This is a genomic window from Streptomyces sp. TLI_185, assembly GCF_003814765.1.
GTDB lineage: Bacteria > Actinomycetota > Actinomycetes > Streptomycetales > Streptomycetaceae > Streptomyces.
The window spans coordinates 9302536-9358761 of sequence record NZ_RKRB01000001.1 but is presented as its reverse complement, the minus strand read 5'-3'; the positions used below and the strand labels follow the sequence as shown (position 1 = coordinate 9358761).

At 70.3% G+C, this 56226-nt stretch carries 53 protein-coding genes and 4 pseudogenes (2 of these 57 cut by a window edge); 22 read left to right on the top strand and 35 right to left on the bottom strand.

Annotated elements, in window-relative coordinates:
- The 4 genes from EDD92_RS42965 to EDD92_RS42950 form a co-directional block, all read right to left on the bottom strand.
- On the bottom strand, positions 1-1015 hold the 5' portion of the coding sequence (locus EDD92_RS42965; RefSeq protein WP_123969277.1) for an NAD(P)/FAD-dependent oxidoreductase. 92 nt of this gene lie to the left of the window's left edge; the window shows 1015 of its 1107 coding nt (coding positions 1-1015); the start codon lies at positions 1013-1015; its stop codon lies beyond the left edge, outside the window.
- A gap of 168 nt (positions 1016-1183) precedes the next feature.
- On the bottom strand, positions 1184-1924 hold the full coding sequence (locus EDD92_RS42960) for an SGNH/GDSL hydrolase family protein (RefSeq protein WP_123969276.1): 741 nt from the start codon (positions 1922-1924) through the stop codon (positions 1184-1186).
- Between the two features lie 192 nt (positions 1925-2116).
- Complete coding sequence (locus EDD92_RS42955) at positions 2117-2710, bottom strand: dihydrofolate reductase family protein (protein ID WP_123969275.1); 594 nt, start codon at positions 2708-2710, stop codon at positions 2117-2119.
- Between the two features lie 87 nt (positions 2711-2797).
- On the bottom strand, positions 2798-3712 hold the full coding sequence (locus EDD92_RS42950; protein WP_123969274.1) for a LysR family transcriptional regulator: 915 nt from the start codon (positions 3710-3712) through the stop codon (positions 2798-2800).
- A gap of 156 nt (positions 3713-3868) precedes the next feature.
- On the opposite strand from EDD92_RS42950, the gene EDD92_RS42945 reads away from it, so the two are divergent.
- A complete protein-coding gene (locus tag EDD92_RS42945) occupies positions 3869-6175 on the top strand; it encodes an FdhF/YdeP family oxidoreductase (RefSeq protein WP_123969273.1) in 2307 nt (768 codons plus the stop codon).
- 393 nt (positions 6176-6568) lie between these two features.
- On the opposite strand, the gene EDD92_RS42935 is transcribed toward EDD92_RS42945, so the two are convergent.
- From EDD92_RS42935 to EDD92_RS42900, 8 genes and pseudogenes are all read right to left on the bottom strand, one after another.
- Entirely contained in the window at positions 6569-6919 is a 351-nt protein-coding gene (locus EDD92_RS42935; protein WP_099933171.1) for a metalloregulator ArsR/SmtB family transcription factor, read from the bottom strand.
- Between the two features lie 406 nt (positions 6920-7325).
- A pseudogene (locus tag EDD92_RS51705) lies at positions 7326-7563 on the bottom strand (ATP-binding protein); the annotation flags it as partial.
- Positions 7564-7621: 58 nt separating this feature from the next.
- Positions 7622-9346, bottom strand: coding sequence for a SulP family inorganic anion transporter (locus EDD92_RS42925; protein WP_123969272.1), 1725 nt, complete (start codon positions 9344-9346; stop codon positions 7622-7624).
- Entirely contained in the window at positions 9346-9684 is a 339-nt protein-coding gene (locus EDD92_RS42920; protein ID WP_123969271.1) for a metalloregulator ArsR/SmtB family transcription factor, read from the bottom strand. The genes EDD92_RS42925 and EDD92_RS42920 overlap by 1 nt, the downstream gene beginning before the upstream one ends.
- A gap of 129 nt (positions 9685-9813) precedes the next feature.
- Positions 9814-10173, bottom strand: a complete 360-nt coding sequence (locus tag EDD92_RS42915) for a zinc ribbon domain-containing protein YjdM (RefSeq protein WP_123969270.1) — start codon at positions 10171-10173, stop codon at positions 9814-9816.
- A gap of 38 nt (positions 10174-10211) precedes the next feature.
- Positions 10212-10868: a DUF1326 domain-containing protein gene (locus EDD92_RS42910; protein ID WP_123969269.1), complete on the bottom strand. Its 657-nt coding sequence runs from the start codon at positions 10866-10868 to the stop codon at positions 10212-10214.
- Between the two features lie 164 nt (positions 10869-11032).
- On the bottom strand, positions 11033-11914 hold the full coding sequence (locus EDD92_RS42905; protein WP_123969268.1) for an LLM class flavin-dependent oxidoreductase: 882 nt from the start codon (positions 11912-11914) through the stop codon (positions 11033-11035).
- Between the two features lie 25 nt (positions 11915-11939).
- Entirely contained in the window at positions 11940-12959 is a 1020-nt protein-coding gene (locus EDD92_RS42900; protein ID WP_123969267.1) for an aldo/keto reductase, read from the bottom strand.
- Positions 12960-13121: 162 nt separating this feature from the next.
- On the opposite strand from EDD92_RS42900, the gene EDD92_RS42895 reads away from it, so the two are divergent.
- Together EDD92_RS42895 and EDD92_RS42890 are read left to right on the top strand one after the other, a co-directional pair.
- Entirely contained in the window at positions 13122-13712 is a 591-nt protein-coding gene (locus EDD92_RS42895) for a TetR/AcrR family transcriptional regulator (protein WP_123969266.1), read from the top strand.
- Positions 13713-13741: 29 nt separating this feature from the next.
- Positions 13742-14350, top strand: a complete 609-nt coding sequence (locus EDD92_RS42890; protein ID WP_123969265.1) for a cadmium resistance transporter — start codon at positions 13742-13744, stop codon at positions 14348-14350.
- 303 nt (positions 14351-14653) lie between these two features.
- Here the strand turns inward: EDD92_RS42890 and EDD92_RS42885 are convergent, their stop codons facing one another.
- Entirely contained in the window at positions 14654-15790 is a 1137-nt protein-coding gene (locus EDD92_RS42885) for a hypothetical protein (RefSeq protein ID WP_123969264.1), read from the bottom strand.
- A 407-nt stretch (positions 15791-16197) separates the two neighbouring features.
- Between EDD92_RS42885 and pstS the strand changes: the two genes are divergently transcribed.
- The gene (pstS, locus tag EDD92_RS42880; protein ID WP_123969263.1) at positions 16198-17343 is read left to right on the top strand and encodes a phosphate ABC transporter substrate-binding protein PstS; all 1146 of its coding nucleotides are present in this window, start codon (positions 16198-16200) and stop codon (positions 17341-17343) included.
- 19 nt (positions 17344-17362) lie between these two features.
- Here the strand turns inward: pstS and EDD92_RS42875 are convergent, their stop codons facing one another.
- Positions 17363-17929: a TetR/AcrR family transcriptional regulator gene (locus tag EDD92_RS42875; protein ID WP_123969262.1), complete on the bottom strand. Its 567-nt coding sequence runs from the start codon at positions 17927-17929 to the stop codon at positions 17363-17365.
- Between the two features lie 85 nt (positions 17930-18014).
- Here EDD92_RS42875 and EDD92_RS42870 point away from each other — a divergent pair, with 85 nt between their 5' ends.
- Together EDD92_RS42870 and EDD92_RS42865 are read left to right on the top strand one after the other, a co-directional pair.
- Positions 18015-18938 carry an SDR family oxidoreductase gene (locus EDD92_RS42870; protein ID WP_123969261.1) on the top strand — a complete coding sequence of 308 codons (924 nt, stop codon included), beginning with the start codon at positions 18015-18017 and terminating at the stop codon, positions 18936-18938.
- Positions 18939-19136: 198 nt separating this feature from the next.
- Positions 19137-19895, top strand: a complete 759-nt coding sequence (locus EDD92_RS42865; RefSeq protein WP_123969260.1) for an alpha/beta fold hydrolase — start codon at positions 19137-19139, stop codon at positions 19893-19895.
- Positions 19896-19946: 51 nt separating this feature from the next.
- On the opposite strand, the gene EDD92_RS42860 is transcribed toward EDD92_RS42865, so the two are convergent.
- The 3 genes from EDD92_RS42860 to EDD92_RS42845 form a co-directional block, all read right to left on the bottom strand.
- A complete protein-coding gene (locus EDD92_RS42860) occupies positions 19947-20822 on the bottom strand; it encodes a phosphotransferase family protein (protein WP_260327376.1) in 876 nt (291 codons plus the stop codon).
- Between the two features lie 966 nt (positions 20823-21788).
- Entirely contained in the window at positions 21789-22430 is a 642-nt protein-coding gene (locus EDD92_RS42850) for an isoprenylcysteine carboxylmethyltransferase family protein (RefSeq protein WP_123969259.1), read from the bottom strand.
- A gap of 96 nt (positions 22431-22526) precedes the next feature.
- The gene (locus tag EDD92_RS42845; RefSeq protein WP_123969258.1) at positions 22527-23198 is read right to left on the bottom strand and encodes an enoyl-CoA hydratase-related protein; all 672 of its coding nucleotides are present in this window, start codon (positions 23196-23198) and stop codon (positions 22527-22529) included.
- A 142-nt stretch (positions 23199-23340) separates the two neighbouring features.
- Between EDD92_RS42845 and EDD92_RS42840 the strand changes: the two genes are divergently transcribed.
- Positions 23341-24177: a DUF2182 domain-containing protein gene (locus EDD92_RS42840; RefSeq protein WP_123969257.1), complete on the top strand. Its 837-nt coding sequence runs from the start codon at positions 23341-23343 to the stop codon at positions 24175-24177.
- Between the two features lies 1 nt (position 24178).
- Here the strand turns inward: EDD92_RS42840 and nrtS are convergent, their stop codons facing one another.
- Together nrtS and EDD92_RS42830 are read right to left on the bottom strand one after the other, a co-directional pair.
- On the bottom strand, positions 24179-24442 hold the full coding sequence (gene nrtS, locus EDD92_RS42835; RefSeq protein ID WP_123969256.1) for a nitrate/nitrite transporter NrtS: 264 nt from the start codon (positions 24440-24442) through the stop codon (positions 24179-24181).
- A 55-nt stretch (positions 24443-24497) separates the two neighbouring features.
- Entirely contained in the window at positions 24498-25121 is a 624-nt protein-coding gene (locus EDD92_RS42830) for a DUF1326 domain-containing protein (RefSeq protein WP_123969255.1), read from the bottom strand.
- A 164-nt stretch (positions 25122-25285) separates the two neighbouring features.
- On the opposite strand from EDD92_RS42830, the gene EDD92_RS42825 reads away from it, so the two are divergent.
- From EDD92_RS42825 to EDD92_RS42815, 3 genes are all read left to right on the top strand, one after another.
- Positions 25286-26470: a permease gene (locus EDD92_RS42825; RefSeq protein WP_123969254.1), complete on the top strand. Its 1185-nt coding sequence runs from the start codon at positions 25286-25288 to the stop codon at positions 26468-26470.
- Positions 26471-26588: 118 nt separating this feature from the next.
- A complete protein-coding gene (locus tag EDD92_RS42820; protein ID WP_123969253.1) occupies positions 26589-27821 on the top strand; it encodes a hydrolase in 1233 nt (410 codons plus the stop codon).
- 132 nt (positions 27822-27953) lie between these two features.
- Positions 27954-28775, top strand: a complete 822-nt coding sequence (locus EDD92_RS42815) for an SAM-dependent methyltransferase (RefSeq protein WP_030937149.1) — start codon at positions 27954-27956, stop codon at positions 28773-28775.
- Between the two features lie 22 nt (positions 28776-28797).
- Here the strand turns inward: EDD92_RS42815 and EDD92_RS42810 are convergent, their stop codons facing one another.
- From EDD92_RS42810 to EDD92_RS42800, 3 genes are all read right to left on the bottom strand, one after another.
- Entirely contained in the window at positions 28798-29757 is a 960-nt protein-coding gene (locus EDD92_RS42810) for a hypothetical protein (protein WP_123969252.1), read from the bottom strand.
- A gap of 128 nt (positions 29758-29885) precedes the next feature.
- Positions 29886-30884, bottom strand: a complete 999-nt coding sequence (gene gap / locus EDD92_RS42805) for a type I glyceraldehyde-3-phosphate dehydrogenase (protein WP_123969251.1) — start codon at positions 30882-30884, stop codon at positions 29886-29888.
- Positions 30885-31007: 123 nt separating this feature from the next.
- Complete coding sequence (locus EDD92_RS42800; RefSeq protein WP_123969250.1) at positions 31008-31964, bottom strand: GlxA family transcriptional regulator; 957 nt, start codon at positions 31962-31964, stop codon at positions 31008-31010.
- A 217-nt stretch (positions 31965-32181) separates the two neighbouring features.
- On the opposite strand from EDD92_RS42800, the gene EDD92_RS42795 reads away from it, so the two are divergent.
- Complete coding sequence (locus EDD92_RS42795; RefSeq protein ID WP_123969249.1) at positions 32182-32796, top strand: dihydrofolate reductase family protein; 615 nt, start codon at positions 32182-32184, stop codon at positions 32794-32796.
- Between the two features lies 1 nt (position 32797).
- On the opposite strand, the gene EDD92_RS42790 is transcribed toward EDD92_RS42795, so the two are convergent.
- Entirely contained in the window at positions 32798-33793 is a 996-nt protein-coding gene (locus EDD92_RS42790; protein ID WP_123969248.1) for a Gfo/Idh/MocA family protein, read from the bottom strand.
- A 267-nt stretch (positions 33794-34060) separates the two neighbouring features.
- Between EDD92_RS42790 and EDD92_RS51700 the strand changes: the two are divergent.
- Positions 34061-34217 (top strand): annotated as a pseudogene (locus tag EDD92_RS51700) (FAD-dependent oxidoreductase); the annotation flags it as partial.
- A gap of 55 nt (positions 34218-34272) precedes the next feature.
- Here the strand turns inward: EDD92_RS51700 and EDD92_RS42780 are convergent.
- Positions 34273-35049 carry an IclR family transcriptional regulator gene (locus tag EDD92_RS42780; RefSeq protein ID WP_123969247.1) on the bottom strand — a complete coding sequence of 259 codons (777 nt, stop codon included), beginning with the start codon at positions 35047-35049 and terminating at the stop codon, positions 34273-34275.
- A gap of 78 nt (positions 35050-35127) precedes the next feature.
- Between EDD92_RS42780 and EDD92_RS42775 the strand changes: the two genes are divergently transcribed.
- The 4 genes from EDD92_RS42775 to EDD92_RS42760 are packed head-to-tail and all read left to right on the top strand — an operon-like array spanning position 35128 to position 39036.
- Positions 35128-36279: a cupin domain-containing protein gene (locus EDD92_RS42775; protein WP_123969246.1), complete on the top strand. Its 1152-nt coding sequence runs from the start codon at positions 35128-35130 to the stop codon at positions 36277-36279.
- On the top strand, positions 36276-37109 hold the full coding sequence (locus EDD92_RS42770) for a fumarylacetoacetate hydrolase family protein (protein WP_123969245.1): 834 nt from the start codon (positions 36276-36278) through the stop codon (positions 37107-37109). The genes EDD92_RS42775 and EDD92_RS42770 overlap by 4 nt, the downstream gene beginning before the upstream one ends.
- Positions 37109-37753, top strand: coding sequence for a maleylpyruvate isomerase family mycothiol-dependent enzyme (locus EDD92_RS42765; RefSeq protein WP_185124315.1), 645 nt, complete (start codon positions 37109-37111; stop codon positions 37751-37753). Before EDD92_RS42770 ends, EDD92_RS42765 begins: the two co-directional genes overlap by 1 nt.
- 17 nt (positions 37754-37770) lie before the next feature.
- The gene (locus EDD92_RS42760) at positions 37771-39036 is read left to right on the top strand and encodes an FAD-dependent oxidoreductase (RefSeq protein ID WP_123969244.1); all 1266 of its coding nucleotides are present in this window, start codon (positions 37771-37773) and stop codon (positions 39034-39036) included.
- A 29-nt stretch (positions 39037-39065) separates the two neighbouring features.
- Here the strand turns inward: EDD92_RS42760 and EDD92_RS42755 are convergent, their stop codons facing one another.
- Positions 39066-39674, bottom strand: a complete 609-nt coding sequence (locus tag EDD92_RS42755; RefSeq protein WP_123969243.1) for a TetR/AcrR family transcriptional regulator — start codon at positions 39672-39674, stop codon at positions 39066-39068.
- A 115-nt stretch (positions 39675-39789) separates the two neighbouring features.
- On the opposite strand from EDD92_RS42755, the gene EDD92_RS42750 reads away from it, so the two are divergent.
- Complete coding sequence (locus tag EDD92_RS42750) at positions 39790-40245, top strand: nuclear transport factor 2 family protein (RefSeq protein WP_123969242.1); 456 nt, start codon at positions 39790-39792, stop codon at positions 40243-40245.
- Between the two features lie 264 nt (positions 40246-40509).
- Positions 40510-42699 (top strand): MMPL family transporter, encoded by a 2190-nt coding sequence (locus EDD92_RS42745; RefSeq protein ID WP_123969241.1) that lies wholly within the window; start codon positions 40510-40512, stop codon positions 42697-42699.
- 129 nt (positions 42700-42828) lie between these two features.
- On the opposite strand, the gene EDD92_RS42740 is transcribed toward EDD92_RS42745, so the two are convergent.
- A complete protein-coding gene (locus EDD92_RS42740) occupies positions 42829-43809 on the bottom strand; it encodes a threonine/serine dehydratase (protein WP_123969240.1) in 981 nt (326 codons plus the stop codon).
- Positions 43810-43861: 52 nt separating this feature from the next.
- A complete protein-coding gene (locus tag EDD92_RS42735; RefSeq protein ID WP_123969239.1) occupies positions 43862-44257 on the bottom strand; it encodes a hypothetical protein in 396 nt (131 codons plus the stop codon).
- A gap of 100 nt (positions 44258-44357) precedes the next feature.
- Here EDD92_RS42735 and sigJ point away from each other — a divergent pair, with 100 nt between their 5' ends.
- A complete protein-coding gene (gene sigJ / locus EDD92_RS42730; RefSeq protein WP_123969238.1) occupies positions 44358-45275 on the top strand; it encodes an RNA polymerase sigma factor SigJ in 918 nt (305 codons plus the stop codon).
- A gap of 177 nt (positions 45276-45452) precedes the next feature.
- Here the strand turns inward: sigJ and EDD92_RS50215 are convergent, their stop codons facing one another.
- Positions 45453-45623 carry a hypothetical protein gene (locus EDD92_RS50215; RefSeq protein WP_185124314.1) on the bottom strand — a complete coding sequence of 57 codons (171 nt, stop codon included), beginning with the start codon at positions 45621-45623 and terminating at the stop codon, positions 45453-45455.
- A gap of 266 nt (positions 45624-45889) precedes the next feature.
- Here EDD92_RS50215 and EDD92_RS42725 point away from each other — a divergent pair, with 266 nt between their 5' ends.
- Complete coding sequence (locus EDD92_RS42725) at positions 45890-47002, top strand: ABC transporter substrate-binding protein (RefSeq protein ID WP_123969237.1); 1113 nt, start codon at positions 45890-45892, stop codon at positions 47000-47002.
- 7 nt (positions 47003-47009) lie between these two features.
- On the opposite strand, the gene rph is transcribed toward EDD92_RS42725, so the two are convergent.
- On the bottom strand, positions 47010-49607 hold the full coding sequence (gene rph / locus EDD92_RS42720) for a rifamycin-inactivating phosphotransferase (RefSeq protein ID WP_123969236.1): 2598 nt from the start codon (positions 49605-49607) through the stop codon (positions 47010-47012).
- 161 nt (positions 49608-49768) lie between these two features.
- Here rph and EDD92_RS42715 point away from each other — a divergent pair, with 161 nt between their 5' ends.
- Positions 49769-49981, top strand: a complete 213-nt coding sequence (locus tag EDD92_RS42715; protein WP_123969235.1) for a hypothetical protein — start codon at positions 49769-49771, stop codon at positions 49979-49981.
- Between the two features lie 320 nt (positions 49982-50301).
- On the opposite strand, the pseudogene EDD92_RS42705 reads toward EDD92_RS42715, so the two are convergent.
- The 6 genes and pseudogenes from EDD92_RS42705 to EDD92_RS42680 form a co-directional block, all read right to left on the bottom strand.
- Positions 50302-50472, bottom strand: a pseudogene (locus tag EDD92_RS42705) (sugar kinase); the annotation flags it as partial.
- Positions 50469-51090, bottom strand: a pseudogene (locus EDD92_RS42700) (bifunctional 4-hydroxy-2-oxoglutarate aldolase/2-dehydro-3-deoxy-phosphogluconate aldolase). The pseudogenes EDD92_RS42705 and EDD92_RS42700, both read right to left, overlap by 4 nt.
- 232 nt (positions 51091-51322) lie before the next feature.
- The gene (locus tag EDD92_RS42695; RefSeq protein ID WP_123969234.1) at positions 51323-52336 is read right to left on the bottom strand and encodes an LD-carboxypeptidase; all 1014 of its coding nucleotides are present in this window, start codon (positions 52334-52336) and stop codon (positions 51323-51325) included.
- Between the two features lie 85 nt (positions 52337-52421).
- A complete protein-coding gene (locus EDD92_RS42690) occupies positions 52422-53936 on the bottom strand; it encodes a glycoside hydrolase family 43 protein (RefSeq protein WP_185124313.1) in 1515 nt (504 codons plus the stop codon).
- 81 nt (positions 53937-54017) lie between these two features.
- On the bottom strand, positions 54018-54638 hold the full coding sequence (locus tag EDD92_RS42685) for a hypothetical protein (RefSeq protein WP_123969232.1): 621 nt from the start codon (positions 54636-54638) through the stop codon (positions 54018-54020).
- Between the two features lie 140 nt (positions 54639-54778).
- On the bottom strand, positions 54779-55825 hold the full coding sequence (locus EDD92_RS42680) for a LacI family DNA-binding transcriptional regulator (protein WP_185124312.1): 1047 nt from the start codon (positions 55823-55825) through the stop codon (positions 54779-54781).
- Between the two features lie 231 nt (positions 55826-56056).
- On the opposite strand from EDD92_RS42680, the gene EDD92_RS52230 reads away from it, so the two are divergent.
- A protein-coding gene (locus EDD92_RS52230) for a glycoside hydrolase family 5 protein (protein WP_311736799.1) crosses the window boundary here: on the top strand, positions 56057-56226 show its 5' end (the start). Its footprint extends 724 nt past the window's final position; the window shows 170 of its 894 coding nt (coding positions 1-170); it begins with the start codon at positions 56057-56059; the stop codon falls past the right edge of the window.

Below are 56226 nucleotides of genomic sequence, written 5' to 3'. Positions count from 1 at the left end.
CGCTCTCGCCGCCCGGGACGGGCAGCAGGGTCAGCCCGTCGGCCGGGCCGAAGGGCACGATGAGCGGGGTGCGGTGGATCGCCCGGTAGAGCCGGGGTTCCTTGCGGTGCTTGCCGGAACTGTTCAGGTAGGTACGGATGTTCCACGCGGCGAGGTCGGCCTGGGCCAGCGCGGCGGGGGTGATCTTGAGTTCGGTGGCGTCGTTCACGTCGCCGACGGCGAACACGTCCAGCCGTCCCTCGACCCGCAGGGTGCGGTCCACTTTGACGTGCCCGGCCGGGTTCAGCCAGTCGCCGTGTCCGCCCAGACGCAGCCAGAGCGTGTTGGGAGTGGTGCCCGTCGCCCAGAAGGAGAGGTCGGCCTCGATGACGGTGCCGTGCGCGTCGCGATACGTGCCGAAGTCGTTGCCGGGCGACATGAACGAGTCGAGGCGTACTTCGACGTCGTGGGACTCCAGCCAGGCCCGTGCCCTGCGCCCGGCCCGCTCGACGCCCGTGGAGTGCAGCAGCGCCGGACCGGAGTGGGCGAGCGTGACCCGGGCATCCGGCCGGGCCAGGCGCACCTCGGCGGCGAGTTCGACGCCGGAGGGGCCTCCGCCGACGACGAGGACATGCCCGGCCGCCGCTACCTTCTGCTGGTGCCCGGCGAAGGACTTGACCGCCTCGTCGGTGGTGGTGCCGGTGAAGCGGGCCGGTTCGGGGTAGTCGGCGCCGGTGGCGATCACCACCACGTCGTACGGCAGCCTCTCCCCCGTCGCCAGGACGACCTGGCGCTCGGTGGTGTCGATACGGACCGCCTTGCCCACGGCCACCCGGCCGTTGCGCAGCAGTCGGTCGTACGGGATGAAGGGGGTCACGGACCACTCCGGGCGAACTCCGGCGCGTAGCGAGGCGATACGGTGGAAGAAGACCTCCTTGCGGTCCACCAGCGTGACCCGCGCCACCGAGTCCAGTCGTTTCGCCAGCCGTACTCCCGCGTAGCCGCCGCCGATCACTACTACGTCGCCGTCGCGCACAACGCGTCTCCTGTGCCTGTGGGGGGATGCGAGCGCCGCGATGTGGGGGCTTCCTCGGCCACTCGAACTGCGCATGAGCGTACCGCTTGAAACTTAAAGCTCTCATGGGGCTTTGTGGGGATTCTGTGAAGCGAACGCGACGGCATGGATGGGGCGCAGGCCTGGTGCTCACGTCCCGCGGGGCGTGGGGCGTACCAGGCCGGTCTGGTAGGCGATGACCACGAGTTGGGCGCGGTCGCGGGCGCCGAGTTTGGTCAGGGCCCGCTGGATGTGGGAGCGGCCGACCACGAACACCCGGGCCTCGGGCGCCCGGCGCTCGATGTCGTGCAGCACGCCGGTCAGCCGCCCGCCTGCTGCTTCGATCCTCGCGGCGATGTCGTCGGTGCCGTCGGACAGGTACCGCGCCTTGCAGGGCGCCTTGTCCGGCGCCGGGTCCCCGAAGCGGTTCTCCAGCTGGTAGCGGAGGCCGGCCTGGACGCATGTAGTGATCATCGAGCTGAAGCTGATGTCGTTGCCGCCGATGCCCAGGGTGACCAGCCGGGTCGCCGTGGACACCGCCGACAGCTGGGCCGGATTGGTCCCCTGGTGGGTGGACTGCGCTGCGGACAGGTCGGCCATGGTGGCTCCGCTGCAGCTCAGGTCACGGAACTCGGCCTGTTTCAGGCCCAGTTCGCGGGCGACGAGGGCGGGGTAGTTGTGGTCGGAGCGCTCACAGCCGGCGGGTTTCCCGCTCTGGCCGGGGACCTTCGGAGCGGCCGTATAGGAGTCGCCCAGTGCGACATGGGGCCGATTCGGGAGTGCGATCAGGGACGATGCAACGCCGCCACCGCCACGGCCGAGACCGACCGCGGTCACGAGCGCGGCACACGAGACGGCCGCCGCCAGCCCGAGCCTTGTACGAGTTCTCATCCGCGGTCCTGCCTTCCGCCGACCCGGCCCCTACAGACTCGGACACGGCATCAGGCTCGCCGGGGCAGGCCCTGCCCGTCGTCGTCCCTGTGCTGGCACCGGGCCTACTGAAAGCGCGGTAGCCGCCATCCGGTTTGTCCTCCGGAGGCACGACGTATCGCGACGAGGCAGCTTTTTGACAGGTTTCCCCGCCTACTTGTTGACGGGGTAATAGAGATGAGTGACCCCGGCACTCTCGACGACTCGTGGTGTGCCGAGTGTGATCGGAGCGTTGCTGAGGTCTCCGACGAGGCGGGTGCCGGCGCCCAGGAGAACGGGGACGAGGTCGACGTGGATCTCGTCCACCAGCCCGGCGTCCAGGGCCTGGCGGGCCAGGTCTCCCGCGGCCACGCCGACGTCGCGCGCACCGGCGGCGGCCCTTGCCTGCTGGATCGCGCTGTGCAGGCCGTCGGTGACGAACGTGAAGGGGGCCTCCGGATGGGCCCAGTCGGCGGGCGCCCGGTGGGTGACGACGTAGACCGGCACGCCGAAGGGGTGCCTGCCGCCCCAGCCCTGCGTGACGTCGAACAGCCGGCGGCCGACCACGAGCGCCCCGAAGGCAGCCATCTGTTGCCGCAGGTGCTCCGCGCTGACCGGCGACAGCCGGAAGGACCAGCGCGGATCAGCGGACGGCACCTCGATGTCCCCGTTGCGGTGCCAGGCGAAGAGGTGCTCGAAACCCGTCTCGGCCGGACCGGCAATGAACCCGTCGAGGGACATCGACGCCGAGGTGGTGACCTTCCCCATGAAAATCTCTCCCGTTCTGTGTCTCTCTGTAGCCCGCTTGCGGTGGGTGTGGAGACCCTCGGTCGCCGGGAAACTCATCGGTCCTGGCTAGTCGGGCAGCCGCTCCAGCGCGGCCGCGACGCCCGCCTGACCCGCGGCGTCGATCAGTGCCTGGCCGATCACCGAGACGGGCTCGCGCGCCGGGAGGACCAGGCCGATGCGTTCCGTGCGGACCGGACGGACCAGGGGAACGGCCTGCATACCCGCGGGCACACCGAAGACGTGGAGCCAGGCGTGCGGTACGACGCTCGCCCAGTGCCCGGCTCTGACCTGCGCGAACAGCGAGGCGATGGAGTCCGTCTCCACGCGTGGGGTCACGGAGACGCCCGCCGCCTCGAAGGCCGCCTCCAGGACCTGACGCCCCTGCATTCCGGGATGCAACAGGCACAGCGGGTACTGGGAGGCCTCCTCCCACGAGATTTCGGCCGGCCCGGAGTCGCGGGCGGAGCGCTGGATCAGCAGGACGTAGCGCTCCAGATACAGCGGGACGAACTTGAAGCCGTGTTCGACGACGGTGCTGTGATAGGTCACTGCGGCGTCGAGCTCGTACGTCTTGAGACGGTTGACGATGTCCACGGACTGCAGGTCGGCGAAGACCTGTACGGTCGCCAGCGGGTTGGCGACGCAGAACGGCTGGGTCAGGAGCGCGACCGCCGTGGCGGCCGTCGGGACGGTGCCGATGCGCAGCCGGCCGGTCAGCCCGGCCCGCAGCGCCTGGATCTCGCCCTGCATGGCGTCCCGGTCGGCGAGGATGCGCTGCGCCCACAGGACGACACGCTCGCCCTCCGGTGTGAGGCCGTCGAACCTGCGGCCCCGCTGGACCAGAGGGATGCCGAGCTCGTCCTCCAGTTTCCGGATGCCCTCGGACAGGGTCGGCTGGGAGACGTAGCAGGCCTGCGCGGCCTTCGCGAAGTGGCGGGCGCGCGAGAGGGCGACGAGGTATTCGAGTTGACGCAGCAGCACCTTCCCATGATCCCTCGCCCACGGCCGCCGCGCGCCGCTGGTCCCGGACACGCTGCACTGATCGGTGTCGCCTGTCACGCGATAGGAACTTCCGCTTTGACCTGGTCCGACGCGCTGCCGAAGAGTGTCGTGCGGACGAGAGGGCGTGGTTGTTCGATGCGGGACTTCGAAGAAGACGGAGCGGAAGAGGGCGAGCTGTCGGTCTCGGCTCCCAAGACATGGGCCACCGGCGCTCCCGCCGTCGTGCACGCGCTCAAGTACGCGCTCGGCCAGACCTCGCCGAAGCGCACCGCGCTGACGCTGCTCAACATCAACCAGGCGAAGGGTTTCGACTGCCCCGGCTGTGCCTGGCCGGAGCCCGCGCCGGGCGAGCGGCACCGCAACGAGTACTGCGAGAACGGCGCCAAGCACATCAGTGACGAGGCCACCTCCCGGCGGATGACCGCGGACTTCTTCCGGCAGTACTCGGTGGACGAGCTGAGCCGGAAGTCGGACTACTGGCTCAACCAGCAGGGACGGCTGACCGAGCCGATGGTGCTGCGCGAGGGCGCGACCCACTACGAGCCGGTCGGCTGGGACGAGGCGCTGGACCTGCTCGCCCGGGAACTGCGCGCCCTGGACCACCCGGACGAGGCGCTGTTCTACACCTCCGGGCGGCTGGCCAACGAGCCGGCCTTCCTGCTGCAGCTGTTCGCCCGGGCCTTCGGCACCAACAACCTGCCCGACTGCTCCAACATGTGCCACGAGTCCAGCGGTTCGGCTCTGGGCGAGACCCTGGGCATCGGCAAGGGCAGCGTCAGCCTCGACGACCTCTACAACGCCGACCTGGTCTTCGTCGTGGGGCAGAACCCCGGCACCAACCACCCGCGGATGCTGTCCGCGCTGGAGGAGACCAAGCGGCGCGGCGGCAGCGTCGTCGCGGTCAATCCGCTGCCCGAGGCGGGACTGCTGCGCTTCAAGCATCCGCAGAAGGCACGCGGGGTCATCGGCCGCGGCACGGACATCGCCGACCAGTTCCTGCAGATACGCCCCGGCGGCGACCTGGCCCTGTTCCAGGCGCTGAACCTGCTGCTGCTGGAGGCGGAGGACAAGGAGCCGGGCACGGTCCTGGACCGCGCGTTCATCGACGAGCACACCACCGGCTACGACGCCTTCGCCGAGCAGATCCGCGCCACGTCCTGGGATGCTGTCCTGGACGCCACGGGGCTGACCCGCGACAAGATCGAGCAGGTGCACGCGCGCGTGCTGAACAGCCGCAGTGTCATCGTCTGCTGGGCCATGGGCCTGACCCAGCACAAGCACGGTGTGCCCACCATCCGGGAGGTCGTCAACTTCCTTCTGCTGCGCGGCAACATCGGCCGCCCGGGCGCGGGGGTGTGCCCGGTGCGCGGGCACAGCAACGTCCAGGGCGACCGCACGATGGGGATCTGGGAGCGGATGCCTCAGGCGTTCCTGGACCGGCTGGGGCGGGAGTTCCGCTTCACCGCGCCGACCGCGCACGGCCTGGACTCCGTGGACTCCATCCGGGCCATGCTCAACGGCCGGGCCAAGCTCTTCCTCGGGGTCGCGGGCAACTTCGTACGGGCCACCCCCGACAGCGATGCCACCGAGCGCGCCATGCGCAACTGCCGTCTGACGGCGCACATTTCGACCAAGCTCAACCGTTCCCACGCGGTGTGCGGACGGACCGCGCTGATCCTGCCGACGCTCGGCCGCAGCGACCGGGACGTCCAGGCGGGCGGCGAGCAGTTCATGACGGTCGAGGACTCCATGAGCGAGGTCCACGCCACCCGCGGCCGGCTCACCCCCGCCTCCCCGCACCTGCTGAGCGAGGTGTCCATCATCAGCCGTCTCGCCCGCCGGGTGCTGGGCTCCGAACCGGACATCCCCTGGGAGGACTTCGAGGCCGACTACGACCTCGTCCGCGACCGCATCGCCCAAGTCGTCGAGGGGTTCCACGACTTCAACGAGCGGGTACGGCGCCCCGGCGGCTTCCGCCTGCCCAACCCGGTCAACTCCCGCGTCTTCCGCACCCCCAGCGGCAAGGCCGTCTTCACCGTCAACGACTTCACGATGCTCCAGGCGCCCAAGGGTCACCTGGTCCTGCAGACCCTGCGCTCGCACGACCAGTGGAACACCATCCCCTACGCGATGGACGACCGCTACCGGGGCATCAAGGGCGGCCGCCGCGTCGTCCTGGTCAACCCGGCCGACCTCGCCGACCTCGGTCTCGCCGACGGCAGCCTCGTCGACCTGGTCAGCATCTGGTCGGACGGCTCGGAGCGCCGCGCGGACGGCTTCCGCGTCGTCGGCTACTCCACTCCCCCGGGCTCTGCCGCCGCGTACTACCCGGAGACCAACGTCCTGGTACCGCTCGACAGCGTCGCGGACATCAGCAACACCCCGACGTCGAAGAGCGTGATCGTGCGCCTGGAGCGGACGGCCGAGCGGGCACCGGCGTAAGCAGCAGGAGCTCGGCGGCGACTTGGCCGCCGTATCGCAGACGAGGCTCAGCCCGCCGTCCCTCGGGCCACTGGGTAGCGTCGCTCTGGTGAAGCTGAACCTCTTCAACGACGTGCCTGACGGCCTGACTCGGCGAGCCCGATCGTTCATCCGCGCGCACGGAGTCAAGGTCGACGTCCGGCCCGTGGAGGGACACAGGCAGTGGTGGCTCGAGCGAGGCATCCCCGCGGCAGTGATCGACCGAATGGCGGCCTACCAGGAGAGATGGGGCGGTCTGCTCCTGCCACCCGCATCCCAGTACGACGGAGGCCCCAAGTACTTCGATCCGGACTCACCCGAATCGGCAGAGCGCCGTCCAAGCCTCGGAAGACGACCGCCGTGCGAGGGTCGTCGCTACGACGGCGGCCTGCCCTCCACCTGTGCGGCCTGCAGGTCGGCGAGCAGCTCGGCCTGCCCGGCCAGCACGCCCGACAGGATCGTGCGGGCCACCCGGAGCAGCTCGGCGACGTGCGGGCTGGTCAGTGAGTAGTACACGGTCGAGCCCTCCTTGCGGGTCTTGACCAGGTTCGCGCGCCGCAGCACGGCCAGCTGCTGCGAGAGGTGCGCAGGTTCGATGCCGACCTCGGGCAGCATCTCCGCGACTGCATGCTCGCGCTCGCTCAGCAGCTCCAGTACCCGGATGCGGGCCGGGTGGCCGAGGGTTTTGAAGAACTCGGCCTTCAGCTGGTACAGCGGTGTACTCACCCGGCCGTCCCCTCCCCGCTCCAGCAGCACGGCCCCGCCGACCGGGCCTCGGCGCATCGCATCCACCCACTCATCAAACACATGTGGCCCATCCTCGCGTGCGGCACCCCCCAGACCGAATCCGCACCCGAGGAAGGCAACCGCCCGAATCCAGCGGTGTCGTTCTCGACCACGGTGAGCGTCGCCGTCGAGAAAGGGATCCGCGTTCTGCCCTTCGGGGGGCCCGGCGGGCCCGCGAGCGAGGCCGAGCAAATCGGCGCCACCGAGTCCGCGGAGGCGTATGCCCGCCGCTGGGACGCCCGGCTCGCCACGCACCGCACCACCGTCACTCCTTCAACCCCGTGGTCGCTCTCCCCGGCACACCTGCGGGCCGCCCCCTTCGCGGCCCGTTGGTGCTGCCGTCGCCCGGGCCCGCCGCATGGATCACGGTCACCGTCGGGGAGACAACGGCCGCGTGCCGGACGCTGTTGGTGACCAGCTCGGCAAAGGATCAGCAGCGCCGGGTCCACTGCCGGGTGGCGCACACCGATGCCCCACTCGACCAGCGCCTGCTCGGCCGTCTCACGGGCCAATCGTACGGCCGATGGTTCGGCGGGCAGGGTGAGCACGTGCCGGTAGGGCAAGGTCTCCAGCTGTTCGGACATCACTCACGCCTCCGCGCGGGCTAGGCGGAACCCGGTGACCACCCGGCGGGGGCAGTGCTCATGGCAGGGCTTCCTCGCTGGAGGTTCGGGACAGCCGGGAGGGAAGGGCGGGCAGGACTCCGGCTGTCTCCAGATGCTCGCGGGCGGCGCGGATCGCCTCGGGGGTGGTGGCGTACTCCCGCCCCTCGTACCGCAGCGGCTCCAGCGCGCCGACCGAGTCGAGGACCTGGCGCTGGCCGGGGCGGATCCCGGAGGCGAGGACGACGATGCCACGGCGGCGCAGCTTCTGCACGGCGTCCTTGAGAACGAGGGCGCCGGTGGCGTCCATCGTCGACACCCGCGACATCCTCAGGATCACCACCCGCACGTCGGCGACCTCGGCCAGCTCCAGCAGGAAGCGGTGGGCGGCGGCGAAGAAGAGCGGTCCGTCGATGCGGTAGGCGACGATGTGCTCGGCCAGCAGCTTGTGCTCCTCGGCGCTGTGGTCACCCGGGTCGAGCGGCACCTGGTCGAAGCGGGCCTCCTTGGCGACGGCGCGCAGGGCGAGGGCACCGGCGACGACGAGGCCGATGATCACGGCGTACACGAGATCCAGAGCCAGCGTCGCCACGGCGGTGAGGACGAGTATCAGCGCATCCGACCGGGTCGCCTTCGCCATGGCCTTCAGCGAGCCGACCTCGACCATGCGGATCGCAGTGGCCAGCAGGACGCCGGCGAGCGCGGCCAGCGGGATCTTCGAGACGAGCGGTGCCGCCGCGAAGACGATCACGGCGAGGACGGCGGCATGCGTGAGGGCGGCGAGCCGGGAGCCTGCGCCGGTGCGGACGTTGACCGCGGTGCGGGCGATCGCACCGGTGGCCGGGACGCCCCCGAAGAGCGGGGCGGCGAGGTTCGCGAGGCCCTGGCCGAACAACTCCCGGTCCGGGTCGTGCTTCTGGCCGACCGTCATGCCATCGGCGACCGACGCGGACAGCAGGGACTCCAAGGCGGCGAGCGCTGCGACCGCCACGGCGGGTGCGAGCAGGCTGCGGAGCGAGCCGAGGTCGAGGAAGGACAGCGAGGGTACGGGCAGCCCCGACGGCAGGTCACCGATCGGCTTCGCCGCGTCCAGACCGGCCAGCTGTGCCACGATCGTCGCCGCGATCACGGCGACGATCGAGAACGGCACGGTCGGCCGCCACCGGGTCCCGACCAGCATGACGGCGGCCACCGTGACCGCGAAACCGACGGCCGTCCAGTTCGGGGACTTCGCGAACTCCTCGACGGCACGCCAGGTCACCACCAGCACACGGTCGCCCTCCGGCTTGGGCACGCCGAGCGCGTTCGGGATCTGCTGCAGGCCGATCACACAGGCGATGCCGAGGGTGAAGCCCTCGACGACCGGGGCGGGCACGTACTGCATGTACTTCCCGGCCCGCAGCACAGCCAGACCGACGAGCATGGCACCCGCCATCAGTCCGACGGTGAGCACCCCCGTGGGCCCGTACCGGCCGACGATCGGCACCAGGACCACCGTCATGGCGCCGGTCGGCCCGGACACCTGGAGGTTGGACCCGCCGAACACCGCCGCGAGCGCGCCCGCGACCACCGCGGTCGCCAGGCCCGCCTCCGCACCCAGCCCGGAGGAGACCCCGAAGCCGAGGGCCAGGGGCAGCGCGACGATCGCCACGGTCAGGCCTGCCAGCAGGTCGCGGCGCGGGTCGCGCCGCATCTCCGCGAGGTCGGCGCGACCCGGCAGCAACACCACGATCCGGGCCCACGCCCGGTCGATTGCCCTGGTCATCACGCGGCGGCCTCGGCTTCCCGCAGCTCGTCCAGCAGTTCGTTCCGCCCGGCGAGCATTTCGGTCAGGATCCGCCGCGCCGCCTTCATCAGGTCGGCGACGTCGCCGCCGGCCAGCTCGTACACGACGGTCGAGCCCTCGCGGGCGGAGGTGACGATCCCGGAGCGGCGCAGCACTGCCAGCTGCTGAGACAGCCCGGAGGGCTCGACCTCGATCTGAGCGAGCAGGTCCCGCACCGGCATCGGCCCGTCCTGCAGCAGTTCCAGCACGCGGATCCGTACGGGATGGCCGAGCATGCGGAAGAACTCGGCCTTGGCCTGGTACAGCGGAACGGACACGACCCCTCGGATTCCCCTACAAGGCTGCATACACAACCAAGCCAGCATCTAACCAATTGCGAAATTTTGCAATTCCGCATCCCGTTGCACCCAGGACGACCCGCAATGAAGGGGGTCCCGCGGCGGGGCTCAGGCTCTCTTGACCACGCTCGACTTGAGCTGCATCGCACCGAAACCGTCGACCTTGCAGTCGATGTCGTGACCGTCGACCCCGTCGACCAGCCGGATGTTGCGCACCTTGGTCCCGGCCTTGATCCCCGACGGGCTGCCCTTCACCTTGAGCGCCTTCACCACCACCACGGCGTCGCCGTCCTGCAGCACGTTGCCAACGGCGTCCCTGATGACACGCTCCCCGGCAGCCCCACCTCCCTCGGCACCGGCCTCTGCAGGGACCCACTCGTGGCCGCACTCGGGGCACACCACCAGGGCGTTCATCTCGTAGGTGTACGCACAGGAGCACTTCGGACAGGGCGGAGGATTCTCGTTCATCCCGCCAGGTTATCCGGCGCCGAGGAGCGCGTTTCCGCTCAGTCGGGTCCGCTCCAGTCGAAGGGGAAGTACTTGCTCGACTTCCCCGAGTGCTCCCAGGAGAAGCCGAATGCGTTGGCGCGGTCGGTCGTGGCCCGTCCCCAGGTGGCGACCTGGCCCGGGCCGACCTCGGCGCCGGGGGCGTTGTGGACCTGGACGCGTGCGCCGTCCGGAGTCGTCGGGCCGGTGAGTGCCTCGGCGGTGGCCGTGACCCGATCGGGAATCTCGGCCCGCCAGCCGGAGAGATCCTCGTCGATCTCCACGTGGATGGGGACGACGTCCATGCCGCGCATCTCGGGGTGGAACATCCCCACGAACTGCGCCGGCCATCCGCCCGCCTCACCGCCGAAGACGGCCTGCAGCGCACCGCGCTGCTTTTCGTCGGCGCGTTCGTCGAGGAAAACCGCGGCGTACGGGTCGGTGTGTGCGCCGGACCAGACGTCGCCGGTGAACGAGGCGACTATCACGACGTTGAGGTCGTCGAGCCGCACGGCGCCGTAATTGCCTTCCCGGATGTGCCAGGCCATGATTCCTTCGCAGTCACCGTAGGTGGGCGGCTGTGCAAACGTGCAGGGGCACGGTATGGCGCACTTGCACACGTCGAACCAGTCTCCGACCAGGTGCCATCGCGTGTCGGTGGTGACCTGTTCTGTCATCTCGCTTGCCTCCTGCCGAGCCCCGAGGGCTCACTCGGAGTGGCGAGACCGGGTTTCCCGAGCCCGCTCACGGGATCGCGAAGCGGCCTCCGTTCCAGCTTGCACCTCAGCACCCAGGAGGGGAAACCCGACCCAGGAGGGGAAACCCGGCCGCGCTCTGCGGTTCATACGAAGACAGGCGCGCCGATGATCTCGTCGGTCAGCCACCGTGCGACACCGTCGGGGTAGGGCGACGGCAGGCCCAGGACGATGTGCCGGAAGCCGGCGTCGATCGCTTCGGCGACCGCGTCCCTGGTGTCGCCAGGACGGTCGTAGGCGACGTGCAGGACGATCGAGCGGGTGATCGAGGCGGGGTCGCGACCGATCTCGGTGCAGTAGCGGTCCAGCAGGGCGCTCCGGCGGACGGCGTCGTCGGTGCTGCCGCCCGGCATGTTCCACAGGTCCGCGTGCTCGGCGGCCACGCGCAGGGTCGCCGTTGAGCGTCCGCCGATGAGGATCGGCGGATGGGGGCGCTGGACGGGTTTGGGGTTGCCGAACGCTCCGGTGAGGTGGTGGTGAGTGCCGTGGAAGTCGAACGGCTTCTCCTCGGTCCACAGGCGCCGGATCACGGTGCACGCCTCAGCCAGGCTTTCCACGGCCTGGGCGGTGTCCTGGAAGGGCAGGCCGTGAGCCGGGTACTCACGCCGGGCCTCGGGCGGGTCGGGCCGGGACCCGACGCCGAGACCGAGGTCGAGCCGGCCGCCGGAGACGACGTCGACGGTCGTGGCGATCTTGGCCAGCATGGCGGGCGGCCGGAACCGGTTGCTGGTCACCAGGAGGCCGAGGCGCAGGCGGTGGGTCTGTGCGGCCAGGGCCGCTAGCAGCGTCCAGCCCTCGTAGACGGGTCCGTCCGGGGCGCCTGCGATGGGCATGAGGTGGTCGAACAGCCAGGCGTGCTCGATCTCCGGGATGGTGTCGGCCTCGCGCCACACCCGCAGGACGTCGTGGTAGTCGACCTGCATGGGGGCGGTCATGATGCCGAAACGGACTCGCGATGCGGGCGTCATGGGGTTGTCGTTCCTCCTCGGACGGTCAGCGGCGGCGCAGTGACGGGTCGAGCAGGGCGGGCGGGGTGTCGTACTTCTCGTGCGGGGCCAGGTCGGTGCCGGGAGCCACGATCGTGTCGATCGCGTCGAGCACGTCGGCCGGCAGCACGGTGTCGGCGGCGGCGAGCTGGGATTGCAGGTGCTCCGGTGTCCGGGGGCCGATGAGCGCGCTGGTCACGGCCGGGTGCGCGGTCACGAATCCGAGCGCGAGCTGGATCATCGTCAGTCCGGCCTCGTCGGCGACCTTGGCCAGCTGCTCGACGGCGTCGAGCCTGGCCCTGTTCTCGGGAAGTCCGGTGTCGAAGCGCTGCGGCATGAACGTCGAGCGGTTGGTGGTGATGGAGCGGCCTGCGCGGACGGCGCCCGACAGCCAGCCCGAGGCCAGCGGGCTCCACACCAGCACTCCGAGCCCGTACTCCTGGGTCACCGGCAGGACGTGGGTCTCGATCCCGCGCTGCAGGATCGAGTAGCTGGGCTGTTCGGTGACGTAACGGCCCAGGTGATGCTCGCGCGCGGCCCACTGGGCCTGCACGATGCGGTGGGCGGGGAACGTGGAGGACCCGAAGTAGCGGATTTTTCCCGCGCGTTGCAGGTCGGTCAGGGCCGACAGCGTCTCTTCGTCTCCGGTGCTCGGGTCCCACCGGTGGATCTGGTAGAGATCGACGTGGTCGACGCCGAGACGGCGCAGGCTGTCGTCCAGCGCGGTGACCAGCCAACGGCGCGAACTGCCCCGGTGGTTGCGCTCGTCGCCCATGGGCAGGCCCGCCTTCGTGGCCAGCACGATGTCGTCGCGGCGGCCCTCGATGGCTTTGCCGACCATCTCCTCCGATTCGCCGTCGCTGTACACGTTGGCGGTGTCGATGAGGTTGATCCCGGCTTCGAGCGCGGCATCGACGATGGCGGTGGCATCGCCCTGGGTGCTGTGCCCGATCCTGCCGAAGTTCATCGCGCCGAGCGCGAGCGAGCTGACCTGCACACCGGTGCGGCCCAAGGTGCGGTACTGCATGACCGTGCTCCTCCATTGCGGGTGGGTGGCGGTGCGTTGCGACCAGGCATGGCTTGGTCGCGGGGCTCCGGCTCTGGCATCATGAGCAAAGCGGAACGTCGCTCCGATTAAGATACGGAACACTGCTCCGCTTCAGCAAGCCCCATGGGAGGGAACGGCACGGTGAACGACAGCGGCAAGGGTGCAGGACGCGCAGCCCGGCCCAAGCGGACGGACGCCCGGCGCAACGAGCAGACCCTGCTCGACGCGGCCGCCGCGGTCTTCGTCACCTCGGGCGTGGAAGCGCCGGTGCGCGACATCGCGGCCAGGGCCGGCGTCGGGATGGGCACGATCTACCGCCACTTCCCGACGCGAGCGGACCTCATCGTGGCCGTCTACCGGCACCAGGTCGAGGCCTGCGCAGAGGCCGGCCCGGCCCTGCTGGCGAGCAGCCCGACCCCCTACGCCGCACTGGGGCAGTGGATCGACGGGTTCGTCGACTTCCTGGTCACCAAGCACGGACTCGCTGCCGTACTGCAGTCCGACAACGCCGGCTTCGACACGCTGCACGCGTACTTCCTCGACCGCCTCGTGCCCGTGTGCACCCAACTGCTCGACGAGGCCGCCACCTCCGGCGAAATCCGGTCCGACCTCAACGCCTACGAGCTCATGCGCGGCGTCGGCAACCTCTGTATCGGCGCCGAAAGCGACCCCCGCTACGACGCCCGCCGACTGGTCGAACTCCTCATCGCAGGACTGCGCCGACCGAACTGACCACGTACGAGCATGAGGGGCGTTCATCGGTGAACCTGGGGATCGTCGCGCAGGCGGCCGGGCTGTTCGCCGTCACCAACATCGACGACATCCTGCTCCTGTCGCTGTTCTTCGCGCAGGGCGCGGGCCACCGTGGTTCCGCCCGCCGGATCACGCTCGGCCAGTACGTCGGCTTCGCCGCCATCCTCGCCGTCGCCGTCGCCGCGGCATTCGGCGCTGCCTTCCTGCCCGAGCCGGCCATCCCGTATCTCGGACTGCTCCCCCTCGTGCTCGGCCTGAAATCGGCCTGGCAGGCATGGCAGCGCCGCGACGACAAGGACGAGGACGAGGACGACGCGCAGGAGAGGGCCGAGGGCGGGCCGAGAGCGCTGGAGGTCGCCGCGGTCACCTTCGCCAACGGCGGCGACAACATCGGCGTCTACGTCCCCGTGTTCGCCACCGCCGGCCTGGGCGGGATGAGCGTGTATGCCGCCGTCTTCCTGGCCCTGGTGGCGGTGTGGTGCTTCGCGGGCCGCTCCTTCGCCACCCGGCCGGTCATCGCCAAGGCGCTCAGCCGGTGGGGGCACGTCCTGCTCCCGCTGGTCCTGATCACCCTCGGGCTGCTCATTCTCATCGAGGGCGGCGCATTCGGCTGGTAGCCCTTGCTGGCCGGTGTGCCGGGCCCGATCGTCCGGGCCCGGCTCGACAGCCGTACTGCCAGATCGCCTGACGGACAGTCAGAGTCCGCCCAACGCCCCTCCGTTTCTTCGCGGGCCGACTGCCGTGTCGAGGCCCCCGGCCACCGGGGCGCGGCTGAGGACACCATCGCCATCACGCCGGCGGCCGTGTCGCGCAGGCACCACCCAGGATCAGCTTCTCCTCGTCGTGTGCAGAGGTGTTCGCGAGCGGGGCGAGCCGCCCGTGTTCCGCGTCCAGCGGTGCGGACGCTGCCGTTTCGACGGCTACTTCGAGTGGTCCGGCTTCGTCGGCTGGTCCGGCTTCGTCGGCTGGTCCGGCTTCGTCGGCTGGTCCGGATAGGCAGGCTTCACCGGCTGGTCCGGATAGGCGGGCTTCGTCGGGTGCTCCGGATAGGCGGGCTTCTCCGGGGACGCAGGCTTTACCGGGTGCTCCGGATAGGCAGGCTTCACCGGCTGCTCCGGATACGCAGGCTTCTCCGGGGACGCAGGCTTCACCGGCTGCTCCGGATACGCAGGCTTCTCCGGGGACGCAGGCTTCGTCGGCTGGTCCGGATAGGCAGGCTTCGTCGGGTGCTCCGGATAGGCGGGCTTCTCCGGGGACGCAGGCTTTACCGGGTGCTCCGGATAGGCAGGCTTCACCGGCTGCTCCGGATACGCAGGCTTCTCCGGGGACGCGGGCTTCACCGGGTGCTCCGGATAGGCAGGCTTCACCGGCTGCTGCGGATACGCAGGCTTCTCCGGGGACGCAGGCTTCACCGGCTGGTCCGGATAGGCAGGCTTCGTCGGGTGCTCCGGATAGGCAGGCTTCGTCGGGTGCTCCGGATAGGCGGGCTTCACCGGCTGCTGCGGGTAAGCAGGCTTAACCGGCTGCTGCGGGTAGGCAGGCTTCGCCGGGTGAGCAGGATACGCAGGCTTCACCGGCTTCTGCGGGTAAGCAGGCTTCACCGGGTGAGCAGGATACGCAGGCTTCACCGGGTGAGCAGGATACGCAGGCTTGGCCGGCTGGGCCGGATATCCAGGTTTCGCGGGATGTGCCGGATACGCAGGCTTCACCGGCTTCTGCGGGTGAGCGGGCTTGGCGGGCTGTGCCGGATAAGACGGCTTGACCGGCTGCTGAGGGTACGCAGGCTTCGCCGGATGATCCGGATACGCGGCCTTCTCCGGCTGCTTCGGATGAGCGGGCTTCTCCGGATACGCAGGCTTCACGGGGTGAGCCGGATACGCAGGCTTCGCCGGATGTTCCGGGTAAGCGGGCGGCGCCGGGGACGGCGGGTGCGGGGTGGTGAGGTTCTGGGCGTAGGCGGTTCCCGCGTTCGACAGCGCGGCAGCGCCAAGCGCGGCAGCCATGACAGCTGGCGTCAGAACGGATCGCCATCGCGGCGATTTCGTCATCGTCTCCACTCTCCTCGACTCGGTTCGGGGCTTCGTGACGGCCGGTCAGTACCAAGAGCCGGATAGTGGAATGATCAGAAAATCGGAGACATGAATAACGCTCCGGCGGCCATAAGCCACCGGATGGTGTAGCGCGGGAGGCCAGTTGGCCCGGGTGGCGACGAGGGTTCGCGCCGAGACGGCTTCATGAGCCGGCCAGGTTCAGAAGCCGGCGGCCGCCGCTCCCCTCGGTGCACCCCATGGCGCCGCACATCGCCCCCACAACAGCTCCAGCCCTAGGACCACGATCACCTAAAATGTCCGCTTTGGTGCGTATAGTTCCCCGAAGGCGCGGGCCGTGACCGCTACCTGATCCACGGTCATCAACCCCTCCGCTGCGCCGACCCCGGCCGCCCACAAGCAAGGAGCACCGAAGAGTGAAGCCTCTGCGGAAGAGCAGGCTGCGCGCCCTGGCGGCCGGCTCGGCGGTTGTCTCCGGCGTCCTGCTCCTGACGGCCTGCGGCTCGAGCCACAGCTCCGGGCCGTCCGGCGGATCGTCCACGTCCGCCGCACCCACCACCACGGCCGCAACCGGGGTCAAGTGCGGCAAGGCGGCCCACGTGTCGGGTTCCGGCTCGACTGCGCAGGAGTTCGCAATGAAGTTCTGGATCAAGAACTACATGCGAGCCTGCCCCGGCACTCGGATCAGCTACGACGGCAACGGCTCCGGCGCCGGCCAGACCGATTTCCTGGAGGGCAGAACCGCCTTCGCGGGTTCCGACTCCGCACTGAGCGACGCCCAGATCACCCAGTCCAAGAGCGTCTGCTCCAACGGCGGCAGGGCCGTCCACCTGCCGACGGTCGGCGGCCCGATCGCCATCGGCTACAACCTGCCGGGAGTCAGGAAGTTGGTCCTGGACGCCTCCACGCTCGCCAAGGTCTTCGACTCCCGGATCACGAAGTGGAACGATCCGGCGATCGCGAAACTCAACCCCGGCGCCAAGCTGCCGTCGACGTCGATCCGGGCGTCTCACCGCTCCGATTCCTCCGGCACGACGGACAACTTCACCTCCTATCTCAGCGCCGCCGCGCCGAGCGCCTGGCCCCACGGGCACAGCAAGGACTGGAAGGCCAAGGGCGGCCAGTCGGCCAAGGGTTCCTCCGGCCTCGTCGACCAGGTGAAGAAGACCGCGGGTGCGATCGGCTACGTCGAGCTGTCGTACGCGATCGCCCGAGGCATTCCCACGGTCTCGATCGACACCGGCGCCACCACTCCCGTCGACGCCAGTGTCTTCACGGCCTCCAAGGCGATCTCCACTGCCAAAATCGTCGGTACCGGTGACGACCTCGTGCTCAAGCTCGACTACGCGACCAAGACCCCGGGTGCGTATCCGATCGACATGGTCACGTACGAGATCGTCTGCGACAAGGGCAACAAGCCGGCCACGTGGCCCGCCACCAAGGCGTTCCTGACGTACATCGCCGGCGTGAAGGGCCAGCAGGACCTGAGCTTCCAGGGCTACGCGACGCTCCCGGCCGCCATCGTGAACCAGGTCCGCAGCAAGATCAACAGCCTGTCCTGACCCGACGAGACCCGAGGCTTCAGCCGCCCGCGGTCACGGCCTTGAGCTCGTCCAATGACTCCCGCATCAACTGCGCCATCGTGCGTTCCTCGGCCGCCCCGACCCAGCGCTCGAAGCCGATCTTGAAGACGGCGACCCCCGCCTCGGCAGTCAGGCTTGCGGCCGGTTCCGGCACGCCGCGTCGGCGCAGGGCGTCGGCGAGCGCGGCCGACAGTGAGGCGAGCTTGATCAGCTCGCGCTCCTGGAGTACCGCGTTCGCCACGATGACAGCGTGTCGGCGCCGGGAGTGTCCGTGGCGGCCGACGAAGACGGCGGAGACCGCATCGAGGCCTGCCGCGACCGCGTCGATCGGGGCGGCGGACGCCGGAGCCTCGGCAACCGCATTGACGAACAGCTCCTGCAGCGTACTTGAGCCGCCGAACAGCACCTCGCGCTTGTCGGCGTAGTGCCGGAAGAAGGTGCGCTCGGTGAGGCCGGCCCGTTGGGCGATCTCCGCCACCGTGGTCTGTTCGTAGCCGCGCTCGCTGTAGAGCTCCAACGCCGCTTTCGCCAGGCGTTCGCGCGCGTTCGGCTCCCATCTACCCATGAGCAGATCCTACGTGATGACAGTCACTGACATCGCGTGTTAGCGTCGATGACAGTCACTGACATCGACAGTTTGGGGCTCTCCCATGCGCATCTTCGTGACCGGCGCGTCCGGCTGGATCGGCTCCGCCCTCGTTCCCGAACTCATGGACGCCGGGCATCGGGTCGTCGGGCTCGCCCGCTCCGACGCCTCTGCCGCCGCACTCACCACCGCCGGTGCGGACGTGGTCCGCGGCACCGTCGACGACCTCGACGTCCTCGCCGGCGCCGCTGCCGCGTCGGACGGGGTGGTCCACCTCGCCTTCAAGCACGACCTCGCCTTCACCGGCAATTTCCAGGGCGCCGCCGAGGCCGACCGGCGCGCCGTCGAGACCCTCGGCGAGGCGCTGGCCGGCACCGGCCGTCCCTTCGTCCTCGCCTCCGGGCTGGTCGGCCTGAAGCCGGGGCAGGTGTCGACCGAGCGGGACATGCCCGCGGTCGACGGCTCGCCGGTGTCCATCCGCTCGGCCACCGCCACGGCGATGCTTGCGCTTGCCTCACGCGGAGTCCGCTCATCCGTGGTGCGGCTGTCTCCGACCTGCCACGGCGAAGGAGACAACGGGTTCATGGCGACCCTCGTCGCCATCGCCAGGGACAAGGGTGTCTCCGGCTACATCGGCGACGGCGCCAACCGCTGGCCGGCCGTCCACCGCCTCGACGCCGCACGGCTGTTCCGTCTGGCGGTGGAGAAGGCCCCCGCGGGCGCGGTGCTGCACGGAGTCGCGGAGGAAGGCGTCCCGATCCGCGACATCGCCGAGGTGATCGGCCGTCACCTGGACGTGCCGGTGGCCTCCGTGGCCCCCGAGGCCGCGGCGGAGCACTTCGCCTGGCTGGGTCACTTCCTGGCACTCGACGCCCCGGCGTCCAGCACCCTGACCCGCGAACTGCTGGACTGGCAGCCCACCGGCCCCGGCCTCCTCGATGACCTCGACAAGGGCCACTATTTCCACACCCCTGCCACCACGTCCTGACCGGCGGCCGTACCTGCGGCCTTACCTGCGGCCGTACCTGCGGCCGACGAGTGCCACGCGGGGGAGGATCCCTGCGAGCCGCCACGTCGATGTGCCCGTCGCCGTCGCCGTGGGACACGGCCAAGGACCAGGTCTGCACGCTCGGCAGCCGGGCCGCCCGCGCCTGTCTGGGCGACCGCCGGGGATACGCTCCGACGCATGCCGGATGCTGATGTGTCGTACTTCTCGGGCCGTGACGGTGTGCGCCTCGCCTACCGGGAAGTGGGCGGGGGCAGACCGCTGGTACTGCTGCACGGCGTGGCCGGGGACTCGACGATGTGGCTGCGCTACGGCCATGCCGAGAGGTTCGCGGCACGCGGGCGTCGCGTGATCATGCCGGATTTCCGTGGGCACGGGCGGAGCGCCAAGCCTCATGACCCTGCCTGCTATCCGCCCGACGTACTGGCCGAGGACGGCCTCGCACTCCTCGACCACCTCGCACTGGACGACTACGACCTCGGGGGATACTCGCTCGGAGGACGCATGGTGGTGAGGATGCTGGTGCGCGGCGCGACACCGGGTCGGGCGGTGGTCGCCGGCCAGGGGCTGCGTCAGGTGCTCGGCCTCGGCGGCGGGGCGGAGTCATTTCTGCGGCGGGTCTTCGCCGGGCCGGGTTCGTTCGAGCCGGGCTCGCCGGAGGAGCAGGCCGAGCAGTGGCTCCGGTCGGATGACGCGGATCCTGTCGCCCTGCTGCACGTACTGGATTCGGTCGTCGCCACGCCGGTGGAGCGGCTCGGCCGCATCCAGGTGCCGACACTCGTGGTGATCGGTGCCGACGACGAACGCGTCGCCACGGCCGACCAGTTGGCCGCGGCTCTGCCGCGGGGCACCGGCGCGGTGGTGCCCGGAGATCACGGGACGGCGGCCGGGACGCCGGAACTCGCTGCGGCGATCCTGGATTTCCTGGCCGATCATTGAGCGGCGGCCCGACGGGACGCCGGGCAGAACGGGGCGGGATGCCAAGGGCGTTCAGGTGCGGATCAGTTCCAGCGCCTGCTTCAGGTTGTGCTCGGCGATGCCCGCCATGAACGACCGGTCGGGGAAGTCACCGTCGAGGAGCCGTAGCGGCCCCGCAGTCAGTGAGAGCCGCTGGGCCAGCATGTAGAGGGCGAGCCGGTCCTCGTCCAGTCCGTCGGCCGCCAACGGCTCGTAGGCGTCGTGCAGGCGGATCTGCAGAAACACGTGCTCCCACTCGACGTCGAAGTACATCGTGCCCTCGATGTCGATCACCACGGGGCTTCCGTCCGGGTCCACCAGCACATGATCGGGGCCCAGTTCACCGTGTACGACCGCGTACTGCGAGCGCGGCCGGACCGCCGCCGCCAGGGCCAGCAGTCGCTCCTCCAGGTGCTCGCGGGCTGCCGCGATCCGCAGGTCACGCGACGCCACCTCGGCGAGGTCCCGCTGGGCCCGCTCCAGTACGACGCCCTCGCACGACGCCCCGCGTGACGTTCCGCCTGCTTCGATGACGGCCACCTTGCCGTAGCCGGGCGCCCGATGACGCCGCATCGCCTCCAACGCCTCCGCCAGCCGGGCCATGACCGGGGCCGCCGCGCTGGGGTCGCGTGCGAGCAGTCCCTCCAGATTCTCGCCCGGAAGGTCCTCGACGATCGCCAGGTCGGCCGGGCAGTGGGTGCCGTCCCGGTCGACCAGTCGGATCGCCGGGACGCGGACGCCGAGCGCGTCCAGCCGGGCGTGCGCGGCCTCGAACAGGTCGAGTCCGAGACCGGGCGAGAACGGGTCGGTGAGGTCGTCGTCGCCCTCGGCCGTCGGCCAGTAGTTCTCGGCGTCGTCCCACAGGTAGGCGATCGCGGTCGTCGCATCGTCCATCACCAGGCGGTACACGCCCTTCTTGCTGCCGCCCGCGATCCGCTGGGCCGCCTCCAGCCGCCGCCCGGCGCCCAGCGCGTCCCGCGCCGCACTCGCCAACTGCCCCCGCGTCGCTGCCCTGAGCACCACGTCCCGAACCGCCCCTTCGTCACGACAACCCGCGCACCTTACGGGAGCAGCGATCCGCAGACGAGCGGTTTGTTCTGCCGGCGATGGCCACGGACCTGCCCCGTCACCGTGCGGGCAGGAACGTGAGCCCTCAACACCAGTCCGGCGGTGTCTCGTTCGGCGTGTTCGGGCCGTCCTGCGCCCCTGCCCCCTCGGCCAGTAGGGCTCCGCATCTGGGTCTCCGTGAGCGGTTGCATCCGCCCGCCCGGCTGACCCCGCCTGCGCCGAACGGGCGCACCTGGCGCGCCGTGCGCGAGCGCGATGCGACGGCTGTCGAAGCTGGGGCCACTGCCGGTCAACTGACGCCCCGTCACTAGGAGGTGCGCACCACGATGCGCCGCGTTCTCAAGACCGCAGGCGTTGCCCTGGCCACGGCGGCCTGCCTGACGCCGCCGTCCCCGCCGCTTCCGCCGCATCTCACGTGCCGCGGCTTACCGGCGTCGAGGCCACGCCTGCGCCACTCGCCTCCACAGTGAGCGGGCTGGGGGCGGTCAGTTTCGGCGCGGCCCTGGTCGCCTCGGTGCCGCACCCGACCGCTCCCCCGCCGGGGCCAACGACCGGCCGCTCCAGGATCGCCGTCGATGCGCCTGCGCCGGCAGGACCACAGTCGCCGCCTACCGCGCGTGCCGCAAGGCCGCGGGCTCAGCCGGGTGAGGTCGGCTCCTGTTCCGCACCGTCCACCCGACCGGCCCGACCCGGTCGACTACCGCCTGACCGAGACCGGGACCGGCCTGACCCCACCTGGTCGAGGCCCTCGCCGACTGGTCCCTCGCGCACCGTGCCGTCATCGCCGATGCGCACTCGTACGACCGGCTAATACTCCTCACTGCCGGGCACGCGGAGCCCGACAGGAGCGGGGCGCGTCCAAGGGATCAGCGCGGGTACGCGAGCGCGGTAGGTGTCGTAGGACGGGCCGAACTGGCCGGCCATGAGGCCGTCCTCGATCCGGACCCGGCGCAGCAGCCAGGGTATGGCGACCGCCATCAGGGCGATCCAGACGCCGAAGCCGCAGGCGAGCATGGAGCCGGTGATCAGGCCGAGCAGGCCGGTGTAGATGGGGTGGCGGACCAGCCGGTAGGGGCCGTCGGTGCGCAGCTCGTGGTGCTCCTGGACCATCGGGACGCTGGCCCACATCGTGCCCAGAACCCAGCGGGCCCACAGCAGCAACGCGGTGGAGGCGACGGCGAGCAGACCGCCCAGGAGGGCGAGTTCGGGCTGCCAGAACTGCAGATGGCGCCAGAAGCCCCGCGAGTGACGGACCAGCGTGGACAGGGCGAGGGCGCCGGCTGTCAGCAGAAGCCGGCGAGGCAACGTACGTCGAAGTCCATGCACCCAGCCGCGCAGGCCGGCCTGGCTCTTCACGCCGAAGTAGACGGCCCCGGCGATCCAGGCCACGACAAAGACGAAGACGCAGACACCGGTGAGAGCGACGAGTGCCGAGTGGAGTGAACCCATGCCTCAAGCCTGCTCCGCGCACCCAGTGGATCACCACCACCCACGGGTCGATGGAGAGGTCTCCACCCGCGGACTGAGACGCCTGAGCCCGTGCGGTCAGCCCAGGGGGGCGTCCGTGTCGCGCAGGGCGGCGAGGGCGGGTGCGTACATACGGGTCCTGATGGTGGCGAGGGTGTCGCCCGCCTTGGCGGCCAGGCGCTGCGCGAGGGCGAGGGCCGTCGTCCGTACGGCGTCCTCGTCGACGGCGTGGTCGACGATGCCCGCGGCAAGGGCGTCGTGGCCGCCGTAGCGGCGGGCGGTGACCATGGCCTCGTGGGCGGTCCGCGGCGCCAGGCGGGACTGGATGAGGGCGGACATGCCGGGCGTGAAGGGGATGTTGATGTCGGCCTCGGGCAGGCACCAGAAGCCGCGGTCGGCGCGCATCACACGGAAGTCGTGGGCCAGCGAGAACATGGCTCCGGCGGCGAAGGTGTGCCCCTGCAGCGCGGCCACCGTGACCACCGGCAGGGACAGCAGCCGCGCGAAGAGGGCGTGCACGGAGACGACGTAGTCCAGGTGCTGGTCGGCGTGCGCGATCAGCCAGTCCAGGTCGAGCCCGTTGGAGTAGAACTTGCCCGTCGCGGTGGTCACCAGCGCGCGAGGCCCCTCCGCCTTCTCCACCTCGTCCAGGGCGGCGTCGACGGCGGAGATCCAGTCGGGGTGGAAACGGTTCTCGCCGTCTCCGAGATCGAGGACGTAGACGTCGTCCTGGCGGTCCAGTACGGGCATGGCGGCTCCCTCGGGCACTCACCTTTACTACCGACAGGTAACTTATGTGTGTGCCGTTGAACCTGCAAGAGCCGGTACGACGGGCGGTGGCGCCCCCGACAGTGGCGTGCTCTCCTGGAAGTGTCTGCAGGAGAGCACGCCGATGCGTCACATCCGGACTTCCACCCTCACATCCGCCCGGTCGCCCGCGCCGACCGGAACGGGCGGAGGCCTGCTGCCGACGCGGGACCTGGCGGTCGCCTGGCTTCTGGTCGTACTGATCGCGGTGCCCGCCTGGGCGCTGACCATCGGGCAGGCCCGGGACATGGGGGTCGAGCCCGGCACCATGGGGATGGCGCTGCCGCTGTTCCTGCTGCTGTGGGTGACGATGATGGCGGCCATGATGCTGCCGTCCATGGCGCCGGTGGCCATCACCTGGGTGCGGGGCATCGGCCGGCAGTCCTCCGGCTGGACGCGGACCGCGCGCACGGTCGAGTTCGTGGGCGGATATCTGCTGGTATGGACGGCGTTCGGGCTGCTCGCCTACGCGGCCCTGGCTCTCACCGGCCGTCTGGTGGACGACCATCCGACCGCCGGACGCTGGATCGGCTCGGTGGCCTTCCTGCTCGCGGGCCTGTATCAGCTCGGGCCCCTCAAGTACGTCTGCCTGCGGCACTGTCGCGACCCCCTGAGCCATCTGGTGCACTACGCCGGTTTCCGCCGGCCGGCCCGAGATCTTCGGGTGGGCGTCCATCACGGCGCCTACTGTGTCGGCTGCTGCGCGGGGCTGATGGTCGTCCTGATCCCGCTCGGGGTGATGAACGTGGCGTCGATGGCCGGGCTGGCCGTGGTGATCTTCATTGAGAAACTGTGGTCCCGTGGTCCGCTGCTCGCGCGGGCCGTAGGCGTCGCCTTCCTTGTGCTGGGCTTGCTCGCACCGTTCCAGGACTGGCTGCTGCCGGGACTGCAGGGGTCGATGCCGTCGATGGGCGGCATGTGACTCACCTGGCCCTCGAAGACCGTGCGGTCCGCCAGGCGGCCCGCCGACAGCCGAAGAAGCCCGCGCTGGACACGCAGAACGGCACCAGGTAGTTGAACAGCACCCGCAACCAGGTCGCGGCGGTGGCGTCGCCGGACGCAATCACCGCCCCCTGGTTGACCAGGGAGAGCAGGGTGCCAACAAGGAGGGCGATCGGCACGCACCTCGACAGCGAGGCCGCCGAGAACACGGTCGCAAGCAGACGTGGTGCCTCGCCGGCGCTCATGGGTGTCTCGTGTCCGGCCCGCTTCCCGCCGCCCGGTTCGGACCCGTCGTTTCGCTCAGATGCGGCCGTGGGCGGTCTCCTCGGTCTCCTCGCTGGTGAAGACGTAGTCGGCGGTCTCGCCGTACGACGCCTCGTAGCTCAGCCCGAAGGCGTCGGAACGGCCGGTGGTCCTGCCCACTTCGAATTCCGGCGCGAACCCGAACATGGCGTTCCTGATCTTCGTCGAGCTGCCGTCGGGCCCGGTGAGCGGCTCGTAGGAGAGTTCCGTCCGGCCCTCGACCGTGAGGCCGGGCCTGTCTCCTTCCCCGAGGGAGACGGCCGCCCGCTCCATGCCCAGGTACTCGCCGTAGAACTGCGACAGCTGGCCGAACGGTCCGCCTTCCCGGCCGGAGAGGATGCGCTCCAGGGCCTCGGCCTGTTCGTCACTGGCCGAGGCGTCCACGACCAGGCCGACCTTCCAGTTGCCGGAGGACAGATTGGAGGGGAAGAGGTTGTAGAACGCGAAGTCCACGTCGGACAGGTCGAGATCGTCCAGATTCCCGTCTGCCACATGGAACACGGCGGTGCCCCGGCATTCGGTGCCACCCTTGGCGTCCCGCGGCAGGCCGTCGTAGGGACAGCTGCACAACACCGCACAAGAGCAACCGGCCACATAGGTGCCGGATATCGTCCACGACATGAGTGCTCCCCTTTTCCGATGATGATGGCGGCGAGCGTCGTCCTTTACTTTTACGCTAAACCTGCCAAATCGCCATGTAAACGCCGTTCCGGAACATCACGGCGATTCAATTCTTGTCCACCGGAAACAGAAGCTTGTCCACCGGAAACAGAAGCAGGTGCCCTGTGGAAGCGATCGGCCACGCGTTGTCCATCGCCGGGTCGATGACCTGGGAGGTCACCTGGGCGCTGATCCTGGGTTTCGCCCTGTCGGCCGTGGTGCAGGCGGCGGTGCGCCGGTCGACGGTCGTCCGGCTGCTGGGTGACGACCGGCCGCGAACCCTCGCCCTGGCGGCCGGGTTTGGGGCGGCCTCGTCGTCCTGCTCGTACGCGGCCGTGGCCCTGGCCCGTTCGCTGTTCCGCAAGGGCGCGAACTTCACGGCGGCGATGGCGTTCGAGATCGCCTCCACCAATCTGGTGGTGGAACTCGGCGTGATCCTCGCGCTGCTCATGGGCTGGCAGTTCACGGCCGCCGAGTTCGTCGGCGGACCGATCATGATCGTCGTACTCGCCGTGCTGTTCCGCCTGTTCCTGCGCGAGCGGCTGCTGAGCCGGGCGCGGGAGCAGGCTGAGCGCGGGATCGCGGGGTCGATGGAAGGCCACGCGGCCATGGACATGTCGGTACGGGCGGAGGGCGGCTTCGCCCGGCGTCTGTTCTCCCGGGACGGCTTCACCTCCGTGTCGCACATCTTCGTCATGGAGTGGGCGGCGATCGTGCGGGACCTGGTGGCGGGGCTGCTGATCGCGGGGGCGATCGCGGCCTGGGTGCCGGCCGACTTCTGGCGCACGTTCTTCCTGGCGGACCATCCGCTCGCCGCCAAACTGATCGGCCCCCTGGTCGGGCCGCTGGTGGCCATCGCCACGTTCGTCTGCTCGATCGGCAACGTGCCGCTGGCCGTGGTGCTGTGGAAGGGCGGCATCAGCTTCGGCGGGGTGATCGCCTTCATCTACGCCGACCTGCTGATCCTCCCCATCCTCAACATCTACCGGAAGTACTACGGCGCCCGCACGGCCGTTTTCCTCCTCGGCACCTTCTTCGCCGCGATGGCTGTCGCCGGATACATCGTCGAGTTCGCCTTCGGCGGGCTGGGCCTGATCCCCGACCAGGCCGATGCCACGATCCCCGAGGAGGGGATCACCTGGAACTACACGACCTGGCTCAACCTCGTCTTCCTGCTGCTGGCGGCGGCTCTGCTCGTACGGTTCTGGCGCACCGGCGGCCCGGCCATGCTGCGGATGATGGGCGGCTCACCCGACGCCGGGGAAACGGAGCACGGCCACGGGCACGCGCACACCCCGCGTGAGACGTGAGAAGGGTCTGGGGGACAACCCCCATGCGCATCGACCGGCCTGCCGGATGGTTGGCGACCCGGTCGCTCCACAAGGCTGTACGTGGTCCTTTCACCCGTACGGACAAGGGAGTTCAGACATGCAGACCCGTCGCGCCGCCATGCTGTCGGCCATGGCAGCACTCGCCGTGTCCGCCGTCCCGGCACGAGCGGCGGCCGGCGAGCCGCGCACGGCCGGGCCGGTGCGGCTGACGTTGCCCGCGCCCAGCGGCCCGTATCCCGTGGGGACTGTCGCGCTGCGCCTCGTCGATGCCTCGCGTGCCGATCCCTGGGTCGCGTCGCAGCCGTACCGGGAGCTCATGGTCGGCATCCGCTATCCGGCCCGGACCGTCGGCGGCTGTCCTGCCGCACCCCAGATGCTTCCCGGCGAGGCCTCCGGGTTCGCGGCCCTGAACAGCTTCACCGATGTGCCGAGCAGCCGGGTCGACTGGGCGGCCACCCGCACGCACGCTCACGAAGGTGCCCCGGTCGCTCACGGTGGTCCGTTCCCGGTGGTCTGCTACTCCCCCGGTGCCGGGGACCCGCGCTCCCTGGGCACCACGCTCTGCGACGACCTTGCCTCCCGCGGCTACGCCGTGGTGACCCTCGATCACACCTATGACGCCTGCGCCGTCCAGTTCCCCGGCGACCGCGTCGAACACTCCGTTCTGCCCGCGGAGTTCGCCAAGGCGTACCCGGACCAGCAGCGCATCACCGCCCTGCTGCGGAAGACCATGGCCGTACGCGTGGCCGACGCCCGCTTCCTCCTCGACGCACTGCCCGAGGCGCTGCCTCAAGGCCTGTGCGGCACGCTGGACTTCAGCCGCATCGGCATGTTCGGCCAGTCGGCAGGCGGCTTCACCGCCCTGCAGACCATGCACGACGACCCGCGCATCGCAGCCGCGGCAAACCTGGACGGCGTGCTCGCATACGTCCAGGACGACAGCACCCCCGGCAACCTCTCCACCGTCGCCGCCGACGGCCTCGACCGCCCCTTCCTCCTGATCGGCAAGGACGGCAACAACCTCGGCACGGTGCCGTCCTGGGCGGCACTGTGGCGCAACAGCCCCGGCCGGCACCGGGGCCTGAGCCTGCGAGGCGCGCAGCACGCCACGTACACCGACGCCGAAGCCGTCGTCCCGCAGATCGCCCGGCGGCTCGGCCTGCCCCGCAAGACCGTCGTCGAGAACATCGGCACCATCGCCCCGCGGCTCGCGATCACCGCACAACGGGCCTACGTCGCCGCCTTCTTCGACCGCCGGCTGCGCGGGCGGGACGACGACGGGCTGTGGGAGGGGGCGTCCGGCTGCCCTCCGGAAGCACGGTACTTCTGAGAGCTGAGCGGCGGCTGTCAAGATCGGGGAACCGGTGGCCCGGACCGACACCGCCCGCTACGTTGTCGCTTGCCCACAGGCGCAAGGGGGCGGTGGTCGAGGGGGCTGCCGGTCCAGGACGAGGAGCGTGTCATGACCGAGGAACCGGCCGCCGACCGTGAGGCCGTGCTGGCGCGGCTGGATCTGACCACCCCGCATTCTGCACGGGTGTGGAACTACTGGCTGGGCGGCAAGGACAACTACGCCCCCGACCGCGCCATGGGCGACCAAGTCCTGGAGTACTTCCCGGAGATCGTCGACTCCGCGCGGGCCGACCGGGCGTTCCTGGGCCGTGCGGTGCGCCATCTGGTCGGCGAGGCGGGCGTCCGCCAGTTCCTCGATTTGGGCACCGGCCTGCCCACCGCGGACAACACCCACGAGGTGGCCCAGCGGCTGGCCCCCGCGACCCGGATCGTCTACGTCGACAACGACCCGCTGGTCCTGGTGCATGCCCAGGCCCTGCTCACCAGCAGCCCCGAGGGCGTCACGGACTATCTGGACGGCGACGTCCACGAACCCGGCCCGATCCTCGAAGGCGCCGCCCGGACACTGGACTTCAAGCAGCCGGTGGCACTCATGCTGCTGGGCATCATGCAGTTCGTGAGCGACGACGAGCAGGCGTACGAGATCGTCGACCGGCTCGTCGCCGCCCTGCCCTCCGGCAGCTATCTGGCGCTCGCCCATCCCACCGCCGAGGTCCACACCGAGGCCATGACGGCGGCGGTGGCCAGCTGGAACGAGCAGGGCTCGGCGCCGATGAAACTCCGCAGCCGCGAGCAGCTGCTGCGCTTCTTCGACGGTCTGGAACTGCTGGAGCCGGGCGTGGTGTCGTGCTCGCGCTGGCGTGCGCAGCAGCCCGAGGTCGGCGAGATCGTCGACGTGACGCAGTTCTGCGGGGTGGCGCGGAAGCCCTGAGGCAGCCCTTGAGGGCCGGTCGTCACGACCGGCCCTCAAGGATGTCGTGGGCCTTGCGGACGGCGTCGCGGTTCCAGCGGCGCTGCTTCTCCAGCTTCGCCCGGTTGTTGGCTATGAGCCGGCTCTGGATGCGTACGTCGACGGCGTGCACGGTGCGGACGTAGCCGGTGTGCTGCTTGCAGCGGGCGTCGGCCGTGGCCGTCTGCTTTTCCAAGGGCGAGGGTGCGTCGGGGTCCTGGGGCCGCGCGGAGAGCCGTTCCTCCGGCTCGGCGCGCCGACGGTCCTCGCCGGTCTCGGCGTCCCTGGGTGTGGCGTAGTGGTAGCCCGCTTTGCGCATGCAGGCCGACCACGTCTGGTCCGCCTTCTTCCAGGCGGGGTCCTTGCTGCCCTGCCGCAGGCTCTTGGTCTCCAGTTCCAGGACCGGGTCCCTGCGGTCCTGCGGGTTGCTGCCGTAGATCGCGCGGTCCGCTTCGCCGAGACAGCCGCGGCGCGGGATGCGGTGGCCGTGGACGGTCTTCGGATCGTCGCCGAAGAACTCGCCGGTGAGCCCGAGGTATTCGGACAGCGGCCACTTCTTCTCCGCGTAGTTGCGCCGGTACTTGGCACGCGCCGCCTGATAGCCGTAGCGCGCGGCCTGCACAGGGTCCTGAATGCCGTAGCGGAATTCGTCGTCGGAGTACCCGACGGCCGTGAACACGCCCGTGCCCGCCGGGCGTTGGGGCCAGGCGGGCAGAGGGTCGATGTCGAGGTTCTTCAGGGCGTCGAACCCGAGCCGGACCATGCACTGCTTGGCGAGCGTCCACCGGGCCGTGCCGACGGCGTGTCCGGCGTCGGACATGTCGTACGCGGCAAGCGGCAGGAACCGCGGGTCGTTCGACGAGGTGGGGCCGGACTCGGGCGTCGGCGAGCCGGACGGCTGCCCGCACCCTGCGAGAGCGAGGACCGAGGCGAGGACCAGTAAGAGGGGGGCGGCTGTGCGCATTGGACCAGCTCATCAGGGCCCCGGGACAGCCGACCGTGGTGGAGGCCACAGTTCCGGGTCACAGCCGCATCACAGGTGCGCACCTGGCCGCCCTCACCACAGGCGAAGTGAGGGCGGCGCGGCGCCGGTCAGCCGGCCGCGAGGAGCTCCAGCGTGTCGATCACCCGGTTGGAGAAGCCCCACTCGTTGTCGTACCAGGCGACCACCTTGATGTGGCGGCCGTCGACGCGGGTGAGGGCCGAGTCGAAGATGGAGGAGGCCGGGTTGCCGGTGATGTCGGACGACACGAGCGGGTCGTCCGAGTACTCGAGGACGCCGGCCAACGGGCCCTCGGCCGCGGCACGGTAGGCCGCCAGCACGTCGTCCCGGGTGACGTCGCGGGCCACCGTGGTGTTCAGCTCGACGATCGAGCCCACCGGAACGGGTACGCGGATGGAGTCGCCCGACAGCTTGCCGTCGAGGCCGGGCAGCACGAGGCCGATCGCCTTCGCGGCGCCCGTCGTGGTGGGCACGATGTTGATGCCGGCGGCGCGGGCGCGGCGGGCGTCGCGGTGCGGGCCGTCCTGGAGGTTCTGCTCCTGCGTGTAGGCGTGCACCGTGGTCATGAAGCCGTGCTCGATGCCGGCGAGTTCGTCGAGGACCGCGGCGAGCGGGGCGAGCGCGTTGGTCGTGCAGGAGGCGTTCGAGACGATGGTGTGCAGTTCCGGGTCGTACGCGTCGGTGTTGACCCCGTAGGCGAGGGTGACGTCGGCGCCGTCCGAGGGTGCGCTGACGAGGACCTTCCTCGCGCCCGCGTCGAGGTGGGCGCGGGCGGCCTTCGCCGAGGTGAAGCGGCCGGTGGACTCCAGGGCGACATCGACGCCGAGCTCGGCCCAGGGCAGCTGTGCCGGGTCGCGTTCGGCGAGGACCTTGATGCGCCGGCCGTCGACGACCAGGGTGTCGCCGTCGACGGTCACCGGGCGGCCGAGCCGGCCGGCCGTGGAGTCGTAGGCGAGGAGCCGGGCGAGGGTGGCGGGCTCGGTGAGGTCGTTGACGGCGACGATCTCGATGTCGCTGTCACGCTCCAGCAGGGCGCGCAGCACATTGCGTCCGATGCGGCCGAATCCGTTGATGGCGACGCGAGTCATGAATACCCCTTGGTGTCTCTGCGGCTCGTCTGGGTTCCCCACCAGCCTCGCGTGCGGGATCCGATGGTGGCCGTGGCGTGAGCGCCATGGTTCGAAAGGATCGCGCCAGGCGGCGGGGGACGGCTATTCGCCTCTGGTGAAGGTGCGCCGGTACTCGCTCGGCGTGGTTCCGAGGATGCGCTGGAAGTGCATGCGCAGGTTGGCGCCGGTGCCCAGGCCGACGTCGCCCGCGATCTGCTCGACGCTGCGCTCCGACCGTTCGAGCAGCTCACGGGCGAGGTCGATGCGGGCGCGCATGACCCACTGCATCGGCGTGTATCCGGTGTCCTCGACGAAGCGCCGCGAGAAGGTGCGGGGTGAGACCGCGGCGTGCTGGGCGAGGGTGTCGAGGCTGAGGGGTTCGTCGAGCCGGTGCAGTGCCCACTCGCGGGTGGCGGCGAAGCGCTCGCCGAGCGGTTCGGGCACGCTGCGCGGCACGTACTGCGCCTGGCCGCCGCTGCGGTAGGGGGCCGCGACCAGGCGCCGGGCCGCGTGGTTGGAGGCGGCCACGCCGAGGTCGCCGCGCAGGATGTGCAGGCACAGGTCGATGCCGGAGGCGGCGCCGGCCGAGGTGAGCACGCTGCCCTCGTCGACGAACAGGACGTTCTCGTCGACCTGGACCAGCGGATGCTTCTCCGCGAGGGCCCGCGTGTAGTGCCAGTGAGTCGTGGCGCGTTTGCCGTCCAGCAGGCCGGTGGCGGCGAGGGCGAAGGCGCCCGTGGAGATGGCGGCAAGACGCGCGCCCCGCTCATGGGCGGCGATCAGCGCGTCGACGACGGCTCGCGGCGGGTCCTCACGGTCGGGGAACCGGTAGCCCGGCACGAACACGATGTCGGCCCAGGCGAGCGCGTCGAGCCCGTCGGCGACGTGGTACGCCAGCCCGTCACCGCCGGTCACGAGTCCGGGTGCCGCCCCGCACACCCGCACCTCGTACGGCATGCTCGCGCGGGTCGTGAACACCTGCGCGGGAATGCCGACATCAAGCGGCTTCGCGCCTTCGAGGACCAGGACGGCGACGCGGTGGAGGCGGGGGGTGGGCACGGGGAACAGCGTACGAGGGGTGCGGGGCGGGCCTGATCATCTGCGCGACGGTGCCGGGCGCGGGGCGAGCGGCCCACCGTGGAGCACCCGGCGGCGGACGTTGCCGACACCGCGCACGCCGGGCGGACCGTTGCGCGCGGGAAATGTCGAATGCGCCGCTCCTCGATCGACGTGAGGGTGACGGCAACACCTCCCAGTACTCCAGGAGCACCTCCTCATGACCGTAACCGCAGACATGGCCATCTCTCTCGACGGCTTCATCGCAGGCACCGACGTCGCCGTCGACAACCCGGGAGGCGACGGCGCCGAGCCGCTTTTCGAGTGGATCCACAACCTGGCGAGCTGGCGGCAGCGCCAGGGCATGACCGGCGGGGAGGAGAACCTCGACTCCGAGCTGATGCGCGAGTGGTTCGACGCCACCGGAGCGGTGGTCATGGGCCGAATGATGTACGACACGGGTGAGGAGTTCTGGGGTGACAACCCGCCGTTCCGGACCCCGGTCTTCGTGCTCACCCACCGCCCCCGGCCGACCCTGGTGAAGGAGGGCGGCACCACCTTCACCTTCGTCACCGACGGCATCCACAGCGCCCTCGACCGGGCGAAGGCCGCCGCCGGCGGCAGGAACGTCGACATCGCGGGCGGGGCGAGCACGGTGCAGCAGTACCTGGGAGAGGGGCTCATCGACGAGCTGCAGCTGCACGTCGTGCCCGCGCTCCTCGGAGCCGGGCTGCGGCTCTTCGAGGGGCTCGGTGCCCTGCGGTGCAACGTCGAGCCGGTCCGCGTGGTCGACACGCCCCTCGCCACCCACCTGAAGTACCGCCTGGTGAGGTGACTTACTCGCCCGGGTAGCGGACTCCGATGCTCGCGCGTACGGCGTCCAGGGTCGCCATGACCGCGAGCGTGCCGTCCAGCGGGACGTACGGCGACTCGGTGAGGCCGGCGCGCAGGCAGCGGGCCACCTCCAGAGCCTCGTGGGTGTAGCCGTTGCCCGGGGATTCCGGCAGGCGGACCTCCTCGGCCTTGTGGCCCTGGCGGTGCAGGACGAAGCCGCCTGCGTGGAAGAAGTCGCGGGCGAACTCGATGCGGCCGAGGGTGCCGTTGACCGAGGCGTGCTGTGCCGTCTGGGTGCCCAGGGAGCAGGAGAGCACCGCGACGGCTCCGCTGTCGTAGCCGAGGAGGATGCCGGTGTTGTCGTCGACTCCTTGCGGGTTCAGGTGCGCCCAGGCCGAGACGGCGTCGGGGGCGCCCAGCAGGAGGTGGGCGAAGGAGACGGGGTAGACGCCGAGGTCGAGCACGGCGCCGCCGCCCTGGGCCGGGTCGTGCAGGCGGTGCGCGGCGTCGTAGGGCAGGGCGATGCTGAAGTCGGCGTGGACGGAGCGGACTTCACCGATCGCACCGTCGGCGATCAGCTCCCGCATCCGCAGCACGGCGGGGTTGACGTAGGTCCACATCGCCTCCATCAGGAAGACGTTCCGCTTACGGGCGATCGTCACCAGGTCCTGCGCCTGGGCGAAGTTGAGGGTGAGCGGCTTCTCGCACAGCACCGCCTTCCCGGCCTCCAGACAGAGCGCGGCCGCCGCCCGGTGGGCCGAGTGCGGGGTGGCGATGTACACGACGTCCACTTCGGGATCCACGGCCAGGTCCTGCCAGCTGCCGTGGGCCCGGGCCATGCCGTGCCGGTCGGCGAATCTGTGGGCGGCATCGGCGCTGCGGGAGCCGACGGCGACGAGTTCGGCGTCGTCGGGGATCAGACGCAGATCCTCGGCGAAGGTGTGGGCGATGCCGCCGGTGGCGAGGACACCCCAGCGGACGGGGCGTGTTCCTGTCATGGGCTCGGGCCCTTCCGTAGTGCATGGGTACGTGGTTGCCGTTGTACGTCAGTACGTGGCTGCTCTGCGCCCACTTGCCGAATCCGGCGGTGAGGCCGACCCCACCGCCCCCGGCGTCAACGCCGTCGCGTGCGGACCGGCTCGCCCACGGCATACACGTGGTCGTGCCGGACCGGGAGGCGAAGCCAACCCCGTATGTCCGCGCGCTCGGCCCGCACGTGCGGAGCATCGAGGTGATCTCGAGCGGACGGGCCGGCTCGGTGGCGGTGGGGGGACCGGGTCGATCATGTCGTCGACGTCAGTGACGAGCTGGAGGTACCCGGAGGTCCTGCTGCGGCCGGACGGTCATGTGGCGTGGGTCGGTGAGGATCAGCGGGATGTCGTCAGCCGGCTGCCCCGGTGGTTCGGTGTGGCCGTGCGGTGAGCGCGCGGCCGCCGTCGGGGTGCACGGAAGCGATCCCGCCCGGGGAAGGCTGGTGCTACGGCCCTTCCTGGTCCATCCCGGCGGAGATCCTTTCCGCCGCCACGGTCAGAGCCGACACGATGTCCTTCACCCGGTCCGCCGAGTACCGCACGCTCGGCATGGACACGGACACGGCCGCGATCGTGGCACCGGTCGTGTCGGTCACTCCGCGCCCGAGGGCGACGAGCCCTCGTTCGGAACGTTCGAGGTTGACGGCGACGCCGCTGCTGCGGACGGCTCTGAGTTCGGCGCGCAGTTCTGCCAGGTCGGGGAGCTCCTCGGACCCGTCGGTGGGGGCGTGGGCGTACAGCGCGGTCAGTTCGTCGTCGGCGAGCGCGGCGAGCATGATCAGGCCGCCGGTGACCTGGTGGGCGGGGAAGACCATGCCCTCGCGCTTGCCGACCCGCAGGGCCTGCGTGCATTCGACGGAGGCGATGAAGCGGACGGTGCGGCCGGTGCGGATGCTGACGTTGGCGGTCTCGTCGAGGGTGTCGACCAGGGCCCGCAGCGGGCCCAGGGCGGCGGAGCGGAGGGCGCCCACATTCGACTGGGCCTTGGCGGCGATCTCCAGGACGGGTCCGGCGCGGTAGCTGCGGTCCTCGTTCTGCACCGCGAAGTCGCGGTAGACCAGCGTCGACAGCAGACGGTGGGCGCTGGAGCGGGCGATGTCGAGCCGCCGGGCCGCCTCGGAGACCGTGATGGGCCCCTCGACCTGCAGAATCACCGCCAGTTGCAGCGCATGGTCCACGCTGGTCACGCCGTACGCCGGCGGGTTCTTCATCGACTTGGCCATGACCGTCGCCTCTCCATGTTTGTTCCGCAGGACAGAATCTACTGTTCCGATGGGAGTGCCGCGGCGCACGGTGAGGGCATGACCGACCAAGACGACGTCGTCTCCCCCGTCTCGCTCACCGCCGAGGACCGGCCGGACCAGCCGCCGGTCACTCCCGAGCTGGAGGAGCTCTACCGGGGCTTCGAGAAGGCCCTCCTGGTGCCGCTGTGGACCCGGATCGGCGACCTGATGCCTGCGCACCCCCGGTCGAAGGCGCAGCCGCACCTGTGGGAGTGGCAGACGCTGCTCGACCTGGCGGGCCGCTCCGGTGACCTGGTGCCGGTGGGCCGCGGCGGCGAGCGGCGCGCGATCGCGCTGGCCAACCCCAGCCTGGGCGGCCGGCCGTACGCCACCCCGACCCTCTGGGCGGCCATCCAGTACCTGATGCCGGGCGAGGACGCGCCCGAGCACCGGCACACCCAGAACGCCTTCCGGTTCGTGGTGGAGGGCGAGGGCGTGTGGACGGTGGTGGAGCGCGACCCGGTGCCGATGCGACGCGGTGACTTCCTGCCGCAGGCCGGCATGAACTGGCACGCCCACCACAACTCGGCCGACCGGCCCATGGCGTGGATCGACGGCCTGGACATCCCCTTCCAGTACGGCATCGAGGCGCAGTTCTTCGACTTCGGCCGGGACGTGCTGTCCGCGGAGGAGCACGCGACGCCCGACCGCTCGCGCTCCCAGCGGCTGTGGGGGCACCCGGGGCTGGCGCCGGTCTCGCAGCTCGGCCGCCAGGAGGGCACTCCCCTGCTGTGCTACCGCTGGGCGGACACCGACGCCGCACTGACCGACCAGCTGGAGCTGGAGCGCGCGGGCCACCCCGGCACCGTCGGGCCCGGTCACGCGCAGGTGCGCTACACCAACCCGACCACCGCAGGGGATGTGCTGCCGACCATCCGCGCGCAGTTCCACCGCATCGTCAGCGGTGCCGAGACCGCGCCGCGGCGGGAGACGGGTTCGTCGGTCTACCAGGTGTTCGACGGCTCCGGCCGGGTCGGCGTGGGTGACTTCTCCTGGTCGGTCACCCGCGGCGACCTGTTCGTCGTCCCGTCGTGGCAGTCCCTGTCGATCCGGTCCGAGGCGTCGCCGTCCGACTCGGATTCCGGCGCGCTCGACCTGTTCCAGTTCAGCGACGCCCCCCTGTTCACCAAGCTCAACCTGTTCCGCACCCACATCGAGGAGAACGCGTGAAGCTCGCCACCATCCGTCTCGGGGACCGCACCACGGCGGTTCGCGTCGAGGGGGACACCCTCATCGATCTCGGTCTGCCGGACGTCGGTGCCGTTCTGGCATCGGCCGGTGGTCTGGAGGCCGCGAGGGCGGCCGACGGTCAGCGGTACGCGGGCGACGGCGCCGCGTTCGCGCCACTCGTCCCCCGTCCCACCAAGGTGGTCTGCGTCGGCCTCAACTACCGTAATCACATCAAGGAGATGGGCCGGGACCTGCCCGAATACCCCACGCTTTTCTGCAAGTTCGCCGACACTCTCGTCGGCGCCCACGACGACGTGCGGCGTCCGGTGGAGACCGAGCAGTTCGACTGGGAGGCCGAACTCGCCGTGGTCGTCGGCCGCCAGGTCCGGCGCGCGAGCCAGAGCGAGGCCGAGGCGGCCATCGCCGGGTTCACCGTCCTCAACGACGTCACCTGCCGCGACTGGCAGTTCCGCACCCGCGAGTGGCTGCAGGGCAAGAACTGGGACTCCACCACACCGGTCGGCCCCTTCCTGGTCACCACCGACGAGGTCGGCGGCCCGCGCCCCGCGCTCGACATCCGCTGCGAGGTCAACGGGCAGGTCATGCAGCAGGACAACACCGGCGACCTGCTCTTCGACCCGGTCGACCTGGTCCGCTACGTCTCCACGATGATCCGGCTCAACCCCGGCGACATCATCGCCACCGGCACCCCCGGCGGCGTCGGCCACGCCCGCAAACCGCAGGTCTTCCTGCGCGAGGGCGACGCCGTCGTCACCGAGATCGAGGGCCTGGGCCGCCTCGAGAACCGCGTCGTCTCCGAGGGCGCCTGATGCGAACCCTTCACACGGCCCTGGCCTGGGTGAGCGAGGGCACGGCACTGTGCAGCAAGGCCGTCGCCGACCTCGACGAGGCTGCGTACAACGCGCCCTCGCTCCTGCCCGGCTGGACCCGCAAGCATGTCGTGGCCCACGTGGCCGCCAATGCCCGTGCCCTGCGCAACCTCATGCACTGGGCCCGCACGGGTGAGCCCACCCCGATGTACGCATCGCCCGAGCAGCGCCTGGCCGACATCGAGTCCGGGGCAGACCTGCCTGCCAGGTGGCTGACCGCCTGGTTCGAGGAGTCGGCGCAGCTGCTGACGTACGCCATGGCCGAGTTGGCGGAGGAGCAGTGGCGGGCGGAGGTGCTGACCGCCCAGGGGCGGACGGTGCCGGCGAGTGAGGTCCCGTGGATGCGCAGCAGGGAGGTCATGGTGCATGCCGTCGACCTCGGCACCGGTATCCAATTCGCCGACCTGCCCGAGGAGTTCCGCGCCGAACTGCGCCACGACATCGTCGCCAAGCGCGGCCGCGACGCCGTCCCCACGGTCCGGGGCGGCGATGCCGACCTGACCGCCTACCTGGCGGGCCGCCCGTACACCGGTGTGACGACCCCGGACGGCTCCCCCGCCCAACCGCTGACTCCGTGGCTGTGACCACGCCGGAGCAAGACATGAACACCACGCACCTTCACCGCCCCGACGTCCTGGTCATCGGCGGCGGAATCGGCGGCCTCTCGGCCGCCCTCGCCCTCACCCGTCAGGGCCTGCGCGTCCGCCTCTACGAACAGGCCGCCGAGTTCGGCGAGGTCGGCGCGGGCCTCCAGATCGCGCCCAACTGCACCCGGATCCTGGACGATTACGGGCTCCTGGACGAGGCCGTCCAACTCGGGGTCCTGCCCGAGCACGTGATCATGAAGGACGCGCTCGACGCCACCGAGCTGACCCGGGTCGACCTGAGGGACATGCAACGCCGCTACGGCTTCCCGTACATGGTCATCCACCGCAGCGACCTGCACGGTGTCCTGCTGCGCGGCTGCGAACGGGCGGGCGTGGAGCTGGTGACCCGTACGCGCTGCGAGTCCTACGAGAACGTCGAGGGCGGCGCCCGCGTCACCTTCGCCGACGGCCGTACCGACGAGGCCGAGGTCGTCATCGCCGCGGACGGCCTCCACTCGGTCGCCCGCACCCTGCTCGTCGACGACGAGCCCGTCAACTCGGCGTACGTCTCCTACCGCGGCACGGTCCCCTTCGCGCAGGTGCGCGCCAACGAGGTGCACGAGAAGGACGTCGTCCTGTACGTCGGACCGCACTGCCACTTCGTCCAGTACCCGCTGCGCGGCGGCCGGATGTTCAATCAGGTCGCGGTGTTCCGGTCACCGAAGGCCCTGGCCGGCGAGGACGACTGGGGCACACCGGACGAGCTGGACCGCGCCTTCGAGGGCACCTGCGAGCAGGTCCAGAAGGGGCTGCCCTTGATGTGGCGGGACCGCTGGTGGCGGATGCTCGACCGCGAGCCGCTCATGACGTGGGTCAGCGGGCGCGTCGCCCTGCTCGGCGACGCGGCCCATCCCCCGCTGCAGTACATGGCGCAGGGCGCGGTGATGGCCGTCGAGGACGGCTGGGTGCTGGCCCGGCACGTCGGCGCACAGCGCGCGAAGCGGTTCGCGGGCGGATCCGGGGTCGACTGGGGGACGGCACTCGACGCCTATGAGGCCGTACGCCCCGAGCACTGCCGCCGGGTGGTCCTCACCGCACGCACGTGGGGCGACCTGTGGCATCAGGTCGGGGCCGAGCGGGAGCAGCGCAACGCCGTGATGCGCTCGCGCGACACGTACGACTACTCCTTCATGGACTGGATCTACGGCCCCACGGCGCTGGCTCCGGACCAGGAACCGGAGATGTACCCGACGATCCCGCCGGCGTCCGTGGAGATCTGAACGGCTGGGACAGGAGCGTGGCCCGGCGTTCACCTGCGCCGCGAGGTGCGGCGCGGGGCGAGGCCGTCGAAGACGATGGCCAGCATCCGGTCTCGTACCTCTTCCTCGACGTGGGCGTGTGCGGAGGCTCGTGAGGTGGCAACGAGCAAGGCGTACACCTCGGGCAGTTCGACGTCGTTCCGGACGGCGCGGGCGCGCTGGGCCTGCTGTAGCAGCGCACCGACCGCTCGGCGCAGTCCGTCCGATGCCTGAGCGGCGTCGCTGCCGTGGTCACCGCCGGCCTCGAGCAGCGCCTCGGTGATGGCGATCTTGCCGGTCGCGTCGGCGACGAGGTGGCGGAAGAAGTCGAAGAACGCCGTACCCGGGTCCGTGGCGTGCAACAGCGTTTCGGCCTGCGCGCGCAGGCGGTCGAACCGCTGCACCAGTACGGATTCCAGGAGCGCCGCTTTGGTGGGGAAGTGACGGAACACCGTGGCGATCCCGACGTTGGCCAGGCGGGCCACCTCCTCGGTGGACGCGGATTCACCGCCCTTGCCGAAGACCTCTTCGGCGACATTCAGGATCCGCTCGCGGTTGCTCCGCGCGTCGGCGCGCTGCGGCCGTCTGCCGCCGGTCTCTCGGTTGCCTGGGATGCTCATCGCGCCTTCACTCATCTGCCGCTGTCCGAAGTCGCCACTCCGTATAATCGGAGTCAGCACTTCGGATAGTACTTCGACGCGACCGCATGCCGGCGCAGACGACAGGAGAGTGCCGATGACCGAAGTCCTCAGCCCGCGAGAGGTTTTCCTCGCGCTCGTGAACGGTGTTGCGGAGGGCCGCTGGAAGGACCTGCCCGACCTGTATGCGGAACAGACCCATGTCGTGCACCCTTTCGACCCGCTCCGCGCTGCGGCACTCCGCACCCGCGACGAACTGCGCGAACACTTCAGGCCAACCGGTGCCGGCCCCCGGCTGCACCGTCGGGCGACCAACATCACGATCCATGAGACGACCGACCCCGAGATCATCGTCGCCGAGTTCGAGTACCAGGGAACCGTCGAAGACACCGGAGAGCCCTTCGCGCTGCCCGGCATCTTCGTCCTTCGGGTGCGCGACGGCGAGATCATCAGCTCCCGCGACTACTTCGACCATGTCACCGCTGCCCGAATCCGCGGGCAGCTCGACTCACTTGTCGCAGCCGTGCAGAAGGGTGGCGACGCTTCGGCGTGAGCGCGCTGCACAAAGCCGTGAGCTGGGCATCTCCACGGCCTGACCGGGGTGTTGAGGGGGCGAACGGGCAACAGGCCGCGCACGAGGGGGATTTGGCCGACCTGCGACCCCCGACCCCTGAGGGGCCGATGTGGTGCGATCACTACCATGAGAGCCCAAGACAACCATTCGACCGGCTCGTTGGATGCGTGCCGGTCGGGGTCGCCGGCGCCAGGGACCGCTCCCCGGGCTGTGGTGATCTTCCTACCCAGGAGGACCTCCCGCATGTTCCGACGTATTGGCAACACGGTCGTCCGACATCCCGTCTGGACGATCGTGGCATGGCTGATCGCGGCGGTGGCGATCGTCGCCACCGCGCCGAGCCTGCCCTCGAACAGTGACGAGAGCAGCTTTCTGCCGAAGAGTTACGAGTCGATCAAAGCGGCGGATCTCCAGGAAAGGGCGTTCCCCAGCGCCTTCACCCCGTCCGCGATCGCGCTGTACCAGCGCACCGACGGCGGCAGGCTGACCGCCGAGGACAAGCAGGACGTCGCCCGGATCACCACCGAACTGGGCAAGAAGCACATCGACCAGGTGCAGAAGGTCGTCCCCGGCCAGCCGTCCAAGGACGGCAGGTACGACCTGACCCTGGTCCAGATGGACAGCAAGAACGCCGGCCAGCCCAAACAGGCCGACGCGGCCAAGGTGTTACGCGAGGACGTCAAGGCGCTGGCCAAGGGCACGCATCTTGACGTCAAGCTCGGCGGCTCCGCCGCGCAGGCCCTCGACCAGCAGGATTCGTCCAAACGCGGTCAGGCTCTGATCGGCATCGGCACCTTCGTGATCATTCTGGTGACCCTGCTGATCATCTTCCGGGCGCCGATCCTGGCCGTACTCCCCCTGGTCCTGATCGGCCTGGTCTCGGCGATCGCCAACGGACTGATCGCATACGCCACCAAGCTGTTCGGCCTGCAGGCCAACAGCTCGATCTCGTCGATCCTGATCGTCGTCCTGTTCGGCGTGGGCACGGACTACTTCCTGTTCCTGATGTTCCGTTACCGGGAACGCCTGCGCGCCGGCGACGAACCCAAGCAGGCCATGGTCAACGCGGTCGCCCGGGTCGGCGAGGCCATCGCCTCGGCCGCCGGGGCCGTCGTCATCGCCTTCCTCGCGCTGGCGCTGTCCACGCTGGGCTTCCTCAAGCAGATGGGTCCGGCGCTCGCCATCGCGGTCGCCGCCACCCTGGTCGCGGGCCTGACCCTGATCCCGGCCGTGGTCTCGCTCATCGGGCCGAAGGTCTTCTGGCCCTCGAAGTCATGGCAGCGCGAGCCGGACAACGCCCGGTTCGCCGCCCTCGGCCGGGGCGTGCAGCGCCGCCCGGCGCTCACCGCGGTGGCATCCGGCCTGGTCCTGATCGCGCTGACGCTCGGGACGTTCGGCTACAAGGCCACCTTCGACCTGGCCTCGGGCTCGATGCCCAAGACCAAGGAGTCCATGGTCGTCCAGGACGAGATGCAGAAGGCGTACTCGGCGGGCGCGGCCGCCCCCACCGACGTCTATCTGTCCAGCACCGACGGCAAGCCGCTCGACAGGACCGGATTCACCGCGTACGCGTCGAAGCTCGGGGCCGTGGACGGTGTGGCGAACGCCCGGATGTCCCAGGTGAGCAAGGACGGCACGACCGCCGACTTCACCGTCACGCTCAAGTACGAGGCCTCGACGGACAAGGCGATCGACGCCGTGGGCAAGGTGCGCGACATCGCGCACGCCGACGCTCCCGAGGGCACCGAAGCCCTCGTCGGCGGCATGTCCTCGATCTACAAGGACATCAACACCGCGGTCAACCACGACTACCGGACGGTCTTCCCCGTCGCCGCCGTCCTGATCATGGTCATCCTGGGGCTGCTGCTGCGCAGCGTGGTCGCCCCCTGGTATCTGATGGCCTCCGTGGGTCTGGGCTTCGGCGCGACCCTCGGCGCCACGGTGTGGATCTTCCAGGAGGGTCAGGGACACTCCGGGCTGATGTTCATGCTCCCGGTGATCATGTATCTCTTCGTGGTCGCCATCGGCACGGACTACAACATCCTCATGATCGCCCGGTTGCGCGAGGAGGCCCGGGAGGGCCGCGACCCGCGTGCGGCGGCCGGCATGGCGCTCCGGCACGCCGGGCCGACGGTGGCCGCCGCGGGCTTCATCCTGGCGGCGACCTTCGCCACGATGATGCTGGCGGGCAACGCGCTGCTCACGGAGATGGGATTCGCGGTCTCCTTCGGCATCGCGGTCGCGGCCTTCGTGATGGCGATGTTCTTCACCCCGAGCCTCACCGCGCTGATCGGCCATGCGGCGTGGTGGCCGGGCCACGGGGACCGTGCGGAGCCATCGGCGGACGCGGACACCGGATCCAACGGTTCCGACCGGGCCGCGGGACAGGACCGGAACTCGGTCGCACACGATCCTGCGGGACGCCGCAGCTAGCGGCGCGGAGGTGTGACAGGGCAAGTCTGCCGGGCCGCACGGCCCGGCAGACGCGCCCGCTTCTCCCTCAGGGGGTGCGACTCCGGGGGCACAGGGCGCGGCGAGAGTGACGAGCGGCTTGGGCAGTCGTCAACTCCCGTGGCCGGGAACCGCACCGATCCAGCGGTGATAGGCGTCCACGTCGACGTTGCTGCCGCACACGATGGTGACCACGTGGCGGCCGGCGAAGCGGTCACGGTCCTCGAGGACGGCCGCGATGCCGAGCGCGCCCGACGGTTCGACGACGAGGCCGGCGTAATCGAAAAGCATCCGCATACCGGCGATGATCGACGCCTCCTGGACCAGGACGGCGTCGTCGGCGACCAGCAGGAGGTCGTCCAGGACGGCCGGGATGGGAAACCGGCCGGCGACGCCGTCAGCAATGGTGTCGGTCGAGTCGGTGGTGACGACGCGCCCACTGCGCCACGACCGGGTCATCGCCGGTGCGCCCAGCGGCTGGACGCAGATCACCTCGGCTGCGGGCGCGAGGGCCTTCACCACATGTCCCACACCGGTGGCCAGTGCCCCGCCGCCGAGAGCAATCAGCACGGCGTCGAACGAGGGCATCGCGTCCACCAGTTCCAGGCCGATGGTCGCCGCGCCCTCGCAGGTCTCGAGATCCAGGCTGTCTTCGAGCAGCCGGATGCCGTCGTGGCGCGCGATGGCTGCCGCCCGCTCGCGGGCCAACTCGTGGTCGCCGTCCACCAGTTCCAGTGTGGCGCCCAAGGCGCGGATGCGATCGAGCTTGGCCGGGGTCGCGAAGCGGGAGGCCACGACGGTGACGTCGAGCCCGCGGCCGCGGCCGGACCAGGCAAGGGCCTGGCCGAGGTTGCCCGCGCTGGCGCACACCACACCGCGCGAGCCCTGATCGGCGAGCAGGCCCGCGACCAGCTCGGTGCCGCGGGCCTTGAAGCTGCGCACCGGGTTCGCCGTTTCGAGTTTGATGCTCACCGTGCAGCCGAGGCCGGGCTCCAGTGCCTCGCAGCGGTACAGCGGAGTGTCGAGAAAAACGGGGTCGATCACCCGACGGGCCGCCCTGATCCGAGCAGTGTCGAGGCGCGTCTCCTGCATGACACGGCAGCGTAGCGGCGCCGTTGTGCTCGCCGCCGTGAACGGCGGTTTCCTAGGTGGTGACCGGTCGGCGCAAGGCCTGCCCCAGCGCCAGCACACTCAGACCGAACATCAAGACCCCCAGGGGGAGATGGACCGACGGGACGTGCGCGATGCCGAGCACGACCTGGACCGAGGCGAGTACGAGGAAACCCGACGCGTGCCAGATGGGCCGGGGCGAGCCGCCGCCGGGCTTCCACGCCAGCACCGCCGCAAGCACGTACAGCATCGACGCCCCGTACATCACACGGGCTCCGGCACTGTGCAGCGTTTCTCCGTAGGACGAGGTCAGCAGCAGTCCGGCGGAGACCGCCTGAAGGAAGATGGTCAGGGTCTGCAGGGCGATCGCGATCTTCAGGAACGAGGAGCCTCGGTGTGCGTTCGCCGTCGCCGTCACCTCAGTGGCCATGTCACAGTCCCCTTTTCCGCCCTCGGGCAGTAGATCGATAAGGTCTCACCAGCCCGACGAAGCGGGCCGGCGGAAGGTAAGGCGGGGGGCGGCCGGAAGCATGGGGAGTGCGGGGAGCAGCGCAGATGAGATAGCCGGCGAGCGACGCCAACTGATCAATGTCGCTTACCGGTTGCTCGGTTCGGTGACCGAGGCCGAGGACGCCGTCCAGGATGCCTACGCACGCTGGTACGGGCTGCCACGAAGCCGGCAGGAGGAGATCCTGTCCCCCGGCGCCTGGCTGACGACGGTGACCGGCCGCATCTGCCTGGACCTGCTGGGCTCGGCGCGGTCCCGCCGTGAACGCTACGTCGGCGCGTGGCTGCCCGAGCCGCTGCCCGACCGCACCGAGTGGAACCACGTGGGCGGTGCCGCCCCCACCGGCCCCGCAGACCCCGCCGACCAGATCGTCCTGGACGAGTCGGTGACCATGGCCTTCCTCGTCGTCCTGGAGACGATGACGCCCGCCGAGCGGGTGGCGTTCGTCCTGCATGACGTCTTCCGATACCCGTTCGCCGAGATCGCCGACGTTCTCGGCCGGACCCCCGCGGCCTGCAAGCAGCTGGCGGCCTCCGCCCGGCGGCGGGTGAGCGTCGGGCGCGCTCCAGTGGCGGCGAGCGGCCGGGCCGACGTGGTGAGGCACGTCAAAGAGGCCTGGGAGACCAAGGACATCGCAGCGCTCGTCGGCCTCCTCGACCCGGCCGCAGTGATGACCGCCGACGGCGGCGGCCTGGTCGGCACCGTTCTGCGCCCGGTCGAGGGCGGCGCGCGCATCGCCCAGTACATGGTCGCCATTGCCGACAAGGCTCCGGGGCTCGAACTCCTGGAGCGGTCGGTCAACGGTGCACCGGGCCTGGTGGCCCAGCGTGCCGGCGTCGTCATGACCGTGGCCTCGTTCGACGTCTCCGACGGGCGCGTCACCCGGATCTGGGCGATCCGCAATCCGGAGAAGCTGCGGCCGTGGGCGCGGGAAGGCTAGCCGGCCTCCCTCTGCAGAACGTGCAGTCGCCGCAGCGATGCTTCGTGGATGTCGTTACCGACCTCCCAGCGGATCCACAGGCGGGGCCAGTGCAGCTCGGCGAACTCGCGGTCCACGGCCCACCGTTGGGCGCCCAGGCGGATCGGCGGTTGATGCCGCGGCGGGCGAGCCGAAGTTCTAGGAGGAGTGTGCGGTTTGCCGCGCCCGCAGGGCCAGGTCGAGGGCGTCGTCCGCGACGGCTTCCCAGCCGTCGTGGAAGGCGGTGCCGTGGTCTCGGCCCGGGTACTCGCGGTATTCGGTGGGCGCGGCAGAGCGGCGGTGGGTCTCGCGGACGACAGCCGCCGGCACGATGTGGTGCGGACGACCGCGTCGGCGACGGGGCACTGCCGCAGGGGGTCCAGGACCAATCCGCCCCGTGATCCACGCGGCCCGTCAACGAGGGTGCAGGTGACGATAATCGGTTGTCTGTCCGTGAGGGTGGTGGATGCAATGTGCGGCATGATCACCCAGGTGCGCCCGCCGCGGCGAGACGATACGAACGCGTATTACCGGGCTTTGCCACTCTGCGATCCGGGCCGCCTGCAGCCGCATCGCCGCTCGGGAGAGGCCGCCGCATGAATACGCCACTCTCGCCACCCGGATCGGCGCGGACCGAAGGATCCTCCGTCCGGATCGGCGCTCTCGTTCCGCTGACCAGGCCCGGCTGGGTCGAGGCAGGTCGACACTTGCTCGCCGGGCTCGAGTTGGCCGTCCGCGACGTGAATGACGCCGGTGGGATCGGCGGAAGGCCACTCGAGCTGGTGGTCCGGGACACTGCGGCTGATCCGCACAGGGCCGCGGCGGCCGTGGACGAACTGGCCGGCCTGGGCGTGGCCGCCCTGGCGGGTGAGTATCACAGCGTCGTCGCTCGCGCCGCTGCCGCCAGGGCCGACGCCCTCGGCCTGCCGTACCTCTGCTCGTCAGCGGTTCTCGACGCGCTCACCGAACAGCCGACGCAATGGGTCGCGCGCCTCTCCCCACAGCAGTCGCGCGGCTGGCGGACCTACGCGGACTTCCTTCTCGGCGCGGGCCACAGTCGTGTCGCCGTGGCAACCCAGCCGAGTGTCTACTGGGCAACCGGGACCCGCATTCTGCGCGAGTATCTCGCTGCCCGCGGCGGCACCGTCATCGAGCTGGACATGAGCGCGCTCACCCCGGCGGCCGTGTGCGACGAACTCGTCGACCATCGTGTGACTGCCCTCCTTCTTCTTGTCGGCCACCCGGAGCCGGCCGTGCCCGTCGTCAAGGCCGTCCGCCGCGACCGGCGCCTCGCCGAGATCATGATGGGTGCTCCGGCCGGGCAACCCGAGTTCGCGGAATGGGCGACGCTGCTGGGCGACGACGGCACCGCGATCCCGTTCCTGCGCTACCTGCCCGACCGCCTCAGCCCCCTCGGCGCACGGGTCGCGACGGCCCTCCGTGAACGACTGGCCGAGGCGCCCTCCTTCGTCGCCTTCGAGGGCTACGACACGATCGCCGTCCTCTCCGACGTGCTGCGCTCGCACGGCGCGGACCGGGCGCGCACCGCCGAATGCTGGGCGCGCGTCGCAGTCGAGGGCACCCGCGGGCTGATCCGGTTCTCCCGCACGCCGGGCATCAGCGTGTGGCAATGGGCTGAGCCCCCCATCCAGGTCGTTGATCGGGATCCGGGGCAGCCTGATCGCTTTCGGGTCCTGCACACCGGCTGAGGGGGCATCAAGGCAGGATCTCGATGTACCCGTCGGTTCCGTGCACGCGGATCCGCTGCCCGTCCCGGATCAGCCGGGTGGCCTGCTCCACGCCGACGACGGCCGGCAAGCCGTACTCGCGGGCGATCACTGCGCCATGGGTCATCAGGCCGCCCACCTCCGTCACCAGGCCCGCGATTCCGACGAACAGCGGTGACCAGCTGGGGTCCGTGAAGGGTGTGACCAGGATGTCGCCCGCTTCGAGCTCGGCCTGCGCCATGTCAAGGATGACGCGGGCCCTTCCCTCGACGGTCCCGGCGGAAACCGGCAGGCCGATCAGGGCGCCGGCCGGCACATCGTCGCGCCGGTACGCCCCGGTGACGGCCTCACCGTCCGAGGTGAGCACGCGGGGCGGTGTGAGCGCTTGATACGACCGGAAGGCGTCCCTGCGCTGCTGGATGAGCCGGTCATCCACCTGGTGCGAGCGCACGACCTCGTGGAGTTCCTGGAACGTGAGGTAGAAGATGTCCTCCTTCTCAGGGAGCACACCTGCCTGCACGAGCCGCTCGGCCTCCGCCAGCAGGGCCTGCTTGTAGACGAAGTAGCGGCTGATGATGCCGTACTTCGGGTACTCCCGGTACCCGATGAAGGCTCGGACCTGGTCGATCATCCGCTTGGTCTCGTCGGCTTTCCGGTCCCCGTCCGGCAGGGCCCGCAAGCGGGACAGCACGTCCTGTTCCTTCTGCTGCGCCTTGTGCCGCCCCTGCTCGAACCGCCGCTCGGCGGCACCCGGTTCGAAGTTCCGGACGTTGTCGAGGATCACGGGCACGAGCGTGCTGGGGCGCTCGCGCCAACGCGGCCTCGTGATGTCGATCTCGCCGACACAGCGCATGCCGTACCGGTCGAGGTAGGCCTCGATGGCATCGCGCGCTTCGGCCCCGCCCGTGAGTTTCCCCAGATCGTCCAGGAAGCCCTCGTCCTCGACGCCCTGCAGGAACGCCACCACCTCCGGATACGGGCGGATCACATCGGCGACGTCGAGCAGCTCCAGTCCCATCTCCGAGGTGACGTTGTCGGGGGCGGACAGCGTGAGCGTGTCGGCTGCGTTCTTCTCGCCCAGCCATTCCTCCAGCCTGTCGTTGAGCCACCACGTGGCCTCCATCCCCGCCATGATCGCCTGCATGTTCAGCGGATCCCTGAGGACTCGTTTGTGCTCCTCGAAGGCCTCCAGCAGGAAGTCGAACAGCGCCGGTCCGGTCCTGGTCCGGATGTCGCGCTCCAGGGCGGCGACGGACGCCCGGCTGCGCTCGATCAGCTCGCCGACGATGGCCGGATCGGCCTCGGCCGGAACGGACGCGCCGCCGGTCGGCGGCCCGACGGGACCCGCATCCGGGAGCGACGGGACGAAATCACCGCGTTCCAGGACGGTTTCCAGGGCGTCCCTGATCAGCGGATCGCCTCTGCCCACAAGCTCCAGGAAGCCGGCGCGGCTCGCGGGCGAGGCCAGGCGGCGGGTGGCGTCGACGAAGAGCCTCCCGCCGGCTTCGTGCATCGGCGCCATGGCCGTCAGCTGCCACACGGAGATGCCCAGGGGTTTCATGGGGTCGGTCATCATCTGCTGATGGCCGACGGAGAGGTAGACGTGATTCTCCTCGTCGCCGCTCTCGGGGACGGGGAACAGCGTGGTGATCGGCCGGCTCTGGACGATCTGGAATCCCTCGTCGACCAGGCACCATTCGATGTCCTGCGGGCGGCCGAAGTGCGCCTCGATCCGCCGCCCGAGCCGCACGAGTTGTACGACCTGCGCATCCGTCAGCGCCGGCTGCTGCTGCCGTTGGGAGTCGACCGCGACTTCCTGCGTACCGCCGGCCGGCAGGGCGTGAACGGCACGCTGTTTTGCGGCGATCGACCTGGTGACGACTTCGCCGTCCCGCACCTTGAAGACGTCCGGGTTCACCAGGCCGGAGACCAGGGCCTCGCCGAGGCCGAAGCCGGCGTCCACGGTGGCGACCTTCCGGTTGCCCGTGACCGGGTCGGCCGTGAACAGGATGCCCGCGGCATGCGGGAAGACCATCCGCTGCACGACTACGGCCATGTGGACCGTCCGGTGGTCGATGCCGTTCCGCTGACGGTAGGTCACGGCCCGCTCGGTGAAGAGGGAGGCCCAGCACCGGCTGACGTGCTGCAGGATCGCCGTCGGCCCCATGACGTTCAGATACGTGTCCTGCTGGCCGGCGAACGAGGCCGTCGGCAGGTCTTCCGCCGTCGCGCTGGATCGGACGGCGTAGGCTGCCTGCTCGCCGAGCCGGCCGAGTGCACGGGTGATCGCCGCCGCGAGATCGGCCGGGATGGCAATCTCCTCGACGGTCCGGCGGATCTCCGCGCTCAGCGTGCGGATCGTCTCCCGGTCGTCCGGGTTCAGGCGCGACAGCTGATCGAGCCGATCGTCGATCGACGGCGCCTCCGCCATGATCCGGCGGAACGCGTGGGTCGTCACGCAGAACCCGCGCGGCACGCGGATGCCTTCGATCCGCGACAGCCCGCCCAAGTGCGCGCCCTTGCCGCCGACAACCGCGACCTGCGTCTCGTCAACGTCTTGAAGGTCCAGCACGAACTGCTCGGTCACTGCGATACCTCCGAGGCAGCCGTGCTCCGTTGCGTCCTCATCCCTGATTCCCCCATATCCGCAGGTGGTGCAACCGGCCGACGATTCTGCACCGCGACCGGGGCCTTGCGGCAAGCCCCCCGGTGCGCTATAAGTTGAGAGTGGCAAGGAGAGATCTCTCCTTGCCTTTGTTTTTTGACGCAACGCTTCCAGGACTCCTCGCCGGGGCCCACGCCGAACACCTCGTCGTCCCCGCCGAGTCGGTGGTCCGCACCCCGGCCGGCCTCACCGGCATCCGGGCCGCCAGCCGGCCAATGAACGGCCTGACCGCCCGTATGGCCCTGGACCTGCTCGAATTTCCTGCCCGGCGAACCTGGGCGCCGACGTCGTCGTAGCTCGCGGAGACGACTTGGCGGAGCTGGTGCGCTGGGAGCAGCCCAACGGCGTCGACGGTGCAAGGCGTCCGGGTACACGACGCGCGCGGCATCGTGACCCTGACGACGTTCGTGCCGCAGTACGCACGGGGACACGCCAAGCTCGACCCGCTTGCGGCAGCTGGCCGAGGAAGGCCGGCTCACCCCGCGAGTCGCGCAGATCCTCCCGCCGAACAGGCCCCCGAGGCACACCGGTTGCTGGAGGCGTGCGGCCTCCGCGGACGCGTGGTCCTCACCTTGTCACCCGACGGTGAAAAGTCCGCACCGACCCGGCCGGCTCAGCGCACCCGGTGTCCGAGCCGGGCGAGGCCGATGGCGACGTTGGACTCGGCTCCTGCGACGGAAAGTCCGAGGTCTCCGCCCAGTCGCAGGGGGCTGTGGGCCCGCAGGGCGGCCATCGTCTCGCCGAGGGTGACCACCTCGGGCGCCGACTGGCCGGCCGACGGGGTCATGCGGTCTCCCCGGTGACCGCGGCGCGGAACGCCGCGGCCCGGCTGCGGAGTTGACCGAGGTCACCGCCGTCGGCGGCGTCCCCGATCAGAGGTGAACCGACGCCGACGGCCGTCGCACCCCGGTCCAGGTAGTCGCGGGCGGCGGACGCGTCGACCCCTCCGACGGGCACGAACGGCACCTCGGGAAAGGGGCCCCTCAGTGCGGCGAGGTAGTCGGGTCCGCCGACTGAGGCGGGAAGGAGCTTGATCGCGCAGGCGCCCCGGGCGAGGGCGAGTTCGATCTCGCTCGGCGTCAGTGCTCCCGTCAGCACGGGTACGCCGCACGAGTCCGGCCCGTCGACCAGTGCCGGCGTCACGAGGTAGGACGCATCGGCGTCCACGGCGCGGGCGGCGTCCTCGGCCCAGCGCACGGTCCCGGCGCCGACCAGCGCGTCGGGGCCCAGTTCGGCGCGCGCCTGCCTGATCACCGTCAGGGGGTCAATGGTGGTCAGCGAGAGCTCGACGGCGGCGATGCCCTCCTCGGCGAGGGTGGCCTTGGTGCGCAGGGGCCGCGGCGGGCTCCTTGCCGCGGACGATCGCCAACAGGCGGTGGGCTCGGAGCGATTCCACCAAAGTCATGGGAGCGGGATCTCCTTGGACGTGAGATGCGGGGGTCTGACGCTCTGCCGCCATCCCGGCACGATGCGACATGCGACCGCTGCCTCGCGGCAGGCTTCACGGGGTCGTACCGACCTCCAACGCGAGCCGCCACCACCCTATGTGGCACAGGGACCAGGGCAGGATGCGACGGGTCACCGCACGCATCACAGCGAGCCGAAAGCGGCCCTGCGGCGGCGCAGACCCCGCCCGGTCAAGACCGCCCGCTGAGGGGCTGTACCGCCGGTTCGAGCAGCGACAATGTCCGCTGCTGCGCATCAAGGCCGACGCGGATGCCGACCGGCATCGGAAGGTTCGGGCCCGCATGTCCGAACTCGACGTTTCCCAGGACCGGGATGTCACGGTCCCCGAGGACGTCGAGGACCATCTCGGCGAGGGTCGGCGACGCGCCGGGCCCGCCGAGCCCGTCGATCGCGTGCGGGACGCCCACAACCATTCCGGAGATCCGATCGAGGATGCCGCAGTGCCGCAGCACCTGTAGGTAGCTCCACACATACGATGCCTGGCCGCCCGCCTCCTCCCAGAACAGCACCGCACCGTCGAACCGTTCGAGCGGCAGCGCGAAGGGCGTGGCCTGGGCCAGCACGATGCGATTGATCACCCCGCCGATCAGCCGGCCTTCGGTGCGGCCGGCACGCCAGCACTCCCACGACGGGGTGGCCGGCAGCGCACCGATCGCCTCGCCGCCGGTCAGCAGTGTCGAGTAGAGCCTTTCGAGTTCGGCTCGGCGGGCTGCGGGCGCGGCCTGCCAGTGACCGCCGAGTCCGGGAGTGGCCAGGTCGGCGTGGAATCCGACCAGACCCGTGCGCCCGTAGAGCACCAGGTGCAGCAGTGAAATGTCGCTGTAGCCGAGGATCGGCTTGGGGTCGGCCGCGATGGCCTCGACGTCGATCAGGTCGAGGTAACCGAGCACCGTCTGGCCGCCGTCATGCGCGATGACGGCGCGCACCTCGGAATCACGCAGCAGAGCATTGAACTCCTTGGCGATCTCCGCCGGGGTGGCCGCGCTCCACCACCGGTGCCGCCCTGCTTCGAGGAGCGGTGCCCGGCGCACACGGAATCCCATCCGCTCCAGCACCACCTCCGCCTGCTCGAGGTCGGGTTCGTAAGCGGCATGGAGCGGCCCGGACAGCGCCGCGATGACGACGAGATCTCCGGGCCTCAGGGCACGAGGGCGAAGCGGTTGAGGCAGTGCGGAACCGGTCACCGACGCAGTGTCCCAACACGCGCCACAACACGCTTCCCATTGTCCGATCGGGTCCTCCCCCCTCCAGGTCGGAAGGGGCCCGCCTTCAGTGGTCGAGCGGCTCGTAGTCGAACCAGTCGAAGTGAACGGAGCCGATCGAGGCGAACATTCCGAAGACGCGGCCGGTGAAGCCTCCGGCGACCTCCGTGGACAGGTATTTGCCGTCGAGTGAGGTGAGTTCGGCGAAGGTGCCGTCCGGTTCCTCGATGCCGATCGAGACGGTGTCGGGACCGGTGCGCGCGTCGTTCAGGGTCTCGACGGCGGCCACCTCGATGCGGAGGACCACGGGGCCGGGCGGTACCGTCCGGGACGCCACGACTGTGCTCAACGGGCCTATACGGGCGCGCACTTGCCCTTCACCGGCGACGGCCTCGATGTCGTAGTGGTGCTGCTCGTCGAGGCGTACGGCCAGGCCGCCGCGCCCCTCCCCCACGTCGACCAGGGACCGCACCCGGCAGGACAGATGCTGCTGCCGTCGGCCGACGAACGTCACGTCGGTGTCGTCGAGCGAGGCTCCGCGGGCGCGCAGGGTCAGCCAGCCGGTCCGTTCCTTGGTGGTGCAGTGCTCCGCGGGGCGATGGCGCAGTGAGATCCAGTGCGGGGCCAGTTCGGTCAGGTCGAAGTCGTCCCGGAGCGGCGTGACGGGGCCCGGCCGGAGCGGCCACGGTGGCGCGGGCGCCTCGAGGGACAGTTCGCCGACGACCGGCCAGTCGTCCACCCACGTCACCGGTGCCAGGAAGGTCTCGCGGCCCAGCACGTGCCAGCCCGGGGTGCCGCCGCCCGGGCGCACCCCGAGCAACACCATCCACCAGGAGCCGTCGGGCGCCTGGACCAGGTCGGCGTGGCCGGTGTTCTGGATGGGGTGGTCGGTGCCGCGGTGGGTGAGGATCGGGTTGGCCGGGCACGGCTCGAAGGGGCCGTAGGGCGTGCGGGCACGGGCGATCGAGACGCCGTGGCAGCGTTCGGTGCCGCCCTCGGCGATGAGGAGGTACCAGTAGCCGCCGATCCGGTACAGATGCGGTGCCTCGGGGGCTTTGGCGCCGGGCATGCCGGACCAGAGTTTCCGCGCAGGCCCGAACGCCTCCCCGGTGTAGGGGTCGAGGCGGACCTGGGACACTCCGGCGACGGTGCACCAGCAGGTGCCGTCCTCGTCCCAGGCGAGATCAGGGTCGATGCCGTGCACCCCGGGCAGCCGGACCGGCTCGGACCAGGGGCCTGCCGGGTCGGTGGCCGTGAACAGCAGGTTGCCGTCGCTGCTGACGTTGGTGACGATCAGCCAGAAGCGGCCGTCGTGGTGGCGCAGGGTGGGCGCGTAGATCCCGCCCGAGGAGCGCGAGTCCAGCGGCAGACGCAGTTGGCCGGGCCGGTCCAGCGCGTTGCCGATCTGGGTCCAGTGCACCAGGTCCCGGCTGTGGAAGAGGGGCACGCCGGGGAAGTACTCGAAGCTGGAGCAGGCGAGGTAGTAGTCCTCGCCCACCCGGCAGATGCTCGGATCGGGGTGAAAGCCGGGGATGACTGGGTTGTTGACGGTGGTGGTGCCCGTCTCGGGCCTGCTCGACACCCTGATCGAGTCCTTTCACTGGTTCACTGGTTCACGGGCTGCGGGTCGCTGGCTGCGCTCACCGGGCAGCGGTGCGCCGGCTCAGCCGTTGCGACGGAGTTGTACGACCACGATCGAGTAGGCCGGCACGGTCTGGCGGGTGGCGCTGCCGGTGGTGGAGGAGGCGATCGAGGTGGCGTTCTTCAGGTACGAGTACACGGTCGGGGTGGCCGAGGACGGTGTGAACCCGCTGTAGGACAGGGTGACCGTGGCGGCGTTCGCGGGGTCCTTGTTGATGAGCCGGACGCTCACGTCGCCGTTCGCCCGCCGCACGGCGTGCGCGGACACCAGCGACGTCGAACTGGCGGCCCGGACCAGCCGGTCGCCCGGCGCACCCAGCTTGGTGATCATCCGGGCGCCGTAGTAAGGCGGGAAGGGCGTGTTCAGCGGCGGTTCGCAGGAGGCGCCGCTGGAGAGGATTCCTCCGTCGTCGTAGTCGGTGGCGCCTTCCACGGTGGTCACACGGCTGCAGTCGGTGCCGTTGTGCAGGTCCCACCAGTCGAGGGTGAAGGCGCTGGCGTCCACCCGCACGAAGGCGACGATCGCAGCCGAAGCGGCCTCCGCCGGCGCGGTGGCGGCGGAGACGGAGCCCGCCGCGGCCAGCGGGATGGCCGCGACAAGCCCGATCAGGCGGGTGCGGTGCCTTTGGACCGGCCTGCGCATGTGCCCTCCAGCGCTGTGACGAGCGGGCGGGTGGACGGGAGACGCGCACCACGGTTCACGAGGCCGGACCACTTGGCAAGTGTCGTGACAGATATACGAAAGTTTCGAACCTTGGGAAGGGTCCTGCTTCTCGCGGGGTCCTACTTCAACGGAGCGGTGCTCCCCCGGACCGTCAGGGTCGTCGCGATCTCCAAGCCGGCCTGGGGAGCCTGCTCGCCGCGGCCGAGGGTGAGCGCCAGCTCGGTCGCCGCCACCGCCATCTCGGTCAGGGGCTGGTGGACGGTGGTCAGCGGGGGGTCCACCCAGGCCGCGACCGGGAGGTCGTCGAAACCGACCACGCTCAGATCGTCCGGGATGCGCAGGCCGGCCTCGCGCGCCGCCTGGTAGACACCGAGGGCCTGCAGGTCGTTGGCGGCGAAGATCGCCGTCGGGCGTTCGGGCAGGGCCAGCAGGGTGCGCGCCGCGTCGTAGCCGTCGTCGCGGGTGAGGCCGGCATGCACGACGATCTCCGGATCGACCGGGAGGCCCGCGGCGTGCATCGCCGAGCGGTATCCGTCCAGCCGGGCGGAGCAGCACAGCTGGCCCTCGGGGCCGCTGATCATCGCGATGCGCCGGTGGCCGAGTTCGGTGAGGTGGCGGGTCGCCGCGCGGCCGCCGGACCAGTTCGTGGCGCCCACGTACGGGACGTCGTCAGGCAGCTCCATGATCGGGTCGAAGACGACGAACGGGATGCCCTTCGCCGTCAGTTGCTCGCGTTCGGCCTCGGAGAGCTGCGCCACCGACAGCACGCAGTTGGGGCGCCGGGCGACCGTGTCGTCCCAGGTCGGCGCCGAACTGTCGTGCAGGCCGAACTCGGAGACCATGACGCCGACGCGGTGCCGGCGCGCCACCCGCTCCACACCCCGGATGATCTCGACCGCCCACATGTCCTTGAGCTCGCGGAACACCAGCTCGACGACATTGCTTCGGCCCGCTCCGGCTGGCTTGCGGTAGCCGTACCGGTTGATCAGCTCCTCGACCCGGGCACGCGTGTCCGCGGACACCCCCGACTTTCCGTTGAGCACCTTGGACACGGTCGGCACGGACACGCCCGCCGACTCGGCGATGTACGCGATCGTGACCGACTTGGGCGCGGCACGCTCCTCGCGCTCCCGATCCGCCGGTCCGTCTGCTGCGTTGTCCGCCAAGGTGGCCTTCCCGATCGTCGAACCGTTCGCGGCGGACGCGGGCCCGGCGCGAAAGCCGGTTGAACAGCCTCGTACAGGTGCTGCCGCGTCATTCTCGCATCTCGTACCGACGAACCTGTGGCCCCGGACACATCTACATGTTAATTTCTCCGCCGCTCACGGAGAAAGTTTTTATCGAATCCAGTTCACATTTTCCTGTGCGGTCCACACCCCGCATCGGAAGGTGCCGTGATGACGAGGAGACTGGTACCGAGACTCGCCGCGGTGCTCCTGCTGGCGATCGCCCTCCTGCCGCTGATGCCCGCAACCGCAGGAGCCGCCGATCCGCCTCCGGCCGGCTCCGCCACCGCCCGCAGTGCGGTCGCGGCCATGCAGCCCGGCTGGAACCTGGGCAACACCTA

Coding starts and splice junctions, on each gene's coding strand:
- EDD92_RS42760 (WP_123969244.1), top strand. CDS start 37,771: ATGAACACCACGCACCTTCACCGCCCCGACGTCCTGGTCATCGGCGGC.
- EDD92_RS42925 (WP_123969272.1), bottom strand. CDS start 9,346: ATGACCAGGGCAATCGACCGGGCGTGGGCCCGGATCGTGGTGTTGCTG.
- EDD92_RS42725 (WP_123969237.1), top strand. CDS start 45,890: ATGAATACGCCACTCTCGCCACCCGGATCGGCGCGGACCGAAGGATCC.
- EDD92_RS42750 (WP_123969242.1), top strand. CDS start 39,790: ATGACCGAAGTCCTCAGCCCGCGAGAGGTTTTCCTCGCGCTCGTGAAC.
- EDD92_RS42910 (WP_123969269.1), bottom strand. CDS start 10,868: ATGACAGAACAGGTCACCACCGACACGCGATGGCACCTGGTCGGAGAC.
- EDD92_RS42735 (WP_123969239.1), bottom strand. CDS start 44,257: ATGGCCACTGAGGTGACGGCGACGGCGAACGCACACCGAGGCTCCTCG.
- EDD92_RS42755 (WP_123969243.1), bottom strand. CDS start 39,674: ATGAGCATCCCAGGCAACCGAGAGACCGGCGGCAGACGGCCGCAGCGC.
- EDD92_RS42815 (WP_030937149.1), top strand. CDS start 27,954: ATGACCGAGGAACCGGCCGCCGACCGTGAGGCCGTGCTGGCGCGGCTG.
- nrtS (WP_123969256.1), bottom strand. CDS start 24,442: ATGAGCGCCGGCGAGGCACCACGTCTGCTTGCGACCGTGTTCTCGGCG.
- EDD92_RS42790 (WP_123969248.1), bottom strand. CDS start 33,793: ATGACAGGAACACGCCCCGTCCGCTGGGGTGTCCTCGCCACCGGCGGC.
- EDD92_RS42875 (WP_123969262.1), bottom strand. CDS start 17,929: ATGGGTAGATGGGAGCCGAACGCGCGCGAACGCCTGGCGAAAGCGGCG.
- EDD92_RS42820 (WP_123969253.1), top strand. CDS start 26,589: ATGCAGACCCGTCGCGCCGCCATGCTGTCGGCCATGGCAGCACTCGCC.
- EDD92_RS42945 (WP_123969273.1), top strand. CDS start 3,869: ATGCGGGACTTCGAAGAAGACGGAGCGGAAGAGGGCGAGCTGTCGGTC.
- EDD92_RS42850 (WP_123969259.1), bottom strand. CDS start 22,430: ATGGGTTCACTCCACTCGGCACTCGTCGCTCTCACCGGTGTCTGCGTC.
- EDD92_RS42810 (WP_123969252.1), bottom strand. CDS start 29,757: ATGCGCACAGCCGCCCCCCTCTTACTGGTCCTCGCCTCGGTCCTCGCT.
- EDD92_RS42870 (WP_123969261.1), top strand. CDS start 18,015: ATGCGCATCTTCGTGACCGGCGCGTCCGGCTGGATCGGCTCCGCCCTC.
- EDD92_RS42960 (WP_123969276.1), bottom strand. CDS start 1,924: ATGAGAACTCGTACAAGGCTCGGGCTGGCGGCGGCCGTCTCGTGTGCC.
- EDD92_RS42830 (WP_123969255.1), bottom strand. CDS start 25,121: ATGTCGTGGACGATATCCGGCACCTATGTGGCCGGTTGCTCTTGTGCG.
- EDD92_RS42865 (WP_123969260.1), top strand. CDS start 19,137: ATGCCGGATGCTGATGTGTCGTACTTCTCGGGCCGTGACGGTGTGCGC.
- EDD92_RS42740 (WP_123969240.1), bottom strand. CDS start 43,809: ATGCAGGAGACGCGCCTCGACACTGCTCGGATCAGGGCGGCCCGTCGG.
- EDD92_RS42685 (WP_123969232.1), bottom strand. CDS start 54,638: ATGCGCAGGCCGGTCCAAAGGCACCGCACCCGCCTGATCGGGCTTGTC.
- gap (WP_123969251.1), bottom strand. CDS start 30,884: ATGACTCGCGTCGCCATCAACGGATTCGGCCGCATCGGACGCAATGTG.
- EDD92_RS42745 (WP_123969241.1), top strand. CDS start 40,510: ATGTTCCGACGTATTGGCAACACGGTCGTCCGACATCCCGTCTGGACG.
- EDD92_RS42775 (WP_123969246.1), top strand. CDS start 35,128: ATGACCGACCAAGACGACGTCGTCTCCCCCGTCTCGCTCACCGCCGAG.
- EDD92_RS42905 (WP_123969268.1), bottom strand. CDS start 11,914: ATGACGCCCGCATCGCGAGTCCGTTTCGGCATCATGACCGCCCCCATG.
- EDD92_RS42845 (WP_123969258.1), bottom strand. CDS start 23,198: ATGCCCGTACTGGACCGCCAGGACGACGTCTACGTCCTCGATCTCGGA.
- EDD92_RS42915 (WP_123969270.1), bottom strand. CDS start 10,173: ATGAACGAGAATCCTCCGCCCTGTCCGAAGTGCTCCTGTGCGTACACC.
- sigJ (WP_123969238.1), top strand. CDS start 44,358: ATGGGGAGTGCGGGGAGCAGCGCAGATGAGATAGCCGGCGAGCGACGC.
- EDD92_RS42780 (WP_123969247.1), bottom strand. CDS start 35,049: ATGGCCAAGTCGATGAAGAACCCGCCGGCGTACGGCGTGACCAGCGTG.
- EDD92_RS42900 (WP_123969267.1), bottom strand. CDS start 12,959: ATGCAGTACCGCACCTTGGGCCGCACCGGTGTGCAGGTCAGCTCGCTC.
- EDD92_RS42840 (WP_123969257.1), top strand. CDS start 23,341: ATGCGTCACATCCGGACTTCCACCCTCACATCCGCCCGGTCGCCCGCG.
- EDD92_RS42955 (WP_123969275.1), bottom strand. CDS start 2,710: ATGGGGAAGGTCACCACCTCGGCGTCGATGTCCCTCGACGGGTTCATT.
- EDD92_RS42765 (WP_185124315.1), top strand. CDS start 37,109: ATGCGAACCCTTCACACGGCCCTGGCCTGGGTGAGCGAGGGCACGGCA.
- EDD92_RS42795 (WP_123969249.1), top strand. CDS start 32,182: ATGACCGTAACCGCAGACATGGCCATCTCTCTCGACGGCTTCATCGCA.